The 57671-nt window shown below is 71.9% G+C and carries 50 protein-coding genes (2 of these 50 only partly in view); 13 read left to right on the top strand and 37 right to left on the bottom strand.

What is annotated here, in order from left to right; genetic code table 11:
- Positions 1-914, top strand: the 3' portion of a protein-coding gene (locus OG782_RS30655) for a zinc-binding dehydrogenase (RefSeq protein WP_406456490.1). 226 nt of this gene lie to the left of the window's left edge; 914 of the gene's 1140 nt are visible here — the last part of the coding sequence; its start codon lies beyond the left edge, outside the window; the stop codon is at positions 912-914.
- A gap of 68 nt (positions 915-982) precedes the next feature.
- Here the strand turns inward: OG782_RS30655 and OG782_RS30650 are convergent, their stop codons facing one another.
- A complete protein-coding gene (locus tag OG782_RS30650) occupies positions 983-1543 on the bottom strand; it encodes a dihydrofolate reductase family protein (protein ID WP_406456488.1) in 561 nt (186 codons plus the stop codon).
- Between the two features lie 177 nt (positions 1544-1720).
- Here OG782_RS30650 and OG782_RS30645 point away from each other — a divergent pair, with 177 nt between their 5' ends.
- Positions 1721-2761, top strand: coding sequence for a hypothetical protein (locus OG782_RS30645; protein WP_406456486.1), 1041 nt, complete (start codon positions 1721-1723; stop codon positions 2759-2761).
- A gap of 164 nt (positions 2762-2925) precedes the next feature.
- Complete coding sequence (locus OG782_RS30640) at positions 2926-4191, top strand: MFS transporter (RefSeq protein WP_406456484.1); 1266 nt, start codon at positions 2926-2928, stop codon at positions 4189-4191.
- Here the strand turns inward: OG782_RS30640 and OG782_RS30635 are convergent.
- The 13 genes from OG782_RS30635 to OG782_RS30575 form a co-directional block, all read right to left on the bottom strand.
- Positions 4178-4921: an SDR family NAD(P)-dependent oxidoreductase gene (locus OG782_RS30635; protein ID WP_406456482.1), complete on the bottom strand. Its 744-nt coding sequence runs from the start codon at positions 4919-4921 to the stop codon at positions 4178-4180. The genes OG782_RS30640 and OG782_RS30635 overlap by 14 nt on opposite strands.
- Positions 4922-5014: 93 nt before the next feature.
- Positions 5015-5731, bottom strand: coding sequence for an urease accessory protein UreD (locus OG782_RS30630; RefSeq protein ID WP_406456480.1), 717 nt, complete (start codon positions 5729-5731; stop codon positions 5015-5017).
- Complete coding sequence (gene ureG / locus OG782_RS30625) at positions 5728-6378, bottom strand: urease accessory protein UreG (RefSeq protein WP_406459356.1); 651 nt, start codon at positions 6376-6378, stop codon at positions 5728-5730. Before ureG ends, OG782_RS30630 begins: the two co-directional genes overlap by 4 nt.
- A 67-nt stretch (positions 6379-6445) precedes the next feature.
- Complete coding sequence (locus OG782_RS30620) at positions 6446-7111, bottom strand: urease accessory protein UreF (RefSeq protein ID WP_406456478.1); 666 nt, start codon at positions 7109-7111, stop codon at positions 6446-6448.
- Positions 7111-8814 carry an urease subunit alpha gene (locus tag OG782_RS30615; RefSeq protein ID WP_406456476.1) on the bottom strand — a complete coding sequence of 568 codons (1704 nt, stop codon included), beginning with the start codon at positions 8812-8814 and terminating at the stop codon, positions 7111-7113. The genes OG782_RS30620 and OG782_RS30615 overlap by 1 nt, the downstream gene beginning before the upstream one ends.
- A 1-nt stretch (position 8815) precedes the next feature.
- Complete coding sequence (locus tag OG782_RS30610) at positions 8816-9145, bottom strand: urease subunit beta (RefSeq protein WP_406456474.1); 330 nt, start codon at positions 9143-9145, stop codon at positions 8816-8818.
- The gene (locus tag OG782_RS30605) at positions 9142-9444 is read right to left on the bottom strand and encodes an urease subunit gamma (RefSeq protein ID WP_148021623.1); all 303 of its coding nucleotides are present in this window, start codon (positions 9442-9444) and stop codon (positions 9142-9144) included. The genes OG782_RS30610 and OG782_RS30605 overlap by 4 nt, the downstream gene beginning before the upstream one ends.
- Positions 9445-9687: 243 nt before the next feature.
- Positions 9688-13443 carry a S8 family peptidase gene (locus tag OG782_RS30600; protein ID WP_406456472.1) on the bottom strand — a complete coding sequence of 1252 codons (3756 nt, stop codon included), beginning with the start codon at positions 13441-13443 and terminating at the stop codon, positions 9688-9690.
- A gap of 107 nt (positions 13444-13550) precedes the next feature.
- Positions 13551-14702, bottom strand: coding sequence for an XdhC family protein (locus tag OG782_RS30595; protein WP_406456470.1), 1152 nt, complete (start codon positions 14700-14702; stop codon positions 13551-13553).
- Between the two features lie 36 nt (positions 14703-14738).
- Positions 14739-16196 carry an NCS2 family permease gene (locus tag OG782_RS30590; RefSeq protein WP_406456468.1) on the bottom strand — a complete coding sequence of 486 codons (1458 nt, stop codon included), beginning with the start codon at positions 16194-16196 and terminating at the stop codon, positions 14739-14741.
- Between the two features lie 262 nt (positions 16197-16458).
- Positions 16459-18843 carry a xanthine dehydrogenase family protein molybdopterin-binding subunit gene (locus OG782_RS30585; RefSeq protein ID WP_406456466.1) on the bottom strand — a complete coding sequence of 795 codons (2385 nt, stop codon included), beginning with the start codon at positions 18841-18843 and terminating at the stop codon, positions 16459-16461.
- Positions 18844-19061: 218 nt separating this feature from the next.
- The gene (locus OG782_RS30580) at positions 19062-19655 is read right to left on the bottom strand and encodes a (2Fe-2S)-binding protein (RefSeq protein ID WP_406456464.1); all 594 of its coding nucleotides are present in this window, start codon (positions 19653-19655) and stop codon (positions 19062-19064) included.
- 2 nt (positions 19656-19657) lie between these two features.
- Positions 19658-20548 (bottom strand): FAD binding domain-containing protein, encoded by an 891-nt coding sequence (locus OG782_RS30575; RefSeq protein ID WP_406456462.1) that lies wholly within the window; start codon positions 20546-20548, stop codon positions 19658-19660.
- 259 nt (positions 20549-20807) lie between these two features.
- Here OG782_RS30575 and OG782_RS30570 point away from each other — a divergent pair, with 259 nt between their 5' ends.
- Entirely contained in the window at positions 20808-22535 is a 1728-nt protein-coding gene (locus tag OG782_RS30570; protein ID WP_406456461.1) for a PucR family transcriptional regulator, read from the top strand.
- Positions 22536-22730: 195 nt separating this feature from the next.
- Complete coding sequence (locus tag OG782_RS30565) at positions 22731-23516, top strand: hypothetical protein (RefSeq protein WP_406456459.1); 786 nt, start codon at positions 22731-22733, stop codon at positions 23514-23516.
- A 63-nt stretch (positions 23517-23579) separates the two neighbouring features.
- Here the strand turns inward: OG782_RS30565 and OG782_RS30560 are convergent, their stop codons facing one another.
- A complete protein-coding gene (locus tag OG782_RS30560) occupies positions 23580-24341 on the bottom strand; it encodes a GntR family transcriptional regulator (RefSeq protein ID WP_406456457.1) in 762 nt (253 codons plus the stop codon).
- Positions 24342-24487: 146 nt separating this feature from the next.
- On the opposite strand from OG782_RS30560, the gene OG782_RS30555 reads away from it, so the two are divergent.
- Both OG782_RS30555 and OG782_RS30550 read left to right on the top strand, forming a co-directional pair.
- Positions 24488-25336, top strand: coding sequence for a (2Fe-2S)-binding protein (locus OG782_RS30555; RefSeq protein WP_406456455.1), 849 nt, complete (start codon positions 24488-24490; stop codon positions 25334-25336).
- Positions 25337-25528: 192 nt separating this feature from the next.
- The gene (locus OG782_RS30550) at positions 25529-26614 is read left to right on the top strand and encodes a DUF2637 domain-containing protein (protein WP_406456453.1); all 1086 of its coding nucleotides are present in this window, start codon (positions 25529-25531) and stop codon (positions 26612-26614) included.
- A gap of 52 nt (positions 26615-26666) precedes the next feature.
- On the opposite strand, the gene OG782_RS30545 is transcribed toward OG782_RS30550, so the two are convergent.
- Positions 26667-27032 (bottom strand): ATP-binding protein, encoded by a 366-nt coding sequence (locus OG782_RS30545; RefSeq protein WP_406459354.1) that lies wholly within the window; start codon positions 27030-27032, stop codon positions 26667-26669.
- Positions 27033-27343: 311 nt separating this feature from the next.
- Here OG782_RS30545 and OG782_RS30540 point away from each other — a divergent pair, with 311 nt between their 5' ends.
- Together OG782_RS30540 and OG782_RS30535 are read left to right on the top strand one after the other, a co-directional pair.
- On the top strand, positions 27344-27736 hold the full coding sequence (locus OG782_RS30540; RefSeq protein WP_406456451.1) for a ribonuclease domain-containing protein: 393 nt from the start codon (positions 27344-27346) through the stop codon (positions 27734-27736).
- A gap of 85 nt (positions 27737-27821) precedes the next feature.
- On the top strand, positions 27822-28211 hold the full coding sequence (locus OG782_RS30535; RefSeq protein ID WP_406456449.1) for a barstar family protein: 390 nt from the start codon (positions 27822-27824) through the stop codon (positions 28209-28211).
- Between the two features lie 58 nt (positions 28212-28269).
- Here OG782_RS30535 and OG782_RS30530 read toward each other — a convergent pair whose 3' ends face one another.
- The 10 genes from OG782_RS30530 to OG782_RS30485 form a co-directional block, all read right to left on the bottom strand.
- Positions 28270-30651 carry a collagenase gene (locus tag OG782_RS30530; protein ID WP_406456447.1) on the bottom strand — a complete coding sequence of 794 codons (2382 nt, stop codon included), beginning with the start codon at positions 30649-30651 and terminating at the stop codon, positions 28270-28272.
- A gap of 873 nt (positions 30652-31524) precedes the next feature.
- Positions 31525-32247 (bottom strand): GntR family transcriptional regulator, encoded by a 723-nt coding sequence (locus OG782_RS30525; protein ID WP_406456445.1) that lies wholly within the window; start codon positions 32245-32247, stop codon positions 31525-31527.
- 69 nt (positions 32248-32316) lie between these two features.
- The gene (locus tag OG782_RS30520) at positions 32317-33318 is read right to left on the bottom strand and encodes a proline racemase family protein (RefSeq protein ID WP_406456443.1); all 1002 of its coding nucleotides are present in this window, start codon (positions 33316-33318) and stop codon (positions 32317-32319) included.
- Between the two features lie 101 nt (positions 33319-33419).
- Entirely contained in the window at positions 33420-34328 is a 909-nt protein-coding gene (locus OG782_RS30515) for a dihydrodipicolinate synthase family protein (RefSeq protein WP_406456442.1), read from the bottom strand.
- Between the two features lie 66 nt (positions 34329-34394).
- Positions 34395-35852, bottom strand: coding sequence for an NAD(P)/FAD-dependent oxidoreductase (locus OG782_RS30510; protein WP_406456440.1), 1458 nt, complete (start codon positions 35850-35852; stop codon positions 34395-34397).
- Positions 35833-36171 carry a (2Fe-2S)-binding protein gene (locus OG782_RS30505; RefSeq protein WP_406456439.1) on the bottom strand — a complete coding sequence of 113 codons (339 nt, stop codon included), beginning with the start codon at positions 36169-36171 and terminating at the stop codon, positions 35833-35835. Before OG782_RS30505 ends, OG782_RS30510 begins: the two co-directional genes overlap by 20 nt.
- Positions 36172-36253: 82 nt before the next feature.
- Entirely contained in the window at positions 36254-37429 is a 1176-nt protein-coding gene (locus OG782_RS30500; protein WP_406456437.1) for an NAD(P)/FAD-dependent oxidoreductase, read from the bottom strand.
- A gap of 129 nt (positions 37430-37558) precedes the next feature.
- A complete protein-coding gene (locus OG782_RS30495; protein ID WP_406456435.1) occupies positions 37559-39301 on the bottom strand; it encodes a pyruvate dehydrogenase in 1743 nt (580 codons plus the stop codon).
- Between the two features lie 113 nt (positions 39302-39414).
- Positions 39415-40953 carry a protein phosphatase 2C domain-containing protein gene (locus tag OG782_RS30490; RefSeq protein ID WP_406456433.1) on the bottom strand — a complete coding sequence of 513 codons (1539 nt, stop codon included), beginning with the start codon at positions 40951-40953 and terminating at the stop codon, positions 39415-39417.
- 140 nt (positions 40954-41093) lie between these two features.
- Entirely contained in the window at positions 41094-44861 is a 3768-nt protein-coding gene (locus OG782_RS30485; protein WP_406456431.1) for a S8 family peptidase, read from the bottom strand.
- 210 nt (positions 44862-45071) lie between these two features.
- On the opposite strand from OG782_RS30485, the gene OG782_RS30480 reads away from it, so the two are divergent.
- Together OG782_RS30480 and OG782_RS30475 are read left to right on the top strand one after the other, a co-directional pair.
- Positions 45072-46061, top strand: a complete 990-nt coding sequence (locus tag OG782_RS30480; RefSeq protein ID WP_406456429.1) for a helix-turn-helix domain-containing protein — start codon at positions 45072-45074, stop codon at positions 46059-46061.
- A 102-nt stretch (positions 46062-46163) separates the two neighbouring features.
- On the top strand, positions 46164-46646 hold the full coding sequence (locus OG782_RS30475; RefSeq protein WP_406456427.1) for a DUF456 domain-containing protein: 483 nt from the start codon (positions 46164-46166) through the stop codon (positions 46644-46646).
- A gap of 45 nt (positions 46647-46691) precedes the next feature.
- Here the strand turns inward: OG782_RS30475 and OG782_RS30470 are convergent, their stop codons facing one another.
- Positions 46692-48059, bottom strand: coding sequence for a DNA-3-methyladenine glycosylase 2 family protein (locus OG782_RS30470; protein WP_406459352.1), 1368 nt, complete (start codon positions 48057-48059; stop codon positions 46692-46694).
- 72 nt (positions 48060-48131) lie between these two features.
- On the bottom strand, positions 48132-49316 hold the full coding sequence (gene rsgA, locus OG782_RS30465) for a ribosome small subunit-dependent GTPase A (protein ID WP_406456425.1): 1185 nt from the start codon (positions 49314-49316) through the stop codon (positions 48132-48134).
- Between the two features lie 375 nt (positions 49317-49691).
- Between rsgA and OG782_RS30460 the strand changes: the two genes are divergently transcribed.
- The gene (locus OG782_RS30460; RefSeq protein ID WP_406456423.1) at positions 49692-50192 is read left to right on the top strand and encodes a DUF5949 family protein; all 501 of its coding nucleotides are present in this window, start codon (positions 49692-49694) and stop codon (positions 50190-50192) included.
- 133 nt (positions 50193-50325) lie between these two features.
- Here OG782_RS30460 and OG782_RS30455 read toward each other — a convergent pair whose 3' ends face one another.
- The 6 genes from OG782_RS30455 to OG782_RS30430 form a co-directional block, all read right to left on the bottom strand.
- Positions 50326-50736, bottom strand: coding sequence for a rodlin (locus OG782_RS30455; RefSeq protein WP_406456421.1), 411 nt, complete (start codon positions 50734-50736; stop codon positions 50326-50328).
- A gap of 118 nt (positions 50737-50854) precedes the next feature.
- Positions 50855-51052 carry a hypothetical protein gene (locus OG782_RS30450; RefSeq protein WP_406456419.1) on the bottom strand — a complete coding sequence of 66 codons (198 nt, stop codon included), beginning with the start codon at positions 51050-51052 and terminating at the stop codon, positions 50855-50857.
- A gap of 215 nt (positions 51053-51267) precedes the next feature.
- A complete protein-coding gene (locus tag OG782_RS30445; RefSeq protein ID WP_406456417.1) occupies positions 51268-51678 on the bottom strand; it encodes a rodlin in 411 nt (136 codons plus the stop codon).
- Between the two features lie 187 nt (positions 51679-51865).
- Positions 51866-52156 carry a hypothetical protein gene (locus tag OG782_RS30440; protein ID WP_406456415.1) on the bottom strand — a complete coding sequence of 97 codons (291 nt, stop codon included), beginning with the start codon at positions 52154-52156 and terminating at the stop codon, positions 51866-51868.
- Positions 52157-52623: 467 nt separating this feature from the next.
- On the bottom strand, positions 52624-52857 hold the full coding sequence (locus OG782_RS30435; RefSeq protein ID WP_406456413.1) for a chaplin: 234 nt from the start codon (positions 52855-52857) through the stop codon (positions 52624-52626).
- 289 nt (positions 52858-53146) lie between these two features.
- Positions 53147-53548 carry a rodlin gene (locus tag OG782_RS30430; protein WP_406456411.1) on the bottom strand — a complete coding sequence of 134 codons (402 nt, stop codon included), beginning with the start codon at positions 53546-53548 and terminating at the stop codon, positions 53147-53149.
- Positions 53549-53931: 383 nt separating this feature from the next.
- On the opposite strand from OG782_RS30430, the gene OG782_RS30425 reads away from it, so the two are divergent.
- Entirely contained in the window at positions 53932-54777 is an 846-nt protein-coding gene (locus tag OG782_RS30425; protein WP_406459350.1) for a chaplin family protein, read from the top strand.
- Positions 54778-54865: 88 nt separating this feature from the next.
- Here OG782_RS30425 and OG782_RS30420 read toward each other — a convergent pair whose 3' ends face one another.
- The 3 genes in view from OG782_RS30420 to OG782_RS30410 are tightly spaced (each overlapping or abutting the next) and all read right to left on the bottom strand, a layout consistent with a single transcriptional unit that may run on beyond the window.
- Positions 54866-55801 carry a dihydrodipicolinate synthase family protein gene (locus tag OG782_RS30420; protein WP_406456409.1) on the bottom strand — a complete coding sequence of 312 codons (936 nt, stop codon included), beginning with the start codon at positions 55799-55801 and terminating at the stop codon, positions 54866-54868.
- The gene (locus OG782_RS30415; protein ID WP_406456407.1) at positions 55798-56805 is read right to left on the bottom strand and encodes an oligopeptide/dipeptide ABC transporter ATP-binding protein; all 1008 of its coding nucleotides are present in this window, start codon (positions 56803-56805) and stop codon (positions 55798-55800) included. The genes OG782_RS30420 and OG782_RS30415 overlap by 4 nt, the downstream gene beginning before the upstream one ends.
- A protein-coding gene (locus OG782_RS30410; protein ID WP_406456405.1) for a dipeptide/oligopeptide/nickel ABC transporter permease/ATP-binding protein crosses the window boundary here: on the bottom strand, positions 56802-57671 show its final stretch. The gene runs 1104 nt beyond the window's last position; 870 of the gene's 1974 nt are visible here — the last part of the coding sequence; the start codon falls outside the window, past its right edge; the stop codon is at positions 56802-56804. Before OG782_RS30410 ends, OG782_RS30415 begins: the two co-directional genes overlap by 4 nt.

Genomic DNA, 57671 nt, shown 5'->3' with positions numbered 1-57671 from the left:
AGGAGACCGGCCCCGGAGTCCACCGGATCTCCCCCGGTGACCACGTGGCCCTGGTCTTCGTGCCGAGCTGCGGCTTCTGCGCCGACTGCGCGGCGGGCCGCCCGGCCCTGTGTGCGGCGGCCGCCGCGGCGAACGGGTCCGGCGCTCTGCTGCACGGCCCGTCCCTGCTGACGGACGGCTCCGGCGCCACGGTCCACCACCAGCTCGGCGTCTCGGCGTTCTCCTCGTACGCGGTGGTCGCCCAGGAGTCCGTGGTGCCGATCCCCCGTGACATCCCGTTCACGGTGGCCTCGATGTTCGGCTGCGCGGTGCTGACGGGCGCCGGCGCGGTCATCAACACGGCCGCCCTGCGCCCCGGCCAGTCGGCCGTCGTCTACGGGCTGGGCGGCGTGGGCCTGTCGGCGGTGCTGGGGGCACGGGCGGCCGGCGCGTACCCGATCGTCGCCGTCGACCCGGTGCCGGAGAAGCGCGCACTGGCCCTGCGCCTGGGCGCGACGCACACGTACGCCCCCGACGAGGCCCTCGGCGCGATCCGCGAACTGACGTCCGGCGGGGCCGAGGTGGCGGTGGAGGCCGTGGGCAGCCCGAAGGTCATGGCCGAGTGCCTGGCGGCCGTGGCCCGCGGCGGCAAGGTCGTCTCGGTGGGCCTGCCCGCCCCCGACCGCGTCCTGGAGGTCCCGGCCCTGGCCTTCGCGGGCGAGGGCAAGTCGCTGCTGGGCTCGTACATGGGCGACGCGGTCCCGCGCCGGGACATCCCGCGGTTCCTGGACCTGTGGCGGGCCGGGCTGATGCCGGTGGAGGAGATGCACACCGGCACCCTCGCGCTGGACGAGGTCAACCACGCGATGGAGGAGCTGGCCTCGGGCCGGGCGATCCGTCAGGTACTCGACACTTCGGGGCTGTTGGGGGTGTGAGGCCGTCCGTGAGGCGCCCGCTGCCGGCGGGTGCCTCACGGGGCGCCGCATCAGTCCCACGACGCCGTTCAGGCGCGCTCGTACCGCAGTTCCACCACTCCGTTGCCGAAGGTCCGGCTTCCCGCGAGCCGGAGTGCGGTCAGGGTGTCCGTCGTCGGGAACATGGGCTTGCCCCGGCCGATCAGGACCGGGTGGATGCAGACCCAGTACTCGTCGATCAGGTCCAGCGCCGCGAAGGACGCCGCGAGGCCGGCGCCTCCGAGCCCCAGATCGCCGCCAGGCTGCTCCTTCAGCGCCATGACCTCGTCGGCGACGACGTCGTGCACGACGGTGGTGTTCCAGTCCGCCCGCTCCAGCGTCCGGGAGTAGACGTACTTCGGCATGTTCCGCCAGATGACGGCGAACTCGGCCATCGGCCCGGCGTTGGCCGGGTCCTGGTCCGCGGTGGGCCAGAAGTCCGCCATCAGCTCATGGACGACCCGCCCGTGGAGGAACCCGCCCATCCCGGCGATCTGTTCGTTGAAGTGGCGGTGGAGCTCCTCGTCGACCCGGTGCCAGCTGATGTCCCGGTCCGGCCCCTCGATGAAGCCGTCAAGGGAGATGGACATGGAGTAGATGATCTTTCGCATCGCGCACCTCGCCGTGGAGCATCGGGACGGACCCGCGGAACGAACCAGACCATACCCGGCAGCGCAGCGCGCGGGCGGGAACCGGGCGCCGGCACTTGACGGACAACGGACGCGCCCCGTAGGAGTCGGGGAGGGCGCGGCGTCCGGAGCCGCCCCAGTCCCCGAGGAGTTGCGCACGTGAGAGTCGGACAGGCACGCGCCGCCGCTGCCCACTGGGTGGCCGCACACGCCCGCTCCGCCCCCGGCTACCGCGGGGCGTACTTCAGCGGATCGACGGTCGGCCGGCCGCGGGACGCCGAGCTGGCACCCTCGTCGGACGTCGATGTCGTGGTCGTCACGGAGGAGGACGACCCGCCCGCCAAGCCGGGCAAACTCCGTTACGAGAACGCCCTGTTGGAGATCACCTATGTGCCGTGGGCCGAGCTCCGCAGTCCGGAGGGCGTGCTGTCCTCGTACCATCTGGCGGGCAGTTTCCGCCTCGACACGGTCATCGACGACCCCACCGGCGGACTGCGTGCCCTGCACGCGGCCGTCGCGCCCCGCTTCGCCGAGCGGGCCTGGGTCCGGCGGCGCTGTCTGGACGCCCGGCACCGCGTCGAGAGCCGTCTCGCCGTGTTCGACGCGTCCGCCCCCTTTCACGAACAGGTGCCGGCCTGGATGTTCCCCGCCGGGGTCACCACGCACGTCCTGCTGGTCGCCGCGCTGCGCAACCCCACCGTCCGGCTGCGCTATCCGGCCGCGCGCGACGTCCTCACCGCGTACGGGCAGCCGGAGCTGTACCGGGAACTGCTGGAACTCCTCGGCTGCGCCGACGTGTCCGCGGAGCGGGTGCGCCACCATGCGGTCGAGCTGACACGGACGTTCGACGCCACGGTCCCGGTGGCCCGCACCCCGTTCTTCTTCAGCAGTGACCTCACCGAGCAGGCACGTGCGATCGCGGTCGACGGCAGCCTGGAACTCCTCGACCGGGGCGACCACCGCGAGGCGGTCTTCTGGATCATCGCCACGCTGGCCCGCTGCCACACGGTGCTGGCCGTGGACGACCCGGCCCTGCACGCCGCACGGCTGCCCGCCTTCCAGGAGGCGGTGGCCGACCTCACCGGGATCACCGGCACCGCCGGTCTCCTGGAGCGGCGCGAGCAGGTCCTCGGGTTTCTGCCCCGGCTCTGGGCAGCCACCGAAACCGTCCTGGCGGCCAACCCGGAGATCACCGGATAGGCCCTCTGCCGCCGCGGCGCCCGCTCTGATAATTTGCCCGCATGTCATCTCCTCGTGCGTAGGACCCCGCACTGACCGCACCCGTCGCCCCGGGTGCGGCACTCCGGTGTCCCCGCATGCCCGCAGCGCCGGCTCGCCGCGCTGCCCTCACGAGGAATGTCATCGTGCTCACTCCTTCACCCGCGCCCTCGCGGGCGCCTTCGTACGCCACTGTTCTCCGCACCCCTCATGCCGCGCGCACCTTCGGCACCTCGCTGCTGGGGCGGCTCTCCTACGGGATCGTCCCTCTCGCCCTGCTGCTCGCGGTCAAGGACGCCACCGGTTCGTACTCCGTCGCCGGTGGTGCGATGGCCCTGTTCGGGGCCGCGAGTGTCGTCCTGTCCCCCGCCCGTGCCGCACTGATCGACCGGCACGGACCGCGCCGGGCCCTTCCGCCCATGGCCGGGCTGTACGCGGCGCTGCTCACCGTGCTCGCCCTGACCACGTGGCAGCCCGGCGCGCCACCGCTGGTCCTGGGTGCGCTCGCCGTGGCGGCGGGTGCCTGCACTCCGCCGCTGGGGCCGGTCATGCGGACGCTCTGGAGCAGCCTCGCCCCCGACCGGGAGCTGCTGCAGCGCGCGTACAGCCTGGACGGCGTCGCCGAGGAACTGCTGTACGTCACGGGCCCGTTGCTGGTCGGGATCGTGGTGACGGTCACCGGACCCTCGGCCGGTGTCCTGGCCGGTGCGGTGCTCGTGTTCGTGGGAGCACTGGCCCTGGTGACGTCGCCCGTGGTGCCCCGTCGGATGATCGCCGAGGAGGCCCGCGCCGACGCGCCCGCCGCGCCCCGGCTGCGGCTCCACGGCATCGCCGGCCTGCGCCACGCGGTCCTGGTGACGGCCGCCGTGGGGCTCGGCCTCGGGGCGCTCGATCTGCTGGTGGTGGCGTTCACCGACCGGCTGCACCATCCGGCGGCCGTGTCCTGGGTCCTGGCCGCGCTCTCGGCCGGGAGCGCGGTCGGCGGTCTGGCCTACGGAGCGGTGCGGTGGAAGTCGTCGAGCCGGGTGCGGCTGCCGGTGGTGGCCGCGGGGCTGGGTGCGGCGCTGATGGCGGCCGGGGTGTCGCCGCATCTGTACGTACTGATCGCGGCGGTCGCGGTCGCCGGACTCTTCGTCGCCCCGGCGCTCACGACCGCGTATCTGATCGCCGACGAGTCGGTGGACGCCGGCCGGCGCACCCAGGCGGGCGCCTGGGTGAACACCGCGTTCAACGCCGGCTCCTCGGGCGGCACCGCCGTGACCGGCCTGCTGGTCGACCGGCTGCCGCTCACCCTGTGCTTCGCGCTGGCGGCGGCACCGGCCCTGCTGTGCGCGGCGGCGGTGGTGCGCACCGGGGCCCGCCGGTCCCGCAGCGCGGAAGTGGCGGGCCCCGACGCGGTCAGCGGAGCTTGATCGCGCCGCCGTCGGCCATCAGGGTCTGACCGGTGATGTAACGGGCGTCGTCGCTCGCCAGGAACGCGACGACGGGGGCGACGTCCGTGCGCGGGTCACCGAAGCGGCCGAGCGGGACCTTGGCGGCGGACTGGGCGTACTGCTCGGGGTTGGCCTCGGCCCAGGCGGCGACGCCCGCCGTCCTCGCCATCGGCGAGACGACGTTGACCCGGATCCGGTCGGCCGCCCACTCGTTGGCGACGACCCTGCTCAGTCCGCGGATCGCCTCCTTCCCGGCGGCGTACGACGCCTGGTTCGGCTGCCCTTCGATGCCGGCGCCCGAGGCGAAGTTGATCACCGCACCCTGGCTCCTGCGGAGTTCGGGGTAGGCGGCGAGCATGAAGTTGCGGGTGGCGAAGAGGCCGGTGTCCAGGGCGAGTTTCCAGTCGTCCTCGGTCTGCTCGGTGAAGGGCCGCACGCGTGAGGCGCTGGCGTTGTTGACGAGGATGTCCAGGGCGCCGAAGCGCTCGACGGCTCTGGCCACCGCAAGATCAGCGACCGCCCGGTCCGAGACGTCGCCCCGGAGGAACACCACCTCGTCGCCGAGATCGGCCGCCAGGGCGTCCCCGGCCTCCTGCTGGAGGTCGACGACCACGACCCGGGCGCCCCGCTCGACGAAGACCCGGGTGACAGCCTCGCCGATTCCCGAGGCTCCTCCGGTGACGACGGCGACCTTGTTCTCCAGTGTCATTGCGCTGTTCCTCCGACTCGCTGTGTCCGGCGCGGCGTCTCCGCCGCCCCGAGCCCTCTCCATGCACCATACATCTTGTATGTATGGTGCATATCAGCTGGTGAGCCAGGACTCCCAGACGGCGGCCAGCTCCGCCTCGACGGCGGGGGCCACGGTGTCCAGCAGGCGCACCTGCGCACCCGGGCCCGCCAGGTCCGTACGGTAGGGGTGCGGCGGGCCCGCCGGTGTCGCACCGAGTGCGGTGACGGCGCCGATGACGCGGTGGGGCCCCAGGACACCGGGCAGTTCGCGCAGCTCCGGATCGGCCAGGTCGAGGTCCTCGACGAGGAGTTCGCCGCCGTCGTACGTCACCCGGGTGGTGGCCCGCACGCTCCCGCCGCGCTCGCCGGAGCGGCCGAGGACCAGGGTGTCGCGCCACAGCATCCGGGCCCCGGCGGCGAGCCGGGCGTCCATCACGCGCTCGACGTCGGCCCCCGCGGAGACGACGAACGGCATTCCGCACCACAGGAGTTCACCGCCCTCGGCGATATCGACCCGGGCCTGCCAGCGGGAGGTTCCGCCCCGGTGGTCGTAGGCGACGAGGCCGGCCGGTTCGACGAGTTCCAGGCGCGCGCCGGGGCCGACCGAGATCCGCAGTCCGAGGTCGTCGCCCGCGAGCAGCCCGGCCCGCGTGCCGACCAGGGCGATCCGCATCCGGTCGGACTCCGGCATCAGCGGCCGGGGGGCGAGGAACGCGCCGGGCCGCAGCTCGCGCGCCAGGTGGCGGCCCGAGGTGTCGCGTTCGACGGCGACGACAACCGGTTCGTTCACGAGTGGCTGTGGGGCGCCATCGGCCCGGGGTCGGTGGGGATGTGGGTGCCAGAGCGGTGGCGCACGAGCAACGACCTTACCCAGTCGGCGAGTTCGGCGACGGAGACCGGGTCCTTCTTCGAGAGGGCGAGGACGGGCAGTCCGCCGCGGGCCGCTTCGGCGTCGGCGACCATGGCGGGCACGTCCACCTCCACATAGGGCGCGAGGTCCGTCTTGTTGATGATCAGGAGGTCGGCGCCGGTGATACCGGGTCCGCCCTTGCGCGCGACGTCGCCGCCGCCCGCGACGTCGATGCAGAAGAGCTGTGCGTCGGCGAGGGCCGGACTGAAGGTGGCGGTGAGGTTGTCGCCGCCGCTCTCGATGAGGACCACGTCCAGCGGTCCGTACGCCTCCTCCAGGTCCTCGACGGCGTCCAGGTTGGCGCTGACGTCGTCACGGATCGCGGTGTGCGGGCAGGCGCCGGTCTCGACCGCGCGGATGCGTTCGGTGGGCAGGACGCCCGCCGAGCGCAGGAAGCGTGCGTCCTCGTCGGTGTAGATGTCGTTGGTGACGACCGCCATGGAGAGTTCGCCGGCGAGCTCGCGGCACAGGGTGGCCAGGATGGAGCTCTTACCGGTGCCGACCGGTCCCGCGACGCCGAGGCGCAGGGCGCGGGGCTGGTTGAGCGGCTCGTGGAAGTGGGGGTTGGGCTGCTGCGCGGGGGTGGTGTCGTTGTCAGGCAAGGAAGAGTCTCCGTTCGCGTCGTGCGTGTTCGAGCGCCCACTGTTCGGTGAGCGGGGCGGTACGGGCCGGCAGTCGCTCCGGGCTCCGTACGGCGAGGGCGGTGGCCACCGCCCGTGCCGCGTCGGGTTGCGCGGCGAGGATCCAGGCGACCGAGTCGAGCGGGTCGCCGGGCAGGAGTTTCAGGGCGGCGGAGGCGATGGTCTGGAGCTCGTCGTAGACGACGGCGTGCGCCAGTTCGTCCTCGGAGACCTCCAGTACGGCTCCGAGGGCGCCGAGCGCGACCGGCCGCAGGGGCCGGGGGCTCAGGGCCGCCAGTGCGGTGACCGCCGGATGGTCCGGGGCCAGCCGCCTGGCCAGCCGGTGCACACCCCGGCCGAGCGTCGCCGACGCCTCGCGCTGCGGGGCGGCCGGGGTCCGGGCGGTGAGGGCGTGCTGCACGGGGCCGTAGCCGACCGGGTCCTGCCCGGCGGCCCGCAGGGCGAGGACGGCGGCGGCCGCCTCGGTGACGGCGGTGGTGTGCAGCCGGGCCCTCAGCAGGGCGGGGATCCGGTCGCGGGTGAGGCCTGCGGCGACGGCCGGTTCGAGTCCCGCGCTGTAGGTGTACGCGCCGACCGGGAGCCGTCCGTCGCCGAGCAGGAGCGAGGCCAGGGATGCCATCAGAACATGGAGTACCGCTGGGTCAGCGGCAGTTCGGTGGCGGGCGACGGCTCGACGGGCTCCCCGTCGATACGGATGGCGAAGGTCTCCGGGTCCACCTCGATGGCCGGCAGCGCGGTGTTGTTCGGCAGATCGGCCTTGGTGAGGTGGCGGGTGGGGCGCACGGCGACCAGTTCGCGTACGAGTCCGAGGCGTCCGGCCAGGCCGTCCGCCAGGGCGGCCGGGGCGACGAAGGTGACGGAGAGGTGCGGGGCCGCCCCGGCGGCGGCGGTGGGGCGCAGCAGCACGGGCTGAGTGGTGGGGATCGCGGCGTTGGCGTCGCCCAGGGGCGCGTACACCACCATGCCGCCCTTGATGACGGCTGCGGGGCGGATGCCGAAGAACGCGGGGTCCCAGAGCACCAGGTCGGCGAGCTTGCCCGGTTCGACGGAGCCGATGACGTGGTCGATGCCGTGGGCGACGGCGGGGCAGATCGTGTACTTGGCGACGTAGCGGCGGGCGCGTTCGTTGTCGGCGGGCAGGGCGCTGCCGCGGTCCCCGAAGCGCTGCTTCATGACGTGGGCGACCTGCCAGGTGCGGCAGATGACCTCGCCGATGCGGCCCATGGCCTGGGCGTCGGAGGAGGTGATGGAGAGGGCGCCGATGTCGTGGAGGACGTCCTCGGCCGCGATGGTGGTGGCGCGGATGCGGGACTCGGCGAAGGCCAGGTCCTCGGGGACCCGTGGGTTGAGGTGGTGGCAGACCATCAGCATGTCGAGGTGTTCGTCGACGGTGTTGACGGTGTGCGGGAGCGTCGGGTTGGTGGACGCCGGAAGGATGTGGGGGTGGGAGGCCACGGTGATGATGTCGGGTGCGTGGCCGCCGCCCGCGCCCTCGGCGTGGAAGACGTGGATTCCGCGTCCGGCGATGGCGTCGAGGGTGCTCTCGACGTACCCGGCCTCGTTGAGGCTGTCGCCGTGCAGGGCGACCTGGAGGCCGTAGGTGTCGGCGGCCTTCAGGGCGGCGTCGATGGCCGCGGGGGTGGCGCCCCAGTCCTCGTGGACCTTGTAGCCGCCCGCGCCGCCGAGCGCGGCCTCGCGCAGGGCTTCCTCGCCGACGGTGGAGCCCTTGGCGAACAGCATGATGTTGAGCGGGACACGGTCCAGGGACCGGTGCATCATCGCGAGGTTCCAGGCGCCGGGGGTGACCGTGGTGGCCTTGGATCCCTCGGTGGCGCCGGTGCCGCCGCCGATGACGGTCGTGGTGCCGGTGGCCAGGGCCTCGTGGAGGGTCTCCGGCATGAGGAAGTGGACGTGGGTGTCGACGGCCCCGGCGGTCAGGATGCGGCCCTCGCCGGAGACGACGTCGGTGCCGGGCCCGATGACGAGGTCCGGGTGGACGCCGTCGGCGATGTCGGGGTTGCCGGAGCGGCCGAGGGCGACGATCCTCCCGGCCCGGATGCCGATGTCGGTCTTGACGACGCCCCAGTGGTCGAGGACCACGACGTTGGTGATGACCAGGTCGAGGGCGCCCTCGGCGCGTGAGGAGGTGGCCTGGGCCATGGATTCGCGGATCGACTTGCCGCCACCGAAGACGGCTTCCTCGCCGCCGAAGCAGCGGTCCTCCTCGACCTCGATCCAGAGGTCGGTGTCGGCGAGCCGGATGCGGTCGCCGGTGGTGGGTCCGTAGAGCGCCGCGTAGGCGGCTCGGGTCAGTTGTGCCATGTCACACGGCCTCCTCTGCTGCGGTGCGGGCCGGGGCCGCGGTGGGTACGACGATGCCGGGGACCCTCCCGCGTCCGCCGAGCGCGACGAGGGTGACCTCCGCACCGACGCCGGGCTCGAAGCGCAGCGACGTACCGGAGGGAATGTCGAGCCGAAATCCCCTCGCCGACGGGCGGTCGAAGGAAAGTGCGGGATTCACGTCGGAGAAATGGAAATGAGAGCCGATCTGAATGGGACGGTCCCCGTCATTCACCACGGTCAGCCGAATCGTATGGCGGCCGGAATTTATGTGCAGGACGCCGGGTCCGGTCCGGATCTCGCCGGGGATCACGGGATCGGCGAGGTGATCGTGACGAGCTTGCGCCCGTCGGGGAAGGTCGCCTCGACCTGGACGTCGTGCAGCATCTCCGGGACGCCTTCCAGCACGTCAGCGCGGGTGAGGACAGATCGCCCCGCAGTCATGAGGTCGGCGACCCGGGCCCCTTCGCGGGCTCGTTCCATCGCCCAGCAGGCGAGCAGCGCGACGGCCTCGGGGTAGTTGAGGCGGACACCCCGCTCCCGCCGGTCACGGGCGACCATTCCGGCAACGCTCAGCAGCAATTTCTCCGTGTCGGACGGAGTCAGAAACATGGGAAACCTCCGTGGCGGCAGTCCCCCGGAATTCCCGGAATCGCCTCGGCCACCTTCCTCTTATAAGCCTCCGGGTGGTGCCGTGGCAACTCCCACGACACCGCAAAAAGTCCCTTTTTGCCGTTATGGCCTGCCATATACGGGCAAACCAGACAAATTTTGATCATGGGGAGAGCGCGAGGAAGGCGGCCGCGCACCCCGTTCCCGGGATGCGCGGCCGCCTCGGTCGGGGACCTCAGCAGGTCACTTCAGGCCGAAGGCCCGGATGATCTCCTGGTCCACGGCGAGACCGTCACCGGCCTCGGCGTGCGCCTTGAGCGACACGGCGGTGGCACCCTTCGCGGGGGTCTTGAACCGGGCGGTCCAGGAACCGGCCGCGTCCTTCTTCAGCTGTACCGCGCTCCAGGTCTCCCCGTCGTCGTAGCTGACCGACAGCGAGGCCTTCGCTGCCTTCACGGCGCCCTCCAGCCACTCCTGCGTGGTGGACGACAGACCGATCTCGGTCCACTTCCCGGCCTTCACGTCACCGGCGAGGTCGGTCGCGACGTCGTAGTCCAGCTGGAGCATCGGGATGTCCGCCTCCGTAGGCCCTTCCGGGTCGAGCGCACCCGAGACGAAGTTCCACTCGGTGTGCGTGCGGACGGAGGTCTTCCAGGTGTCCGCGTCGCGCGAGGCGTCGAGCACCAGCCGGTAGGGGGTCTTCTCGGGCGAGAGGTCCCAGGCGTAGCCCGCGCGTCCGGCGGACTTCTCCAGCAGGGTGTCGCCCTGGAAGAAGGCGATGATGCCGCTGTCGTACTCCTTGTCGGGCATGGAGCCGGAGTGACCGGCGCCGGAGTCCGTCCACGGCGTGATGTTGAACTGGATGTCGTTGTACGAGGACCGGAACGGTCCCCAGTAGCCGGTGCCCAGACGCGGCCGGGCGATGGGAGCGAACCAGTCGGCGGGGTACGTGCGGCCCGCCGTGTAGTCCAGGCTGCCGCTGCGCTCCTCCAGCGAGATATCCGATCCGTCCTCGTTGAACACCGAGTGGTCCTCGTACCAGAACGAGGCGCCCGGCAGCGGGGTGACCCACTCGGTGCGGGTGGCGGGGTACTTCTCGTACTCGGTGAAGCCGACGCCGTACCCGTAGTCCGGGATGTCGTAGCGGTAGCCGCCGCCGACGACGTCCCGCTGGCCGTAGAAGGTGTTCTCCACCTTCGCGAGCTGGCGCGTGGACGGTGCGAAGGCCAGCGAGCGGTCCGGGATCGTGCCGTCGTGACGGTCGACCAGGTCGTACACGTAGCGCGCGAACTTCCGCTGGTCGACGGTGAGCTTGCTGCCGTGCTGGGCGGCCTTGACCAGGCCCTCGCCGGCGAGCCGCTGGACGGAGGCGACCGGGATCGGCAGCGTGGTGCCGTAGCCGGCGTAGGGCTCCATCAGCACGCCGTCGCCCGAGTTGACGACGAACAGCGCCTTGGCGCCGGCGGCGATCGCGGCCGCGGCCCGGTCGGCCGGGGCCACCGTGTCGCTGCTGCGGATCACGACGGCCTTGCCCTTCACGTCGAGGCCCGCGTAGTCGGCGGCGGCTCCGTTGCCCGCGAAGACGCTGTCGAGCCGCTGCCGGCTGTCCTCGGCGACGGGCGAACCGCCCTGCACGGCCACCGGCACATCGCGGCCGCCGGCCGTCAGGTCGATCAGCTTCTCGCCCTGACGCCAGCGTGTCAGGAAGGAGAAGCTGCCCTGGGTGACCTTCTTGGTGGGGCTCGCCCACAGCTGGTCGTACGTCATCGGGATCTGGAACGCGTCGCGCAGGACGGTGCCGTCCGGCGCGATGCGCGCCATGTCGTAGCGCAGCTGCCGGGTCTCGGTCTCCTGCGGCGTCCGCACGCTGACCTTGCGGGCCTTCGACGCGTCGAGCGTGACCGTGGTGGCCTTGTCGAGGATGATCTCGGGGGCCGCCAGGAAGGCGAGGGCCTGCGAGTCGGCGGTGTCGCCCTTGATGTCGGCGGCGGTCCAGGCGGTGTAGTTGCCCGGGGGCAGGCGCAGCGTGGTGTCACCGGGGACGGGCACGACTCCGATGTTCGGGTCGCCGAGCTGTCCGATGATGACCTGGCCGTCCATCGGCTTGCCGGCGCGGTCACGGAGCCGGAGCGTCAGGTCGTAGAGCTCCTGCTCCTTGTTGAGGGCGAATCCGGTGTGGGCGACGACGGTGCCCGCGGCGTTCTTCGCGATCACCTGGCCGGAGAACGTGGTGTTGTTCGCGACCTTCGACGGGTCCAGCGAGAGCACGGCCTCGGCCGTCGAACCGGCCGGCACGGTCAGCTGCTTGGCCGACAGCGTGTACGCGTCCGACGCGCTGTCCGTCGCCAGGTCCAGGGTGACGTCCTGCGTGCCGCTGTTGCGGTACGTGATGGTCCGCTCGGCGACCGCTTCGGAGGGGGTGTGCGGCCAGTTGAAGGCGGCGACCGCGACGGAGCCGGTGGCCTCGATGGTCGTGTCGATCGCGGCCTTCACGTCGAGACGGCCGGTGCCCTGCTCGTACGGGGTGTAGTCGGGCAGCACCTTCGACGAGGTCATCAGCGCTTCCTTGATGCGCTGACCGGTCCAGTCGGGGTGACGCTGCTTCAGAATGGCGGCCGCGCCGGCGACATGGGGCGTCGCCATCGACGTACCGGACATCGACCGGTACATGCCGCTCACGCCGGGGACCGACTGCGAGGCGGCCGCGTTGATGTCGACGCCCGGCGCGGAGAGGTCCGGCTTGAGGCCGTAGGAGCGGGTCAGCGGGCCCATGGAGGAGAAGTCCGCGCGCTTGTCCTGCTTGTCGACGGCGGCGATGGTGAGCGCCTTCTCCGCCGAGCCGGGCGAACCGATGGTGCCGGCGCCGTAGGCGTTGCCCGCGGCGATGACGAACAGCGGGCCGCCGTCGGCCGAGAGGGAGTCGACGGCCTGGGACATCGGGTCGGAGCCGTCGTCCGGGACGCTGGAGCCGAGGCTCATGGAGACGACGTCGGCGCCCTCCGCCTTCGCCCACTCCATCGCCTCGATGATGCCGGAGTCGGCGCCCGAGCCCTCGTTGCTCAGCACCTTGCCGACGAGCAGACCGGCGGCCGGGGCGACACCCTTGTTGACGCCGTCGGACGCGGCGCCCGAGCCCGCGATCGTGGACGCGACGTGCGTGCCGTGGCCGTGCTTGTCGTCGACCTCCTCGCCGGGCACGAAGCTCTTGGACTCCAGGATGCGGTCCTTGACGTCCGGGTGGTCGGCGTCGATGCCCGTGTCCAGGACGGCGACCTTGATGCCCTTGCCGTCGTAGCCCTCGGCCCACGCCTGAGGGGCGTTGATCTGCGGGACGGAGTCCTTGAGGGCCGCCTCGACGCGGCCGTCGAGCCACAGCTTCGCGATGCCGTTGTCCAGTGAGCGGGCTGTGGAGGTGCGCGCGATGTCGTCCCAGAAGGCGCGCGCGGTGTCCTTGCCGGCCTTCAGCGCGGCGCCGTGGATGGATTCCAGCGCCCGGACGGTCCTGCTGCCGCGCGGGGCGGCCGGCAGCGAACGGCTCCTGGCCGCCGGATAGGTGGCGATCAGCGGGATGCCGCCGGTCGACTTGTCGTCGTACCCCATCTTCGCGAGCGCGGAGACGTTGAACAGGCGGCGGTCCAGCTTGCCGGCGGCGATCAGGCTCGCGGCCTCGTCGGGCAGGACGTAGATGTCGTCCCCGGCCTGCTGGACGTGGACCCCGCCGGTCGCGCCGTCGGGGCGGTCCACGGTGACGGTGTCCTGCTTGCCCGCGCCGTCGGCGTAGTGGACGACGTCGCCGGTGACCAGGGTGATGTCGTAGCCATGGACCGGGGTGGTCTGGCGGCCGGCGGACGGGGTGGGCCCCCCGGCGGCGGACGCGGAACCGGTGACGGGCAGCAGCGCACCGCTCACCAGGGCGACGGAGGTCGCTATGAGGAGGGCTCTGCGCCGCGCGCGAGCGGGTCTCGCCCGGCCGGCGGCGGTGGAGGGTGTCGATGTCATGCACCTGATTTACCGGTTGGCGCACCGGTTCGTCATGGCCCATCGCTGGCGGGAAACCGCCGCGGCGGAGAACCGCCTGTTCCCGAACCGCACCGGTCAGCCCGCCCTCAGGCCACGGAGCCGATCCGCCCGGCCGGCTCCAGGACGCCGCCGTGGTGGATCGGGGTGTGTGCGCCGGTCAGCGGGACACCGCTGCCGCCGCGCCGGGCGGCGACTATCTCGGCGGCGATCGACAGGGCCGTCTCCTCGGGCGTACGGGCTCCGAGGTCGAGGCCGATCGGCGAGTGCAGCCTGGCGAGTTCGAGTTCGGTGACACCGGCCTCGCGGAGCCGGTCGTTGCGCTCCAGGTGGGTGCGGCGCGAGCCCATCGCACCGACGTAGGCGACGGGCAGCTTCAACGCCGCCTCCAGGAGCGGTACATCGAACTTGGCGTCGTGCGTGAGGACGCACAGGACGGTACGGGCGTCGACGCCGGTACCGGCCAGGTAGCGGTGCGGCCAGTCGACGACCAGCTCGTCGGCCTCCGGGAATCTGGCCCGCGTGGCGAAGACCGGGCGGGCGTCGCACACCGTGACGTGGTAGCCGAGGAACTTCCCGGCCCGCACCAGGGCGGAGGCGAAGTCGATGGCCCCGAACACGATCATCCGGGGCGGCGGGACGCTTGATTCGACGAGCAGGGTCAGCGGCTGCCCGCACCGCGAGCCGTCCGCGCCGATGGTCAGGGTGCCGGTGCGGCCCGCGTCCAGCATGGCCCGGGTCTCGCCGGCCGCGGTGCGGTCCAGCTCCGGGTGTCCGCCGAGCCCGCCCTCGAAGCTGCCGTCGGGGTGGACCAGCAGGGGCCGGCCGAGGAGCTCGGCCGGCCCGTCGGTGATCCGGGCGACCGCCGCCGCCTCCCCCCGTGCGGCGGCGGCGAACGCGGCGGCGAACACCGCACGGGCGGGGTCGTCCGCCCGGACCGGTGTCACCAGGATGTCGATGACGCCGCCGCAGGTCAGGCCGACGGCGAAGGCGTCCTCGTCGCTGTAGCCGAACCGCTCCCGGACGGTGTCGCCGTCGTCGAGGGCCTGTTGGCACAGTTCGTACACCGCGCCCTCCACACACCCGCCGGAGACCGAGCCGATCGCCGTTCCGTCACGGTCGACGGCCAGCGCGGCACCCGGCTGCCGGGGTGCGCTGCCGCCGACGGCGACGACGGTGGCCACGGCGAATTCGCGTCCCTGCCCGGCCCACCGGTCGAGCTCCTCGGCGATGTCCAGCATCTCGGTCTCCTTGACGGGTGTGTGGAAGGGCGTGCGTCAGCTGACGCCCAGCCAGCTCTCGATCGGATGGAGTGCGAAGTAGACGACGAAGATCACCGTCAGCCCCCACATGAAGGCCCCGACCTCGCGGGCCCGGCCCTGGGCGGCCTTGATCGCGACCCAGGCGATGACACCTGCCGCCACACCGGTGGTGATGGTGTAGGTGAACGGCATCAGGACCACGGTCAGGAAGACCGGGATGGCGACGGAACGGTCGCTCCAGTCCACGTGCCGGGCGTTCTGCATCATCATGGCGCCGATGACGACCAGGGCGGCGGAGGCCACCTCGGCCGGCACGATGGCTGTGAGCGGGGTGAAGAAGAGACAGGCGGCGAAGAAGAGTCCGGTGACGACGGAGGCGAGCCCGGTCCGGGCCCCCTCACCGACGCCGGTGGCCGATTCGACGAAGACCGTCTGGCCGGAGCCGCCGGCGACGCCGCCGATCGCACCGCCCGCGCCGTCGATGAACAGCGCCTTGGACAGGCCCGGCATGCGGCCCTTGTCGTCGGCCAGCTTCGCCTCCGTACCGACACCGATGATGGTGGCCATCGCGTCGAAGAAGCCGGCCAGCACCAGGGTGAAGACGATGAAGCCGACGGTCATCGCGCCCACGTCGCCCCAGCCGCCGAACTCGACGTCCCCGAAGAGCGAGAAGTCCGGTGAGGAGACAGCGCTGCCGTTGAGCTCGGGCGGGCCGCTGCTCCAGATCTTCGGGTCGACATCGGCGACCTTGTTGATCACGATCGCGATCACGGTGCCGACGACGATGCCGATGAGGATCGCCCCGGGGATGTTGCGGGCCTGCAGCATGAAGATCAGCAGCAGGGTCACCGCGAAGACGAGGACGGGCCAGCCGGCGAGTTCACCGGTGGGGCCGAGGGACACCGGGGTGGCGGTGCCCTTCGCCACGAACCCGGCCTTGTAGAGACCGATGAGGGCGATGAAGAGCCCGATGCCCATGGTGATGCCGTGCTTCAGCGGGAGCGGGATCGCGTTCATGATCAGCTCACGCAGACCGGTGACCACCAGGAGGCAGATCACCAGTCCGTACATCACGCACATGCCCATGGCCTGCGGCCAGGTCATCTCCGGGGCGACCTGTGAGGACAGGACGCCGGAGACGCTGAGCCCCGCGGCGAGCGCGAGGGGGACCTTGCCGACGAATCCCATCAGCAGGGTGGTCGCCGCCGCCGCGAGCGCGGTGGCGGTGATCAGCCCGGGCTGGCTGAGGAGGTTGCCGTCGACGTCCTTGCCGCCGAGGATCAGCGGGTTGAGCAACAGGATGTACGCCATGGCCATGAAGGTCGTGACGCCGCCGCGCACTTCGGTCGCGACGGTCGATCCACGCTCGGATATGTGGAAGTACCGGTCGAGCCACGATCTGCCGGCGGGGACGCGCGAGCCGGAGCCCGCGTCCTTCGCACCGGTCTTCGGTTCCACTGACTGCTGGGTCATGATGCCTGACTCCCAAGGTTCACAGGGGCACCCGCGATGGAGAATCGAAATGCGGGATTTGGGATGACTGCGCTGGCGGCACGACCCGGGGGACGGCCCGAGACGAACTGTTCATGCGGAGTGGATGGATCGGGTATTGCGGGTGGAGACGGTCAAGGGCCGCGAGCGGTGCGGAACTTGGGTTCTCCGGGCGGTGCGGGCGGAGGAAGTGTGACGTTCCCTGGAGGCGCACACCGCCCGGAGAGCTGAGGAGGAGCCCCGGTCAGGTGCCGGTGAGGTGCTCAGGCCGCACCGGCGTCCTGTTGAGCTCCAGTCCCGTCGCGTTCCGGATCGCCGCGAGGACGGCCGGGGTGGACGACAGGGTGGGGGCCTCGCCGATGCCACGGAGCCCGTACGGGGCGTGGTCGTCGGCGAGTTCGAGCACATCGACCGGGATGGTCGGGGTGTCGAGGATGGTGGGCAGCAGGTAGTCCGTGAAGGACGGGTTGCGTACCTTCGCGGTCTTCGGGTCGACGATGATCTCCTCCATGACGGCGACGCCCATGCCCTGGAGGGTGCCGCCCTGGATCTGGCCGACCACGGAGAGCGGGTTGAGCGCCTTGCCGACGTCCTGGGCGCAGGCCAGTTCGATGACCTTGACCAGGCCGAGCTCGGTGTCGACCTCGACGACCGCACGGTGGGCGGCGAAGCTGTACTGGACGTGGCCGTCGCCCTGTCCGGTACGCAGGTCGAAGGCCTCGGTGGGCCGGTGGCGCCACTCCAGCTCGATGTCGACCGCCTCGTCCTCCAGCACGTCGGCCAGGTCGGCCAGCACCTCGCCGCCGTCGGTCACCACTTTGCCGTCCTCCAGGAGGAGTTCGGCGGTGGCCCAGGCGGGGTGGTACGTACCGAACTTGCGGCGGCCGATCTCCAGGACATGTTCCCGGACGGCCTCGCAGGAGTTCTTCACGGCCCCGCCGGTGACATAGGTCTGGCGGGACGCGGACGTGGAGCCGGCCGAGCCGACCCGGGTGTCGGCCGGGTGGATGGTGACCTGGGAGACGCCCAGTTCGGTACGGGCGATCTGGGCGTGCACGGTGACGCCGCCCTGACCGACCTCCGCCATGGCGGTGTGCACGGTCGCGACGGGCTCGCCGCCGATGACCTCCATGCGCACCCGGGCGGTGGAGTAGTCGTCGAACCCCTCGGAGAAACCGACGTTCTTCAGGCCGACCGCGTACCCGATACCGCGTACGACGCCTTCGCCGTGTGTGGTGTTCGACAGTCCGCCGGGCAGCGCCCGTACGTCGGCCTGCTGGCCCGCGGACTCCCACTGGCGCTCGGGCGGCAGCGGCCTGGCCTTGACCCGGCGCAGCAGTTCGGCGACCGGGGCGGGCGAGTCGACCACCTGGCCGGTCGGCAGCAGGGTGCCCTGCTCCATGGCGTTGAGCTGCCTGAACTCGACCGGGTCCATGCCGAGTTCGGCGGCGACCTTGTCCATCTGCGCCTCGTAGGCGAAGCAGGCCTGGACCGCGCCGAAGCCGCGCATCGCGCCGCAGGGCGGGTTGTTGGTGTAGAGCGCGATCGCCTCGATGTCGACGTCGTCGATGACGTACGGGCCGACGGAGAGGGAGGAGGCGTTGCCGACGACGGCCGGGGAGGCCGAGGCGTAGGCGCCGCCGTCCAGCACGATGCGGCACTTCATGTGGGTGAGCTTGCCGTCACGCGTGGCGCCGTGCTCGTACCAGAGCTTGGCGGGGTGGCGGTGGACGTGCCCGAAGAAGGACTCGAAGCGGTTGTAGACGATCTTCACCGGCTTGCCGGTGCGCAGCGCAAGCAGGCAGGCGTGGATCTGCATCGACAGGTCCTCGCGGCCGCCGAAGGCGCCGCCGACGCCGGAGAGCGTCATGCGGACCTTGTCCTCGGGCAGGCCGAGGACGGGGGCGATCTGCCGGAGGTCGGAGTGCAGCCACTGGGTGGCGACGTACAGGTCGACGCCGCCGTCCTCGGAGGGCACGGCCAGGCCGGACTCGGGGCCGAGGAAGGCCTGGTCCTGCATGCCGAAGACGTACTCGCCGCTGACCACGACATCGGCACGGGCCTTCGCCGCCTCCGCGTCGCCGCGGACGATCGGCTGGCGGTGGACGATGTTGGGGTGCGGTACGTGCCCGATGTGGTGGTCGTCGCGGCCCTCGTGGACGAGGGGCGCGCCCTCGGCGGTGGCGGAGGCCTCGTCGGTGATGACCGGCAGCTCGCGGTAGTCGATCCTGATCTTCGCGGCGGCGCGGCGGGCCGTCTCCGGGTGGTCGGCGGCGACGATCGCCACCGGTTCACCGTGGTGGCGGACCTTGCCGTGGGCGAGGACGGGGGTGTCCTGGATCTCCAGGCCGTAGTTCTTCACCGCGGTCGGCAGGTCGTCGTAGGTGAGCACGGCGTAGACGCCGGAGGTGGCGAGCGCCTCCGAGGTGTCGATCGAGACGATCTCGGCGTGCGCGACGGTGGAGCGCAGGGTGTGGCCCCAGAGCATGTCCTCGTGCCACATGTCCGAGGAGTAGGCGAACTCGCCGGTGACCTTCAGGATCCCGTCGGGGCGCAGCGTGGACTCGCCGATGCCGCCCTTGGTGCGGGTGCCCTGGTTGATATTGGTGGGGGAACCGGTAACGCCCATCGTTAGGTCCTGTCTGGAGTCCCGCGTCGTCCGCGCGAGGCGCGGGCGCAGCGGCGGTCGGTGCGTGCGATCGGTGTGCGTGGTCGTAGGTCATGTGGCGGAGTCACCCGTCCTGCGACCACGTGCGGCAAGGGGGTCCCCCCTGCTCGAGCGAAGCCGAGAGCTTGGGGGAGTGCGTGCCGGGCGTCGGGGCGCGGACGGTGGACTCCGGACAGGACCTAGACCGTTTCTTCCGCGCGGGCGGCCGCGAGGCGGACCGCGTCGAGGATCTTCTCGTAGCCGGTGCAGCGGCAGAGATTGCCGGAGAGCGCCTCGCGGATGTCCGCGTCGGAGGGCTCCGGGGTGCGCTCCAGCAGCTCGTCGGCGGCTACCAGCAGGCCGGGGGTGCAGAAGCCGCACTGGACGGCTCCGGCGTCGATGAACGCCTGCTGGATCGGGGAGAGCTCGCCGGTGTCGCGGGTCTCCTCGGTGGACGGCTTGGCCTTCCACCGCTGTGCCTTGTCGACGGTGATGCCACAGGCCCCTGAGGCGCAGCCGGTGCCGGGGTGGGCCTCGGAGCGGTGGGCGGCGAAGTCGGCGAGGCCTTCGACGGTGACGACGTCGCGGCCCTCCACCTGGCCGGCGGCGACCAGACAGGCGCAGACCGGCACTCCGTCCAGGCGGACCGTGCAGGAACCGCATTCGCCCTGCTCGCAGGCGTTCTTGGAACCGGGCAGGCCCATCCGCTCACGCAGGACGTACAGGAGGGACTCGCCCTCCCAGACGTCGTCGGCCTCGTGCCTGCGGCCGTTGACCGTGAAATTGACGCGCATGATCAGGCAGCTCCTTCGGTGCTGCGGCCGTTGCCGCGGTACGACTCCCAGGTCCAGCCGAGGGTCCGGCGGGCCATGATCCCGACCGCGTGCCGGCGGTAGCTCGCGGTGCCGCGCACGTCGTCGATCGGGTTGCAGGCGGCCGCGGCGAGCGTGGCGAACTGCTTGGCGATGGACGGCGTGATGATCGTGCGGCTGTCCCAGAACCCGCCCTCCTCGAGCGCGGCGTTCAGGAATTCCTCGGCCTCCTTCGCCCGTACGGGTGTCGGGGCGGCGGATCCGATGCCGGTGCGGACCGTGCGGGTCTCGGGGTGCAGGGCCAGCCCGAAGGCGCAGACGGCGATGACCATCGCGTTGCGGGTGCCGACCTTGGAGTACTGCTGCGGCCCGTCGGCCTTCTTGATGTGCACGGCCCGGATCAGCTCGTCCGGTTCGAGGGCGTTGCGCTTGACGCCGGTGTAGAAGGCGTCGATGGGGATCATCCGGGTGCCGCGGACGGACTCGGCCTCGACTTCGGCGCCTGCGGCGAGCAGCGCCGGGTGGGCGTCCCCGGCGGGGGACGCGGTGCCCAGGTTGCCGCCGACGCCGCCGCGGTTGCGGATCTGCGGCGAGGCGACGGTGTGCGAGGCGAGCGCCAGTCCGGGCAGCTCGGCGCGCAGGTGCTCCATGATGGCGCTGTACGAGACAGAGGCGCCGAGCCGTACGCTCTCCTGGCCCACCTCCCACTCGGACAGGTCACCGATGCGGTTCAGGTCCAGGAGGTACTCGGGCCGCCGGTGGTCGAAATTGATCTCGACCATCACATCGGTGCCGCCCGCGATGGGCACAGCCGTCGGGTGCTCGGCCTTGGCGGCGAGCGCCTCCTCCCAGCTGGCGGGGCGAAGGAAGTCCATGAGTGGCTCTCTTCTTCTCAATCGGGTCGTTCGCTGGGGCTGGGGACGGCCGGCCCTCGACTGGTCGTTCATGTGTTGTTAACGCGGTGTGTGGCCCAGTACACAAGCCCTGCGCCAACTGGTGCAGTCACCGAAACCATGAAGCAGTTGGCTGGTCTCCACCCCCGTCTTGTAGATTCGAACGAATGGCGGGGATCGGTTACCTCGCGGCAATACCCAGTTTTCCCCCGCACCAACGAACGAGATCGGCGGCGACGAGATGCGGCTGCGCGCACTGCTGGAGAACGATGCGCTGGGCCTGCGGCTGCTCGGCGGCGACGGCGAGCTGGACCGGTCGGTCCGCGGCGTGATGACCACCGACCTGCGCGACCCCAGCCGCTACCTCACGGGCGGCGAGCTCGTCCTGACGGGCCTGGCCTGGCGCCGCGACGCGAAGGACTCCGAGCCGTTCGTACGGATCCTGTCCGCCGCCGGTGTGGCCGGCCTCGCGGCGGGCGAGGCGGAGCTCGGCGACATCCCGGACGATCTGGTCGAGGCGTGCCACCGGCACCGGCTGCCGCTCTTCGCGGTCAATGAGACCGTCGCGTTCGCAACGATCACCGAGTATGTGGTCCGCCAGGTGTCCGGCGAGCGGGCCGGTGATCTGGCGGCGGTGGTCGACCGGCACCGACGGCTGATGACCTCGGGCCCGGCGGGCGGCGGTCCCGAGGTGGTCCTCGACCTGCTCGGCTCCGACCTGGACCTGCACGCCTGGGTGCTGTCCCCCACCGGACGGCAGATCGCGGGCGCCGGCGCACCGCTGCCGGGACCGGCCGGCGCGGAGCTGGCCGGGCTGCACCTGGCCGCGGTCCGCTCCGGCCGGCGCGCCCCGCACCGGGCCGCGGTCGGCGGGGTGACCTATTCGCTCTTCCCGATCCGCAACAACAGCCGGGGGGCGGTGCCCGCCTCACGCGATGTGCGGGAGTCGGTGCTCTCCGACTGGCTGCTCGCCGTGGAGGCCGACGCGGGCGACTGGCCGGCTGCCCGGCTCGACCTGCTCCAGGGCGTCACCCAGCTGATCGCGGTCGAACGCGACCGGCGCGACGCCGCCCGTACGGTACGCCGCAGGCTCGCCCAGGAGGTCCTGGAACTGGTCCAGGCGGGCGCCCCGCCCGCCGAGATCGCCGCCAGGCTGCGGGTCGCCGCCCCGGTGCTGCTGCCCGGCCTCGGTATCGCGCCGCACTGGCAGGTGGTGGTCGCCCGGGTCGAGTGGGCCGAGCAGGACGCGCCGGGCGGCGCCGGCTCCGGGATCGCGGGCGGCCCGGTCGCCCAGGCGCTGCTGGAGGAGATCCTGGTCGACCCGGCCGTGACCGGGCCCGACACCGCGGACCGGATCGCGGTCGCCCACACGGGTGATGAGGCCATCGCCCTGGTACCGCTGCCCGCCGTCGGGGCCCCGCTGCCGGATCAGGGCGAGACCGCGGACGGGGCGGCGGCCCCGGAGGGCGACCCCGCGCTGCACGCCGACGCCCTGCTGGCCGCCGTGCGCGCCCCGCTCTCCGCGGGCCTCGCCGACGACGGCCGCCTGACACTGGGTGTCAGCGCCTCGGTGCACTCGGCGGAGGGGCTGCGCGGCGCGCTTGAGGAGGCCCGGCACGCCCGCCGGGTGGCGGCGGCCCGTCCGGGGCGGGTCTGCGCGGCCGGCCACCACGAGCTGGCCTCGCACGTCCTGCTGCTGCCGTTCGTCCCCGACGACGTGCGCCGCGCGTTCACCGCACGGCTGCTCGACCCGCTGCGCGACTACGACCGGCGCCACCGGGCGGAGCTGATCCCGACGCTGGAGGCGTTCCTGGACTGCGACGGTTCATGGACCCGCTGTGCGGCCCGGCTGCATCTGCACGTCAACACACTGCGCTACCGGGTCGGCCGAATCGAGCAGTTGACGGGGCGTGACCTTTCGCGCCTCGAGGACAAGCTCGATTTCTTCCTCGCCCTGCGGATGAGCTGATTCCCGGGGGCCGGCGCCGCCCCGCGGGCTGCGGCCGATTGTGAAAAGTTTCACCTGACATTGCCGCGACCTCTTGGCCCGGCGTGCCATTCCGTGCTGTGATGCGGCCAGACTCAGAGCATCCGGCCCCTGACGGCCGGACGCTCTCCACAGCTCGATGGCGCGCTCGGGGAGGGCAATGTGGCGTATACCGCCATGTCTGGTTCCGGAACGACAGCAGATGACGATCCGCCGCTCCAGACAGCCGTATGGCGGTTGCGCTCACGCGCCTGCTGGACGGACGCCGCGGCCCTGCTCGAGCACGACGCCACCACCGATCCGGCCGCGGCCGTCCAGCGGACGGCGCTGCTGACGGAGCGGTGCGTCTACACCGGACAGGGCTGGACGGACGCGGAGGACGCGCTGCGCACCGCCGAGGCCATGGCCCACGACGACGCCGAACGCGGGGCCGCCGCCTGCGAGCGGGGCTATCTGGCCTACGCCTTCACCCTGCTCAAGGTACGGGACAGGGCCGACGAGGCCAGGGTGGCGCTGAGCCGGGCCGCGGCGCTGCTCTCCCCGGCCGCCCCGGGCCGGCCGCTGCTGGACTTCCGGCGGGGTCTGATCGCCCAGAACATCGCCGATTCACCGCAGGCCGCCCGCGCCGCCTACCGCAGGGCCCACGCCGGTGCCACCGCGCAGGGCGACGCGCTGCTGCTCTCCTCCACCTGGCGCCACCTCGCGCTGATCGCCCTGCGCGAGGGCGAGCTGGCGGAGGCCCGGCACGGCTTCACGGAGTCCCTGCGGATAAGGGAGGAGCTGGGCTATCTGGTCGGTACGGCCCCGGCGCTCATCGCCCTGGCCGACGCCGAGCCCGAGCCGGAGGAGGCGACCCGGCTGCGCGCCGAGGCGGGCCGGCTGTTCCGGCTGCTCGGCGGTGTGCCGACCTGGCTGGCACCCCATCTGGACCCGCCGGGACCGGGGACGGCCGAGGCCAACTGAGGACGGGGCGCCGGCCCGGGACCCTGTGCCCGGGCGGTCGCCCCGCGGGCGCCGGGCCGGGTGTCAGCCCCTGGCGCCGGTGAAGTGTTCCCGTACGAGCGACTGCACGACCGCCACGTCCTGCGCGATCAGCGCGTCCAGCAGCGCGGTGTGTTCGGAGGCGTCCGCCAGCAGGTCGGCGCGGCGGGTGACGGGGTTGCCCTCAAGGGGCCACTGGGAACGCCGGTGCAGATCGTCGGCCACCATCACCAGCCGGCTGTTGCCGGCGAGCGAGAGCACCGCCCCGTGGAAGGCCCGGTCGGCCTCCGCGTAGCTCGCGCGGTCGCCGACGGCGGCCGCGGCCACGGTGGCATCGGCCATGGGGCGCAGGGCGCACCAGCGGGCCGGCGGCACGGTGCGGGCCAGCCGCAGCATGACGGGAACCTCGATCAGCGCCCTGACCTCGGCCAGCTCGGCCAGCTCGCGCGGGCCGCGCTCGGCGACCCGGAAGCCGCGGTTCGGCACGACCTCGACGGCCCCCTCGACGGCCAGCTGCTGCATCGCCTCGCGCACGGGAGTGGCGGACACCCCGAATCGGGCGCCGAGCGCCGGCGCGGAGTAGACGTGGCCGGGAACCAGCTCGCCGTCGACGAGTGCGGCGCGCAGCGCGTCCAGGATCTGGCCGCGCACCGAGTGCCGCTGCACCGCGGCCCGAGGGGGCGCCTGCTCGCTGTGGGTGTGCTCACCACGGGCCTGTTCCGGCACCCGTACGGACGCGGAGGCGGTCACGGACACGGCGGACGGATACGGCGCCCGCGTCTCCTCACGCGCTCTGCCCTGCTCCACGGGTACCTCCTCGGCCGGTCGCGGGTGCGGCTCGCGCGTGCCGCGCCCCCTGTGCACGATAGGCGCAGGAGGCCGCAGTTCAAACATCGATCCTGTCGGGTAAGGTAAGGCTTACCTGCTGACGATCGTGATTCGGTGGTCCCTGCATGACTCTCCCCACCCTGCTTCCCGCAGTGACGACCTCGGCCTTGGCGGACGCGTACACCCGCCTCACCGAGGTCTTCCCCGGGCTGCGCGCCGAGATCCTCGCGGACGGCCGGTCCGCCCCCGACGGCGCCGGCTGGGTGGGCGCGCACGAGCTCGCGGCCGGCGGCGACGCCCTGGACGCCTTCCTCGCCCACGACCACGCCCAGGTCCTGCGGGACTACGGCCGGCAGGCCAGGCCCGACGTGATCGCCAGCTTCGGCCTGCACCGCTATGCCTGGCCGGCCTGCCTGCTGGTGACGGTGCCGTGGTTCCTGCACCGCCGGGTGCCGCGGATCCCCGTCGAGGACGTCGCGTTCCAGCGCACCCTGGGCCACCTGACCGTCCGGGTACGGGAGTTCGCCTGCCTTCCCGGGGATCCGGCGGCCGCGCTGCCGGGCGCCCGGGTGGTGGCGGACGAGGCGGCGCTGCGCGCCGAGGTGCTGGCCGCCGTGGCCGAGCATCTCGGCCCGGTGCTCGACGGCTTCGGACCGCGGATGCGGCGCGGCAAGCGGGCCCTGTGGGGCATGGCGACCGACGAGATCGTCGAGGGCCTCTGGTACATCGCCCACCTCCTGGGCGAGGAGCGGCGCGCCATGGCCGAGCTGGAGGCGCTCCTGCCGGGCACCACGAAGCCGTACGTCGGCACGGCGGGCTTCCGCGAACTGACCGGGCCGGACGGCGAGTCGCTGCCCACCCGCGACCGGGCGAGCTGCTGCCTCTTCTACACACTGCGGCCCGAGGACACCTGTGTCACCTGTCCGCGCACCTGCGATGCGGACCGGGTCCGGAAGCTGACGCCCGCCCCCTGATCCACACCGCCCGCACGGGTGGCGCGATTCGAACACAACTCCTCTGCCGCATACGGGCATTCGACCAGAACGTGAATATCCAACGGCTCTGCCACCCCATTGGCGTTCTCTTGCCCCGAAACCGCCTGAACGTGAGTGAATCCCCGGCACGATGGCGCCCGAAACGCCCTATCGCGACGCAAGGGACCGCGCATGAGACTGACCGACATATCGCTTGACTGGCTGCTTCCGGGCGCCGTGCTGCTTGCGGGGGTCATGGCGGCGGTGGCGGTGGCGGTGGTCGCGCGCGGCAAGCGCACCTCTGACACATCCGCGACCGACGACTCCTGGGAACGCAGCGAGGACCGGCGCAGACGCAAGGAAGCGCTCTACGCCACCGCTTCGTACGTTCTTCTGTTCTGCTGCGCGGCGGTGGCCGCCGCGCTCTCCTTCCACGGTCTCGTCGGCTTCGGCCGGCAGAACCTCGGCCTCTCCGGGGGCTGGGAGTACCTGGTGCCGTTCGGCCTCGACGGGGCGGCGATGTTCTGCTCCGTGCTCGCTGTGCGCGAGGCCAGCCACGGTGACGCGGCGCTCGGCTCACGGCTGCTGGTGTGGACCTTCGCCGGTGCCGCCGCCTGGTTCAACTGGGTGCACGCGCCGCGCGGACTCGACCACGCGGGCGCCCCGCACTTCTTCGCGGGGATGTCGCTCTCGGCGGCCGTACTCTTCGACCGGGCCCTGAAGCAGACCCGGGTCGCCGCACTGCGCGAACAGGGCCTGGTGCCCCGCCCGCTGCCGCAGATCCGGATCGTACGGTGGCTGCGCGCCCCCCGGGAGACCTTCGGCGCCTGGTCGCTGATGCTGCTCGAAGGCGTTCGCACGCTGGACGAAGCGGTCGACGAGGTACGCGAGGACCGCCGGGAGAAGGAGCAGAACCGTCTCCGCAGGAAGGACCAGGAGAAGCTGGACCGGGCGCACATCAAGGCCCTGAACCGGCAGAACCGGGCCTGGGGCAGGGTCGGCCGGGGCAGCACCCAGGTCGACGTCCAGGCCCTCAGCCCTGCGACGGGCTCCGCACAGTCCGTCGCGGAGCCCGCCATATCCGAGCCGGGTCAGCTGCCTCTGCGACCCCGGCCATCCCTGCAAGCCGTAAACCGCTCGAACTCCACGAGCGTCCCGGAACTGGGCCCGACTGATCCACGATCGGCCGACCTCACCGCCGAGGACGACACCCAGGCCCTGCCTCGGCTCGACTCGCTCGAGCAGAAGCTCAAGGACCTGGAGCAGCAGTTCGGCTGACACGCCGGACGACGGCCCCGCAGGAGGCGGCCCTGACGGTCCCACCGGACCGTCAGGGCCGTTCGCCGTCCAGTTCGAACCAGACCATCTTGCCCAGGGCGTGCGGGCTGATCCCCCAGGAGTCCGCGAGGCTCTCCACCAGGATCAGCCCCCGGCCGTGCGTACCGTCGTCGGCGTTCGGTACGTGCGACACGGGGGGCATTCCCGGGACGAAGTCCCTTACTTCCACCCGCAATCGCTGCGGGGCCACGCTCACGGCCACGACCGCGCCGTCGCCCGTGTGGACCAGCGCGTTGGTCACCAGCTCGCTGAGCAGCAGCTCGGCCACCTGCGCGGGCTCCTCCTTCCACCGGTAGCGCAGTAACTCCCGGACCGCACCTCGCACCTCGGCGACGGCCGCCAGATCAGCCCGGCCCAGTCTGCGGTGCATCCGGGCCACTTCCTGACGCTCCATCGTTTCCCCCGCCCGCACAGTGAATCGCCCCCTTGTTCTCGAAAGTCCTCACGCAATGCATGCCCCGCCTACCGGCAGTCACGCTTGCCGATTCGTCACGAGGGCGGCGAACAGGGCGGTTCCGGGCAGTCTTCGTGCGCCCCTCGAGCCCGCCTGCAGATACGGCCGTCACCACCGGCGGCCCGCGATGTTCGCCGTCCCTCCGGTTAACTTCCGGAAAATTCACCCGGATTGGCGTTGACGGGACCACATCTACGCGCGTCATCATGGTGGGTATGCGAATCCCCCCACGGATCACCACGCTCGGCGGCGCGGCCGCCCTCCTGTCCGTCCTCTTCGTCGGCGGCCCCGTCGCGTCGACCGCGACCGCCTCCACCGCCTCGGTCGGCAGCATCTGCTATTCCGACCTCCCCTCCCAGGCGCACGACACCCTCGATCTCATCGACGAGGGCGGCCCGTTCCCGTACGACCAGGACGGTGTCGTCTTCCAGAACCGCGAAGGCGTGCTGCCCGGCCGGAGCACCGGCTACTACCACGAGTACACCGTGATCACCCCCGGCTCCCCGACGCGCGGCGCGCGACGGATCGTCACGGGTGAGGAGAGCCAGGAGGACTACTACACCGCCGACCACTACGCGACCTTCGATCTCGTCGATTTCGGCTGCTGATCCGCGTCCCCCCGATCCGGTCCGCGCCGCAGTCCCCCACCTGCGGCGCGGATCACGGCAGCGCACGCACTTGTACGCTCCCCGCATGACCGTGACCTATGTGATCGACGGCTCCGAGGTCACCGGCCTCGAGCGTTTCTGGGACGTGATCGGCGAGGCGGTGAACGGGCCCGGCGGGTACTTCGGCCGGAATCTCGACGCCTTCGCCGACTGCCTGAGTGGCGGGATGGGCACACCTGACGACGGCGACTTCGTCATCGAGTGGCGCGAACACGCACTCTCGGCCCGTGCGCTCGGACACGAGGAGACCGCCCGCTACCTTCGCAGGCTGGCGGACCGCGCCCACGCGAGCAACGGTCCTCGTCTGCGGGCGGAGGCGGCGCGGGCCGGCGAGGGGCTCGGACCGACCCTGTTCGAACAGCTGGTGGAGATCATCCGGGACCGGACCGGGCCGGACGCCCTGCGGCTCCTCTGAAACCCGGTCCGGGCGTCACGGACGCGGAGAGCCGCACCCGTGACGCCCGGCCGGGGAATCAGTACTGCGTCGAGATGTCCACTCCGCCGAAGCCCTCCACGGCGTAGAGACTGATGTAGTTGATCCCGGCCGCCGGGTTGTCGACGGTCAGTGTGTGGGCGTTCCCGCTGCCGGTGTCCCGCTGGGTGTAGGAGCCGGTGGTGGCCCAGCCGTTCGCGCTGTAGTAGAGGTCGGCGTCGCCCGTTCCGCCCTTCGCGGTGATCGTGAGCCGGTCGGTGCCGGCGGGCACGTAGATGTACAGGTAGGAGTAGTTGCCCTGGGTCGCCTCGCGTCCACTGCGGGTGCAGTTCTGGCCCAGTTCACGGACGTCGGTCGCGGTGCACTCCGGGGATGTCGGGGGGTTGGTGGTGGTGCCGCAGCCGCCCGCCGCGCACGCCGTCAGCCAGGTGTTCCAGTCCGAGTCGTAGCGGCTGCCGATGGTGGAGGTGAGCAGGGTGCGGGCGCCGTTCCAGTCACCGCTGCGGTAGAACCCCAGCAGGGTGTCCATGTCGGAGCGGTGCGACTGGAGCATGTAACGGACGGCCAGATAACCCCAGTTGTAGATGCGGGTCTGGTCGGCGTTCTCGTAGGTGCTGTCGAACAGGGAGCTCAGGGTGTAGGTGTGCGCGGCCGCCTGGGTGACGGCGTCGTCGTAGGTGACATCACGGTAGGAGTAGGAGACGAACTCCGCGAAGCCCTCGACCCACCAGATGGTCGGCGTGGTGAGGCCGTCCTCGAAGTCGCCCGCCATGTCGAACCGGCCGTCGAGGTAGTGCGTGTACTCGTGGTTGAGGTTCCAGATCTGGAAGTCGGGGCGCTCCCATTCGGCCTCGTAGGCGATGAATCGCGGCTGGTTGCCGGCCGCCGACGGGTCGCCCTCCAGGTACATGCCGCCGTTGTTGGTGTCGATGCCGTAGATGGCGCCGGCGTAGGTCTGGTAGTCGGTGCTCGAATCGAAGACGACCACCTCGATGGTGGTGTTGTTGTCGTCGGCGACGGGTCCGCTGTCCCGTGCGATCTCGTGGAAGTAGGCGTCCTGGCCCTTCAGGCTGGTACAGGCCTTCGAGAGGTCGGACGAGGACATCTGCTGCGCCAGGATGCGGATGCTGTCACTACAGGTGTACTCGACGGGGAGAACGGCGCTCTTGATCCGTGCCGCCAGGTCGCAGGTGCCGTACGCGGCGCAGTTGTCGGGTTCGTAGTAGTTGGCCATCTCCGCGAGTCCGACCCAGAGCGGGGCGGTCGGCCCGGTCAGCGAAGTGCGGCCGAGGAGATCGATGACGAGCGGGCGCGCCTTGGGCCGCAGCGACTCCTCCTGGAGGAAGCGCGCGAGCTCGCGGCCGGCGTTCGAGGCCAGGTAGGAGCGGTTCGTGCCCAGCAGGTCGAGGTGGTCGCGCGCGAAACCGGCAAGGGCGTCGATCAGGCTCGGGTCGGCCTCGACGGCGCTGATGAACTCGGGCACCTGGTGGCCGCGGAACGTCACCGTGTAGACGCTGTTGACGGCGTTGAGCATGTACCAGGAGCTGTCGTACGAGGAGTCGTAGTCGGCGAGCAGGCGCTTGACGACGTTCAGGTAGCGGGCGTTCTGTACGGCGCTGTCGATGAGGATGACGGCTTCGGCCAGGGTTTCCCCGTTGGCGTCCGTGACGTCGAAGGCGTGCGCGGAGGCGAAGAAGGCGTCGAGCCCGCCCTGGATGGCGGTGCGGAGCGGGTCTCCGTAGTCGCCGACGGTGGTGGGGTCGTAGTACTGGACGTAGTAGCCGGCCCGGAGGAACAGCACCAGCTGCGGCATTCCGGTGCTGCTGTCACCCGGGTACGCGGCCGATCCGTCGCGCAGGGCGTCGGCGACGCTGACCATCTGGGCCTCGCGGAAGGCGAGGTAGCCGTCGTTGCCCTTGACCCCGAACAGGGTGTTGACGCAGTCCGTCGTCGAGGACTTGATCTGCTGGACCAGGGCGCTGCCGGTGCGGCTCGTGAAGTCGGCGACGGAGCACGCGGCGGCCGGGGCGATTCCGGCGGCCTTGGCGGCCGAGCGGGCCTTGGCCTTCATCGACGGGGCCGGGTGGCTCGGCGCGGCGGGGCGCGGGTCGTCGTAGTCGCGCTTCAGCGCGTCCTTCGACGCGGCCTGCGGCGCCCGGTCGGCGGGCTTCACGGCCCCGCCGCCTATGTGGCCCGCGTCCTGGACGGGCGCGGTGAGGGCCTGCGCGGTGGGGCCTCCCGGCTCCGGTGCGGCGCTGTCGACGGGCTTGTGGGCTCCGGCAATCGCGGATGCGGACGCCGCGGCGGAGGGCCGGGGCTCGGCTGCCCGGCTCGGTGCGGCGAGCATGCCGACACCCAGGCAGGCTGCCAGGGCCACGGTTGATAGCCCGGTGAATCTCTGTCGAACCGATCGGTTCTTCACGTGCCGCCTCCCAGCGGTGTGGGGACCGCGCGACGTTGCGCGGCGTGGGGGATGGCGCGGGCGAGGCCGGACGGGGGTAGCCCGGAATGACTCATGACATGAGCACGACCTCAAGCGCGACCGTCTGTACAATGGCACATGTCACATGTTCTTTGGAAGGCGCTGGGCGCACATTCATCCGCGCGCCAACTCCCGTCCGCGGCAATCTGCTTGCGGGCGATGCCGTTTCAGCCGGAGTTCCGCCCGTGACCGAACCCCGGCTCCCCCGCACACCGGCTGCCATGACCTGCCGGTGCCCCCGGCTCAGGACGCGGCGGGGACCAGGTGAGTCATGTGCCGGCCCCTGGGGCCGGACGGGGATGCGCGCCACCGGGCGGCCCCGCATGCCGGCCACGGCCCGGCCGAGGGCGGCTCGACGCCGCGATCGACGAGCTCGGACGGGTCAAAACCCATGGGAACAGGCCGGGTTGCCAGGCGCGGTCGACGCCGTGATCGCCGGATTCGAGGATGTCGTACGGTCACTGCCACAGGCGGTGGATGGCCCGTGCGGGGAGCGTCGGGTGGCGGCCGTCCTCGCGCGGCACGCCCGGACGGAGGGCAACGGCCCCGGTTGTCCGACCGTCGGCGCCGGTACTCACGTCTGCGTGCCGCACCGGACCGCGACGACGGCCCGCTGGAGCGCGGCCGGCCCCGCACGGCAGAGCCTGGACGCCAGGATCGAGGACGACCTCGTGATCACCGGGACGGCACCCGGCTCATGTCGTCCGCACTCCCCCGCACACCCGACGGCGTCGAGGCGTGGATGACGGAGCTGCTGGACGGCTGAACGGCTGCCGGCCAACGCCGGGACGGACGGTGGCCGGCCAGGAGGCCTCAGTCCCGGTCGGCCGGCGCCGCTTCCGGCTCCTGGCCGGACGGTTCGGCGCCGCCCTGCGTGCCGTCCGCCCACAGCGACCGGACGTGGGACATGTGGGCGAGCATGCAGGCCTCGGCCCCGGGGGCGTCACCGGCGACCACCAGGTCGAGCAGCTGTACGTGCTCCTGCGCCGAGGCGACCAACTGCCCGGAGTCGGCAAGCCTGTTCAGGCCGAACAGCCGTGAGCGCTTGCGCAGTTCACCGACCTCCTCGACCAGCCGGCGGTTGCCGGCCAGCGCCAGCAGGGCGAGGTGGAAGCGGCGGTCCGCCTCCAGATAGCCCAGGATGTCGTGCCGGCGCGCCGCCTCGACGATCTCCAGCGCCACGGGCCGCAGCGCCTCCAGCTCCTTCGTGAGGCCCATCCGCGCGATCCGTCCGACGGTGGGGACCTCGATCATGGCGCGGAGTTCGGTGAAATCGTCGAGGTCCTGCTCGGTCAGCTCGGTGATCCGGAAGCCCTTGTTGCGGACGGCCTCGACCAGGCCCTCCCGGGCCAGGTCGAGCATCGCCTCGCGGACGGGCGTCGCGGAGACACCGAACTCGGAGGCCAGCGCGGGCGCGGAGTAGACGGTCCCGGGCTTGAGCTCACCGGAGATCAGTGCCGCCCGCAGCGCGTGCGCCACCTGGTCGCGCAGATGCTCCTGCGCCGAGATCACGTTGAGCGACGTCAGGCGGGCCATGTCTGTTCCTCCAGCACCGTGCGGAGCCCAAGAATACAATGTGACGTTGCTCGTGGTGCCCTCACGGGATCACAGCAGGAATCCTTCCGGGAACGGATCGGCGGGGTCGAGGAAGTACTGCGCGGTCCCGGTGATCCAGGCTCGGCCCGTGACGGTGGGGACGACGGCGGGAAGCGGTCCCACGGTGGTCTCGGAGACGAGCCGGCCGGTGAACTGCGTACCGATGAAGGACTCGTTGACGAAGTCGGTGTCCAGGGCGAGTTCGCCCCGCGCGTGCAGTTGGGCCATGCGCGCCGAGGTGCCGGTGCCGCACGGTGACCGGTCGAACCAGCCGGGGTGGATGGCCATGGCGTGCCGCGAGCGGACGGCGTCGGAGCCGGGGGCTATCAGCTGGACGTGCTTGAGCCCGTGGATGCCGGGGTCGAGCGGGTGGACCGGGCGGTCCGTGGCGTTGACCGCCTCCATCAGGGCGAGTCCGGCCGCCAGCAGATCGTCCTTGCGGGACCGGTCGAACGGCAGCCCCAGATCGTCCAGTTGGACCATGGCGTAGAAGTTGCCGCCGTACGCGAGGTCGTAGGGCACGGTGCCGTGACCGGGAACCTTGGCCGTGAGCCCCAGACCGGCGCTGAAGGCGGGCACATTGGTGAAGGTGACGGCGGTGGCGGCGCCGTTCTCGACCCGGACGTCGACGGAGACCAGTCCGGCGGGGGTGTCCAGCCGCACGGTGGTGACCGGTTCGGTGACCTCCACCATGCCCGTCTCCACCAGCACGGTGGCCACCCCGATGGTGCCGTGCCCGCACATCGGCAGACAGCCGGAGACCTCCATGAACAGGACCCCGAAGTCGGCGTCGGGGCGGGTGGGCGGCTGGAGGACGGCCCCGCTCATGGCGGAGTGGCCGCGCGGCTCGTACATCAGCAGGGTGCGCACCGCGTCGCGGTGCGCCATGAAGTGGATGCGGCGCTCGGCCATGGTGTCGCCGGGGAGGGTGCCGATGCCTCCGGTGATGACCCGGGTGGGCATGCCCTCGGTGTGTGAGTCGACGGCGTGGAAGATGTGACGCGTGCGCAAGAGTCCCCCTCGGTCGTCCCGCCGGTCCGGTGCGAACGGCCCGTCCGGCGGATGTCTGGTGTGTGGTGCGGCGTTACGGGCGTTTCCGGCGTCGCGGCCCGTCAGTCCAGGCCCTCGGCGAGCGCCTTCTCGGTGGCGGAGCGCACGGCGGCAAGGGCATCGTCGCCCAGCGGCAGGCGGGGCGGCCGGGTGGGTCCGCCGTGCCGTCCGACGATGTCCATCGACGCCTTGATGGCCTGGACGAAGTCAGGCTTGGAGTCCCAGCGCAGCAGCGGGTGCATCACCCGGTACAGGGGCAGGGCGATGTCCAGGTCCCCGGACACGGCGGCCCGGTACAGCGCGACACAGCCGGCGGGCAGCATGTTGGGGCAGCCCGCGATCCACCCGACGGCTCCGGCCAGGGCGAGTTCCAGCAGGACGTCGTCTGCGCCGACCAGCAGGTCGAGGCCCGGTGCCTCCTCGGCGATCTCGTAGGCCCTGCGGACGTCACCGCTGAACTCCTTGACGGCGACCACGGAATTGTCCGCGTGGAGCTGGGCGAGCAGCCGGGGTGTCAGGTCCACCTTGGTGTCGAAGGGATTGTTGTACGCGACGACCGGCAGCCCCACCGAGGCGACCTCGGCATAGTGCGCGCGGACCGCCGCGTCCTCGCACGGGTATCCGTTGGGCGGCAGCAGCAGGACGGAGCCGGCGCCGGCCTCGGCGGCCTGCTCGGCCCGGCGCCGCGACTGGGCGCTGTCGTAGGAGGAGACACCGGGCATGACCCGGGCGCCGTCCCCGGCCGCCTCGACCGCGACGCGCACGACCTCGTCGCGCTCCCGGTCGGTGAGGGTCTGGTACTCCCCCAGCGAGCCGTTGGGCACCACTCCGTCGCAGCCGGCGGCGACGAGGTCGCGCACATGGGCGGCGTACGCGTCGAAGTCAATGCTCAGGTCCTCACGCAGGGTGAGCGGGGTGGCGACCATGACGCCCCGCCAGGGGCTGGTGCGTGCGGCGTTGTTCGTCGTCATGAGGGGCTCCTTCGAAGAGGGGACGGTGGTGAGAGGAAGAGGTGGCGACGGGTGAGGCCGATGTCCTCACCCGTCCTCGGGGCGGTCGGCCCGGGCGAGTACGGACAGGGGAACCGGACAGGCGAGCGCGCGGCGGTCGGGGTCTGCGGCCCCGTGCGGGCACCCGGCGAGTTCCCGCACGGCGAAGCCGCACGTCCGGCCCTGGCACCAGCCCATCCCGGCCCGGGTGAGGAGCTTGACCGTGCGGCCGTCCCCGGCGCCGAGTTCGCCGGCCGCCCGGCGTATCGCACCGGCGGGGACCTCCTCGCAGCGGCAGACCTCGGTGTCCGCCTCCGGCCAGGAGGTCCAGCCCGGTCCGGGCCGGTGCACCGCCCCCATCAGCTCGGCGAACGCGCGCATCCGGCGCCGGGACCGGCGCAGCGCGGACGCGCGGTCCGCGCCCCGGCTGCTCCGGCCGCCCCGGGCCTCGGCAACCATGGAGAGGGCTGCCAACTCGCCTTCGGCCAGGGCGAGGTGCACTCCGCCGATGCCGCCCGTCTCGCCCGCTGCCCAGACTCCGGGCACGGTGGTGCGCAGGTCGTCGTCGAGTTCCAGCGCGGCCGAACCGTCCGCACCGCACCGGGTGGCACAGCCCAGCCCGAGGGCTAGGTCGAGTTGGGGCACCAGACCGTGCCCCACGGCCAGGGCGTCGCATTCGATGCGGCGTCCGGTCCCGGGCAGCGGGCGCCACGCGCGGTCGAGTCTGCTGACCGTGACGCCCTCCACGCGGTCGGTGCCGTGAACGGCGGTGACCGCCCGGTGCGTCAGCAGCCGGACCCGGTGCCGGGCCAGCGCGGCGGCGTGCCGCACCCCTTCCCGGAGCCGGCCGGGGTCGGCGGCGAGGACCAGGGGCGCGCGCCCGTACGCCGCGTATCCGGAGGCCTCCACGAGGGCGGGTACCCGGGCGCCCGCCCTGGCCAGCGAGACCGCGACCGCCTGGAGAAGCGGCCCGCTGCCCGCGACGACGATGCGCCGGCCGGGCAGCACCAGCCCCGACTTGAGCATGGCCTGGGCCCCGGCCGCGCCGACGACTCCGGGCAGGGTCCAGCCGGGGAAGGGGAGTTGGCGCTCGTGGGAGCCGGTCGCGATCAGCAGCCGGCGGGCGCGGACCGTGGCGCCGTCCCGGCCCTCGGGTCCGGTGACTGCGTGCAGGGTCCAGTCCTCCCCGGTCCGGGCGACGGCCCAGACCTGGTGGCCGGCGAGGTGGCGGATCCGGCCCGCCGCGCGGTGCCGGCCGAGCCGGGCGGTGAGGGCGGTGAAGTCGGCCCAGCCGTGGTGCAGCGCCTCGGGCCGGGTGGCGCCGAGGCCGGGGGCGGGGGCACGGTAGTACTGGCCGCCGGGCGCTTCCGCCGCGTCGAGCAGGACCACGTCGAGTCCGCCGTCGGCCGCGGTGACGGCCGCCGCCAGTCCGGCGGGACCGGCCCCCACCACGGCGAGTTCGGTGCGGCCCGGTCCGTCGGCCGCTTCAGCGGTGGAGTCCGGCATGTCCGTCCCCTTCCTGGGTGGTGACGGCGTCGCCGGGGCGGGCGGGCACCAGGCAGGCCCGTTGGCCGGGGCGCCCGTTCACGGTGGCCAGGCAGTCGAAGCAGGTGCCGATCCCGCAGAAGGCTCCCCGGGGCCGCCCGTTCACCCGGGTGGTCCGCCAGGTGAGGACGGAGGCGGCCCAGAGGGCGGCCGCGATGCTCTGGCCCGGAAGGGCCGGGACGGGGCGGCCGTCGAAGGAGATCTCGAATCCGGGTCCGGGCTCGGCGCCGGCCAGGCCTGCGGGGGTGGGTGCGGCGGTTCGGGTACGGGGACGTCTCACCAGGGCTCCTGCTCGATCGGCGGCCGGGCGGTCCGGACGGGGCCGGGGGTGGTGCGGAACATGGGGCGGCACGGTGGCCGGATCAGCCCCCGGAAGCCGGCCGGGGAGCCTCGTCGAAACGGTCCGGACGGAAGGGGCCGGGGTCGAGCGGGGATGCCTCCCCGCGGATCGCCGCGGTGACCAGCACCGCCGTCGCGGGCGCGAGTCCGATCCCCGCACCCTCGTGGCCACAGGCGTGGAAGAGTCCCGGCACCCGGCGGTCGGGTCCGATGGCCGGGAGGTGGTCGGGCAGGTAGGGGCGGAAGCCGTGGTAGGCCCGCAGGACACGGGTGTCCGCCAGCACCGGGAAGAGCGCGGCCGCGGCCGCCGCGAGCCGGCTGATCACCGGTACGGACAACGTCCGGTCGAAGCCGACCCGTTCGCGGCTGGCGCCGATGAGGACCGGCCCTGACAGGGTGCCCTCCACCACGGGCGAGGTCTGCAGGGCGGCCGACGCACTGGACACATCGGCGACGTACTCCGCCGCGTACACCTTGTGCCTGATCAGGGGTGGCAACGGCTCGGTGACCAGGACGAATCCGCGCCTGGGCAGGACGGGGAGTTCCACGCCGGCCAGCGCGGCCAGTTCCCCGCCCCGTACGCCCGTCGCGTTGACCACTGCCGGGGCGAGCAGATCGCCCGCGCCGGTGCGTACGCCGCGCACCGCCCCCGTCGGCCCCGTCAGCACGGCCGTGACCGCCTCCCCGAGGTGGAGCTCGGCACCGGCGTCACGGGCCGCGCGGATCAAGTGGGCTGCCGCCAGGGCCGGCTGGACCTGCGCGTCCTGCGGATAGAGGAATCCGCCCGCGAGTCCGGACGCCAGATGCGGTTCGACCGCCTGGAGCTCGTGCGGATCGACCGCCCAGGACTGCACTCCCGCCGCCGCCTGGCCGGCCGCGGTCGCGGTGAGCGTGGCCAGCGAGGCCGGGTCGGCCGCGACGACCAGTCCGCCCTTCTGCTCGAACTCGACTGCGGCAGGGAGCACTTCGGCCAGTTCGCGCCAGAGCGCGGCGGACAGAAGCGCAAGCTCCAGCTCCGGCCCGGGGAGTTTGTCGGAGACCAGGAGGTTCCCCTCCCCGGCTCCGGTGGTGCCGCCGGCGACCGGCCCTCGGTCCACCACCGCGACCGAGAGTCCGGACCGGGCGGCGTAGTAGGCACAGGCGGCACCGACCACTCCGGCACCGACCACGACGACGTCCAAAGGCTGTCTCATGAACACGTCAGTAATATGTCACATTGCTCAGGGGGTGCCAAGAGTCCGTCAGGACCCATGACCTGACGGGGCATCATGCACCGGGTACGCCCGCCGTCGGGGCCGACGGGGCCGACGGGGTGGTCGCCACCGGCCTTACGGGCGCGGCACGTTGCGCAGGTTGGAGCGGGCCATCTGGACCATCCGGCCCACGCCTCCGTCCAGCACGATCTTGCCGGCGGAGAGCGCGAAGCCGGTGACCATGTCCGCGCTGATCCGCGGCGGGATGGAGAGCGCGTTGGGGTCGGTGACCACGTCGATGAGGGCCGGCCCCTTGTGCTTGAAGGCGTCCCTGAGGGCGCTCTCGAGCTCCCTGGGCTTCTCGACCCGTACGCCGTACGCCCCCGAGGCGCGCGCGACGGCCGCGAAGTCGGGGTTCTTGTTGGTCGTACCGAACGACGGCAGTCCCGCGACCAGCATCTCCAGTTCCACCATGCCGAGCGAGGAGTTGTTGAACAGCACGACCTTCACCGGCAGGTCGTACTGGACGAGGGTGAGGAAGTCACCCATCAGCATGGTGAATCCGCCGTCCCCCGACATCGAGACGACCTGCCGGCCGCGGTCGGTGAACTGTGCGCCGATGGCCTGCGGCAGCGCGTTGGCCATCGACCCGTGGCTGAACGAACCGATCACCCGGCGTTTGCCGTTCGGCGTCAGATAGCGGGCGGCCCAGACGTTGCACATGCCGGTGTCGACGGTGAACACGGCGTCCTCGTCGGCGATGTCGTCCAGGACAGAGGCCACGTACTCGGGATGGATCGGGATGTGCTTGTCGACCTTGCGGGTGTACGCCTTGATCACGCCCTCCAGCGCGTCGGCGTGCTTCTTGAGCATCCGGTCGAGGAACTTCCGGTCGGTCTTCGCCTTCACCAGCGGGGTCAGACAGCGCAGCGTCTCGCGGACATCGCCCCAGACGGCCAGATCGAGCTTGGAGCGCCGGCCCAGGCGCTCCGGGCGCACATCGACCTGGACGATCTTCACATCGTTGGGGAGGAAGGCGTTGTACGGAAAGTCCGTGCCGAGCAGGATCAGCAGATCGCACTCGTTGGTGGCCTCGTAGGCGGCCCCGTAGCCGAGCATCCCGCTCATGCCGACGTCGTACGGGTTGTCGTACTGGATCCACTCCTTGCCGCGCAGGGCGTGCCCGACGGGTGCCTTCACCCGCTCGGCGAACTCCATCACCTCGGCGTGCGCGCCCGCGGTGCCGCTCCCGCAGAAGAGCGTCACCCGTCTGGCCTCGTCGACCATGCGGGAGAGCTTCTCGATCTCCTCGTCGCCCGGCCGCACGGTGGGCCGCGAGGTGACCAGGGCGTGCTCGATGGACTTCTCCGGGGCGGGCAGCGAGGCGACGTCGCCCGGCATCGAGACGACGCTGACGCCGCCCCGGCCGATCGCGTGCTGGATGGCCGTCTGGAGCAGCCGCGGCATCTGCTGCGGGTGGGAGATCATCTCGTTGTAGTGGCTGCACTCCTGGAAGAGCAGCTCCGGATGGGTCTCCTGGAAGTAGCCGAGGCCGATCTCGCTGGACGGGATGTGCGAGGCCAGCGCGAGCACGGGGGCCATGGAGCGGTGTGCGTCGTAGAGGCCGTTGATGAGGTGCAGATTGCCGGGTCCGCACGAGCCGGCGCAGGCCGCCAGGGTGCCGGTGATCTGCGCCTCCGCACCGGCGGCGAAGGCGGCCGTCTCCTCGTGCCTGACCTGGATCCAGTCCATGCCGGAATGGCGCCGGATGGCGTCGACGACCGGGTTGAGGCTGTCGCCCACGACCCCGTACAGACGCTTGACGCCCGCCCGCGCGAGGATGTCGACGAACTGCTCCGACACGTTCTGCTTGGCCATGGGTGCGCACTCCCTCTGCCTGTGCTCCGGGCACGTCCGGCTGTCCGGGACCCGGGGCGCGAGGCCTCGGCCGGACGGGTTCTCCGGAGTCCATCAACCCATGGCGCGCGCGGTTACGCCTCCCAGACGCCGACCGCCGTCCGGTCGTCGGCATATCCCGCCACCCGCAGCTGGGTGTCCGCGAGGAAGGCCCCGAGGCCGGGCGCCTCGGCGGGTGTCCAGCGCTCGGCGAGTTCCTCGGCCAGTGCCGGTTCGCCGCGCAGCGGTTCGGACAGACCGGTGCTGCACAGCAGCAGGGTGTCACCCGGCCGGGCGACCGAGGCGCGGAAGCGGAACGGTTCGGCGGGCGGCGGGATCGGGTCCTCGACGTACGGTCCCGGCGCCGTGGTGATTCCCAGGTCCATGGTCAGCCGGTCGCCCCCGGGCCCGCTCTCGGGCGCCATGGAGCCGGATCCGGCCACCGGTTCCCCGGTGAGCGCGCCGGGCCGGGCGGCCGCCGGTTCGAGGTCCTGCCAGCTGCCGTCCCGCAGCCGGAAGAGCCCGCCTGCGCCGATGCCGAAGAACACCCGGGTACGGCAGTCGGGGTCGGCGGACAGCAGGAGGCAGCGCAGGCCCGCCGTGTACGCGTGCGGTTCGAGTCCGAGTTCGGCGGCGCGGGCGCGAAGCTTGCCGTAGCTGCGGTCGGTGAGCCGCTGCAGTCCGGATTTGAGGTCGCCTCGGCGGCCCGCCCTTATGTCGTCGGAGAGCCGGGCATGGCTGCGTCCGACGGCTTCGCCGATCCAGTGGCAGGCGTCCGACGCGGCCGGGTGGGCGCCCTCGGCGCCGCGGGCACCGCCGGCGGCGACGGCGACCAGGACGAGGGCGCTCTCCGCGCTGCCGAACCGGGCCGTGAGCAGTGCGTCGCGCCGGGGCTCGCCCCGGAACCGCGCGGAGTCCCCGCGCGCGGAGGCCGCCCGCAGGGTGTACGTCCCGTACCGGGCGCCGTCGAGCACGGTGTCGGGGACGAGGCGGTCGAGCGCGTGCGGGTCGGTGGCGGGCAGTGCGGTGGGCTCGGCCTCGTACGTGGGCGGCCGTGCGCCCACGTGGCCGGCCGGGGGACGGGGCGCCGGCGGCTCGGCCGCGGGGGCCGGTGCGGCCGGATTCCCGGTGCCGGGCCGCTCCGGCTCCTGCCGTTCGGTGACCGGGCGCCTGGGCAGCGGCGGCACCGGGCCGTCCGGTGCGAGGCGGGGATCGGTGGAGGGCGGGGGCGGGGGCGGGGGCGGCGGTACGAACGGCCGGTCCGGCAGGGGCGGTTCGGCGGCCTCGGCGGGAGGCGGTTCCGGGGCCGGGACGGGGGCCGGTGGCGAGAAGGTCCGTGGGCGCGACGGTCCCGCCTGCGGCTCCCACGGGGCGCGGACGAGGACCTCGGGCGGCGGGCCGGGTGGGGCGCCGGCCGCCTGGACCGCCGGCGGCACCGCCCTGGGTCCGGGCACCGCCGGGGCGGCCTCGTACGTCTCACCGGCACCTGACCTCACCGCGTCCGACGCCGAGTCGAAGCGGTCGTCGAGACTGTCGGCCGCGTGGCTCGCCCCGGTGTCCGGGGCGGAATCGTCGTACAGCCTGCGCCACCAGTCGTCCTCGTGGGCGGCGGGCCTCTCCCCCTGCTGACTCATGCCCTTATTGTCCACCGCGAAGGCCGTACGAAAACGGGGCATCCGGAAATAGTGGCCGGGCCGCGTCACGGAAGAGGTCCGCCGGGCGGCCCCACCCCCCACGGGAAGGACGCCCGGCGGACCGGTCGGATGATCCGGCGTCAGCGCACGGCGTAGGCGTCGGTCACGGTCTGGACGACGGAGTTGCCGTTGGCGTCCGTCAGCTCGGTGCGCAGGGTGACCGCCCTGCCGGCCGCGTCCGCGTGGTTCACGGTCGCGGTCCAACGGCCGCCCTGCTGCGAGGTGGTGGCGCCGGTCCAGGTCTCGCCGCCGTCGTACGAGTACGAGACCTTGGCCGCCGTCAGCTTGCCGGGCGTGTATCCGGCGTGGCCCGAGACGCTCAGGGCGATCGTCTGACCGTCCTTCGCCGCCAGGGTCTTCATGCCGTCGGACGGCAGGCCGTAGCCGGGGAAGAGCAGCGGGATGCCCTGCGAGTAGGCGTTCTCGTCGCGGTGCGAGCGGAACTTCCAGGTGGTCTCGGTCATGGTGGACCGCTTCCACACGGCGGCGGGCTGACCCGACTTCAGGGTCATCATGGTGAGTTCGTACGCGGCGTCCTCGGCCGGGACGGTGAACACCCCGGACGGCCAGCCGGACTCACCGAGCACCTTGCCGCCGCTGGTGAGCCGCATGTTGCCGATGTCACCGAAGGAGCCCTGGAGACCGCTGTGCTCGCTGTCGCTCCAGAAGCCCGGGGCGACTCCGATCAGGTTGTCCTGGCGTTCACCGGCGAGCAGTTCCCTGCCCTGGCTGTCGCGGGACGCGGACGGGACGAGGATGCCCCCGTACCACTGCTCCGCGCGGTGCGAACCGGCCCGGTAGGTGCGGACCTTGTCGGTCATGAACTCGCCCCAGGGAAAGCTGGAGGAGAGGTTGCGCTGCCAGGAGCTGTCGCCCGCGGAGTAGTACTCGGTGCGCTTTCCGGGGGCGGCGACCGTGTCGAACCCGCCGATGCCGAACGTCGCGCCGTAGGGGCGGGCGACCAGGAGCGTGTCCATGTAGTCGGCCTTGACGCCCATCGACTCGTACGTGGACTCGGTCCTGCCGAGCGCCTTGTCCTTGACCTTGTAGGTGCGGTCCGAGGTGACGGGGCCCGTCTCGGGGAAGGCCAGGTTGTAGACGAACGGGCTGACCGCGGTGGCCTTCCAGCTCAGCTTCACCGGTCCGCCGGCCAGCGCGGTGGCGAGCTGCGCCGCCTCGTCCGCCTGGATCCCGAGCGTGGGCAGGGGCGCCGTGCCGTATCCGGCGGACGGCAGCCACGGGCCCGCCGACGGGCGGTGCACGATGATCGCGACGGCGCCGGCGGCCTTGGCGTCGCGTGCCTGGGTGACCACGTAGCCGTCGTCCGGGACGCCGACCAGCGCGACCTTGCCCGAGACGTCGGCGGCCTTCAGCTCATCCGGGGTGCCGGCGCCGGCGTCGACGAGTGCGGCCTGCCCGGTGCCGTCGAGGTTGACGGAACCCGCGGAGGCGGCAGTGGGGTGCAGGGTGACGCCTCCGACGACCGCGAGCTTCTCGATCTGCGGGGCGTACGCGCGCCAGAAGCTGTCGAACTCGAAGTCGCCGTCCCGGGCCCTGCCCTGGATGTCGACCAGGTAGTCCTTGATGACGCTGCCGCCGGCGATGGACCCGGAGTGCAGCCAGACGTCGTCCCAGCTGCGGCCGAAGGCGAGCGTGCCGCTGCGGATCTCGGTGGTCCGGTCCTCGGTCCTCGGCTTGATCCGGTGCGCCTTGCGGGCGTCGAGCACCAGGGTGGTGTCCTTGGTGACGTTCAGCTGCGGCCTGGCGAGGTAGCCGACCGAAGCGGCGAGGCGTCCGGTGGCGTCGTCGGGGTCGGCCGAGACGATGAAGCCGGAGACGTAGTAGGCGCCGGGGCGCACCTCGTAGACCTGGTCGGTGGAGCCGTTGTTGAAGCGGCGCTCGCCGGTGGAGGTGTCGGTGCCGATGACGTCGAGCGACGAGGAACCGGCGGCGGCCTTGCCGTTGCGGTCGATCAGCTTGACGCGAAGGGTGACGGTCTCGGCCCCGACGTACAGCGAGAACGGGGTGGAGACCTTGACGCCGCCGGTGGCGGTGGCCAGCACCCGGCCGGTGACGTCGCCGTACTGGCTGTCCTGGAGCTTCGCGGTCGGGTCGAGCTTCAGCGGGACCTCCACCGTCGCTCCGGCGGGCACGGTGACGCTCTTCGCGCCGAGTGCGGCGACGGAGGACCGGACGGCCGAGCCGTCGTTGCCCGTGACGCTCCCGAGCGTGAGCGACAGCTTCACCGGCTTGCCGCCCGTGTTGGTGTACGGGATCTGCACGGTGGTGCGGTCCGACTTGTCCTGCGGCCAGTTGAAGGTGCCGCCCTGGACGGCGGGTGCGCCGGTGAGCGTCGTGTCGATGGCGGCCTTGACGTCGAGCCGGCCGCCTCCTGTCTCGCGTACGTCACCGGGGATGTCGCTCTTCGCGGACGACACGAGTGCCGCCTTGATCTGCTGGGCGGTCCAGTCGGGGTGGCGCTCCTTGACGATGGCGGCGGCGCCCGCGACATGCGGGGTGGCCATCGAGGTACCGGACATCGACCGGTAGGCGTAGACCCCGCGGCCGCCTGCCGCGGCGGCGGAGATGTCCACGCCGGGGGCGGCGATCTCGGGCTTGAGGGTGTGTGCGCCGATCGCGGGACCGCGGCTGGAGAACTGGGCGGTGGAGTCGTCACGGTCGACGGCGCCGACGGTCAGCACACTGGGCGCGCAGCCCGGCGAGGAGACCGTGTTCAGGGTGGGTCCCGAGTTGCCTGCCGCGATGACGAACAGGGTGTCCTTGCTCTTGCCGAGCTCCTCGGCGGCCAGGCTCATCGGGTCGGTGCAGTCGGTGGGGGTCTGGCTGCCCAGGCTCATGGACACGACGTCGGCCTTCTGGTCGACGGCCCACTGCATGCCCGCGATGATCCAGGAGGAGTCGCCGGACCCGCTGTCGTTGAGCACCTTGCCGACGAGCAGGTCGGCGCCGGGGGCGACGCCCTTCTTCTTCCCGTCGCTGGCCGCGCCGGAGCCGCCCACGGTGGAGAGCGTGTGGGTGCCGTGGCCCTGGCGGTCGTCGGTGGTCTCGGAGTCGGTGAAGTTCTTCGACTCGGTGATCCGGCCCTTGAGGTCGGGGTGTTCGGCGTCGGCGCCGGTGTCCAGGACGGCGACCTTGGTGCCCTTGCCGTCGTAACCGGCGGCCCAGGCGAGGTCGGCGCCGATCTGCTTGGTGGAGCGGTCGAGGCTGGCCTCGACCTTGCGGTCCAGCCAGAGCTTCTTCAGTCCGGCGGCGGAGCGGGACCGGGTGCCGGTGACGTCCGCCCAGAATCCGGCGGCCTTGTCCTTGTCCGCCTTCAGCGCCACACCGTCGATGACCGGGAGGGCGACGCCGCGCTCGGCGCCGCGCGGGGTGGCGGGCGCGCTGCGTGCGGTGTCCCGGGTGTAGGTGGCGATCAGCGGCACGGCGTCCGCGTGGGCGTCGTCGTACCCCTGGCGGATCAGCCCGGTGACGTTGAAGAGCTCCTCGTCGACCGTGCCCGCGGCGAGCGCCTTCACGGCGGTGTCCGGGTAGACGTACAGGTCCTTGCCGGAGCGGCGGGTCTGGACGAGGGGGACGGTGCCGTCCTCGCGGGCCAGGGCGGTGGCCGAGGCGTTACCCGAACCGTCGGTGCTCACCAGCACCTTGTCGCCGGTGACCAGCGTGACGGTGACCGGTGCGCTCCCCTTGGCCGCTGCCGCCGCACTGCCGGTCAGCGGTCTCTTCGCGGTCGTGTCGCCCTGTGGCGCTGCCACGGACGGTGCGATCACGGTGACGGCCAGGACCGCGGCGGTGGCCGCTCCCAGTGCCGTACGCGATATCGGACGCATCGCTCTCCCCAAATGAAACCGGAACGGACAACCGCAAAAGCCCGCATTCCGGAGGTTGTTGGTGCTGCGGTGGCGCCACATTGGCAGAGGGGCGGGTGGTGCAGGGATGATGGGCCGCGGCGGGTTTACGCCGTGGCCGCTTTCCGCCACAGCCGGTCGCCGCGCCATGAAGCAGGACAGGGAAGCACTGCGTCCGGGAGGGGTCCGGGGATGCTGGGAGCCATAGGTCTCGACGAGAGGCAGGAGTCGGCCTACCGCGCACTGGTGGCGCTGGGAGCTGCGGAGGTCTCCGATCTCGCGCACCGGCTGGCGCTTCCGGAACGGGACACCGAGCGGGCGCTGCGACGGCTGGAGCAGCACGGTCTGGCCGCCCAGTCCTCGGCCCGTACCGGGCGGTGGGTCGCGGCGCCGCCAGGGGTGGCCCTGGGGGCCCTGCTGAAGCAGCAGCGCCACGAGCTGGAACGGGCCGAGCTGGCGGCGGTGCTGCTGGCCGAGGAGTACCGGGTGGACGCCGCCGAGCCCGCCGTGCACGACCTGGTCGAGGTGGTCACCGGTTCGAGCGCCGTGGCGCACCGTTTCCATCAGCTCCAGCTGGGGGCGACGAGCGAGGTCTGCGCCCTGGTCACCGGGAAGCCGATCGCGGTCAGCGGTCTGGATAACGAGTCCGAGGAGCAGGCCGCCACCCGTGGGGTGTCCTTCCGGGTGGTGGTCGAGCGCGAGGTGCTGGGGCTGCCCTCGGGGATCCTGGAGCTGTCGGCGGCGCTCAGCCGCAATGAGCAGTGCCGCGTCGTGGACCGGGTGCCGACGAAGCTGGTCATCGCCGACGGGGCGCTGGCGATGGTGCCGCTGACCGGCCGCGGGGCGGAGCCCGCGGCGCTGGTCGTCCATGCGTCGGGGCTGCTGGAGTCGCTGACGGGGCTCTTCGAGGCGGTGTGGCGCGAGGCGATGCCGCTGCGGCTCGGCGAGAGCGGCTGGGTCCAGGAGGACACGACCGGGCCCGATCCGACGGATCTGGAGATCCTCTCGCTGCTGCTGGCCGGGCTGACCGACGCCAGCGTGGCGAAACAGCTGGAGCTGGGGCTGCGGACCGTGCAGCGCCGGGTGAAGGGCCTGATGGAGCTCACCGGGGTGTCGACCCGGCTCCAGCTGGGCTGGCACGCCTACGAGCGGGGCTGGGTGTCCCGCGGACCGCGCTCCTGACCGGCCCGAACCCGTGCCGTTACGCCTCTGAGCTGCACCGACGGCCCCCGGTGCGGAGAGCGACGACGGGCGGGACCGGCTGGACTCCGGCAGGCTGGACAGATGAGTGTGTGGCAGCTCGTCGCCGTCGGCCTGGTCATGCTGCTCGGCCTGATCGGTGTGCTGGTGCCCGGTGTGCCCGGACAGGCGATCGTCTGGGCCGCGGTCCTGTGGTGGGCGCTGACGGACATGACACCGGCCGCCTGGGGCGTGCTGATCGGGGCCACCGCACTCCTGCTGCTCAACCAGGCACTGAAGCCCCTCCTGCCGCCGCGCCACCCCCGTGAGTCGGGTGCGCCACAGCGGACGCTGATGCTCGGCGGAATCGGGGCGATCGCCGGCTTCTTCGTGGTGCCGGTGGTCGGCGCGATCGCCGGGTACGTGGGCGTGATCTACGGGGCGGAGCGGCTGCGGCTGGGCAGCCGCGGGGCGGGGTGGGCCTCGGTCCGCTCGGTGATGCGGGCCACCGGCTACTCCGTGCTCGTCGAACTGTTCGCCTGCCTGCTGGTGACGGGGGCGTGGCTGGGCGCGGTCATCTGGGGCTGACGCCGCCCGCCCCGCACCGGGCCGGGGCTGCCGGCCCGAGCCCCGCTACCCGGACGCCCGGTCCGTCGCCTCCGCACGGCGCACGCCGTAGGAGCGCCACGGCCGCCACCGGTCGGAGCCGGGCGTCCCGTACGGATCCACGTCGGGGTCTCCCAGGCCCCGCATCCGGATCAGTGCCGAGGTGGCCGGACCGATCCCCGGCAGCCGCAGCAGCGCCTGCTCCGCCTCGTCCCGGTCGGCGCCCGCGTCGAGCCGTACGACGCCGTCGGCGAGGGCCGTCGTGAGCGCCCGCAGCCGCGGGTCGGACGCCGCACCGGCGAGGACGCCCGGTTCGGGGAACACATGGGTGAGCCCGCCGCAGGGCACGTCCAGGACCTTCCCGTACATCTCGACGAGCTCACCGGCGGCCGCGCGACCCACCAGCGCCCGTACGGCGAACTCCTCGGGGTCCGCGGCGCCCGGCGAGCGCAGCCCAGGGCGGGCGGCGACGCCCGGGGCGAGCCCCGGATCGGTGGCGAGCAGTTCGTCGACGGCGTACGGATCGGCGTCCAGGTCGAAGAGGCGGCGCAGCCGCTGCACGGCGGTGGTCAGATCGCGCAGGTCCGTGAGGTGGATGCGGGCCTCCAGCCAGCCCCCGGCGGACCGCTCGTCCACGGCGGCGATGGCGGTGCCGTACGGAAGGCGCAGGGTGCGCCGGTAGGTGCGGCTGCCGGGCTCGCCGCTGACCTCCTCGATACGGGCGACGGTCTCGGCGGCGAGCAGGTCGAAGACCTCGCGGGCGGCGTACGGTCCCCGGTGCGCGAGCCGGAGCGGGATGCCGGTGGTGCGCGCCTCGCGGACCGCCGCGCCGAGCCCGGTGCCCGCCTCGGTCCGCAGTGCGCTCGGGGTGCGGGCGTAGATCTGCCGGACGGTGTCGTTGAACTGGCGCACGCTCGCGAAGCCGGCCGCGAAGGCGATCTCGGTGACGGGGAGTGCGGTCGTCTGGAGCAGGACCCGGGCGGTGTGCGCGCGCTGGGCGCGGGCCAGGGCGACGGGCCCCGCGCCCAGCTCGGCGTTGAGCTGCCGCTGCACCTGCCGTGAGCTGTAGCCGAGCCGGTGGGCGAGACCGGGGACGCCCTCCCGGTCCACCACACCGTCGCCGATCATCCGCATGGCGCGGCCGACCACATCGGCGCGGACGTTCCAGTCCGCGGAGCCGGGCACGGCGTCCGGGCGGCAGCGTCTGCACGCCCGGAAGCCGTTGCCCTGGGCGGCGGCCGCCGTCGGGTAGAAGCGGACGTTCTTCCGCTTGGGGGTGACGGCGGGGCAGCTCGGCCGGCAGTAGATACCGGTCGTCTCGACGGCGAAGAAGAACTCCCCGTCGAAACGCGCGTCGCGGCTGCTCACCGCCTCGTATCTGGTCTCTTCGTCCATCACACCGTCCAGTGTGCGCCTTCACGCACCGCCTCACTCGCGGTTTTCGGACGTCGACCAGGGGTGCTCCGGCTACCGCACCCGGCCGCGCTTCGCGTCCATGGCGGCCCGGCCCTCGGCCCCCTTGCGCTTCCAGTCGCGCCGCAGCTCCGAGCGGACCCGGGCGTCGGTCTTGGCGACGATGCGCTGGTTCTCGCGCAGCAGCTTGCGGTAGCTGTCGAAACGGCGTTCGGGCAGCGATCCGTCCTCGATCGCCGTGCGCACCGCGCAGCCCGGTTCGGCCTCGTGGGCGCAGTCGTGGAACCGGCACTGCTGCGCCAGTTCCTCGATCTCGGAGAAGACCTGGCCCACGCCGGTCTCGGCGTCCCACAGACCGACCCCGCGCAGCCCCGGGGTGTCGATCAGCACACCGCCGGAGGGCAGCACCAGGAGGTTGCGGGTCGTGGTGGTGTGCCGGCCCTTGCCGTCGACTTCACGGGCGGCCCGCACCTCCATCTCGTCGTAGCCGAGAAGAGTGTTGGCGAGGGTGGACTTGCCCGCGCCGGAGGCACCGAGGAGCACGCTCGTACCGCCGGAGACGATCGCCGCGAACACGTCGACGCCCTCGCCGGTGGCGGAGCTGACGGGCAGCACCTGCACACCGGGTGCGAGCCGTTCGACGTCCTGGACGAGGTGGGCGAGCGTGGCCGCGTCCGGAACCAGGTCGGCCTTGGTCAGGACGACGACGGTCTCGGCTGCCCCGCCGCCGTCCGCCGCCCCGTCACGGAGCAGCGCGTCACCGCCGGCGGCGGACATGGCCAGGGCGAGGAAGCGCTCCACGCGCCCCAGGTCGAGCTCCACCGCCAGCGAGACGCAGATGGCGATGTGGTCGACGTTGGTGGCCAGCACCTGGCCCTCGGAGCGCTGGGAGGAGGTGGAGCGGACGAAGGCCGTGCGCCGCGGCAGCAGCGTACGGACGAACCGCGGATCGCCGTCGGGGTCGACGGCGGCCCAGTCGCCCGTGCAGATGATCCGCATCGGGTCACGGGGCACGACGAACGCGGTGTCCGCGCGGACCGTGCCGTGCGGCGTGACGATGTCGCACTGCCCGCGGTCGACCCGCACCACGCGTCCGGGCAGCAGTCCCTGTTCGGCGTACGGGGCGAACTCGGCCGCCCAGGCGTCGTCCCAGCCGTAGGCGGACAGGGGGTGCGGCGCCGAGGAGCCCTGAGAAGTGCAGGAGAGAGAGGAAAGGGAGGAGGAAGACGGGAAAGACAAGGGAAACCCTTCACAGGGTGGCCCCGGCTGCGCGCGCTATGGCGCAGAAGTCCTGATGTCGGTCAGCCGGCGGCCACAGAAGTGGGAACGATGCTCTTCGGCTTGTGGGCAGCGCCCACCGCAGCGACAGTCATCAATGTCCTCACCTCCGGGTTCACGCACGGTCCGGCACGGGCATTCTGCTCCGCCGTCCGTTACGACGCACACGATAGCCCGCACCGCTCCGGTGGCGTCAACCGATTTATCGCGGCGCGGCGTTCCGGTGCGCCGCAACGGAGGCGGTGCCGGAACCACCGCCCCGGATATCGGCATCTCTCCCTCGATCGGGTGATACGCATGGAGATCGACCGGTCGCAGACGGTTAGGGTGCCGGACATGACCTCCCCCCAGACAGCCCTCAACACGTTCACCCAGGCCCAGTTGGGCACCCTCTCCCTGATCGGCTGGAGCGGCGAACACCCCCAGGGCGGGCACGATGTCGCCTTCCTGCTCGTGTACTCGCTGGGCGACGGGTCGGACGGCCCGGCCGTCGGCGTGAACGCCATGCACCTCGCCCTGGAGCGCTGCGGGCTCCCGGTCGGCGGTGGCCCGGTGCGCGCCGACGAGACACCCGGCCTCCCGGTGAAACTCCTCGTACAGGCGGGCCAGGCCGTCCTGACCCTGCCTCACTTCACCGCCCAGTACCCCGTGCCGTCCGAATGGCTGGCGGCCGCCCACGCCCAGGGCGAGGTGCACGCGATGTTCGCGACCCGTCCGTGGCCGCAGGGGGCCCCGGGCCTCCCGGTCGACGAGGAGACGCTGCGGTCCTTCGCGGGCGACCCGGATGTCATCGTCACCTCGGCCCACTGCGTCCTTCCGGTCCGCAGCCTCGGCTGACCGCTCCTGGACCACGCGTGATGCCCACCGCCCCCATGGAGGGGTGGTGGGCATCACGCGTGGTCCAGGAGCTACCCGGGAAGCACTGCGGGCGGCCGGGGAGTCCCCGGCCGCCCGCGGTGCGTGTGCGCAATCAGTTGTTGCCGATGCCGTTCCCGGAGAGGACCGGGATGTCGTCGACCAGGTGCGACAGGGCCTCGTCACCCTTGGCCTGGGTGGAGTTGTCGGCGCACTGCTGGTTCTGCGGCGAGTGCAGGACGTTGATGTCCTGGACGGCGACGGGCACGAGGATGCCCACGAGCGCGCCCGCGTTGGCCTTGAGCGGCAGGCCGACACAGGCCTTGTTCAGCGTGCCCTGGACGAGCTGGACCTGCGGGCTGCCGTCACCCTTGGTCACGCTGTTGCCGAACGAGTCCACGGCACCGTTGCCGTTGACCGACGTCGTGCCCTCGTCGTTGCCGATCGCCATGGCCGAGGGGGCCGCGGCGGCCGTCAGGCCGACCAGGGATACGGCCACTGCCGCGCCGGCCATCATCTTCTTCATCAAGCTTCACCTTTCGGAGCGTTCCGTTCTGGAACGTACTGATCAACCCCTCACGGAGGCTTCGGTTCCGCTAGTCCACTCAAATGGGTTCGATCCGGCGTAAGTTCGACGACGGGCGTCAGCCTCGGCAGGCCTCGCCGGAGGTACGGGCCGCGGGAACGAGTCCGCCCGCGCCGGACGGACCGGCCTCCACGGGCTGCGGCGGGGCCGGGTCGCCCCGGGTCGCCTGCCATTCGGCGAGGAGGCGGTCGTAGATCGGTGTGACGTCTTCCGGGCGGCGGTGGTCCCGCGGGAGCCGGCTGTCGTACTGGTCCATGAATGGGCCCTACCCGGTGCGGCGGGCACCGGCCGCCGTCACTACGGCAGGCGGCCCACGGACCCGCCCTTTCGGGGGACGGTCCGGCCGCGCCTGGCCCACGACAGAGGGCCGGCACGTACGGGCGGCCGGTATGCGGCTGCCCGTACGTGCCGGCCCCCGGACACTTCAGGAACGGCAAGGCACTTCGGGAACTACAGGTGCTTCAGGACCTGCTAGTCGTTGGCGACACCGTTGCCGGAGAGGACCGGGATGTCGTCCAGGATGTGCGAGAGGGCCTCGTCACCCTTGGCCTGGGTGGAGTTCTCGGTGCACTGCTGGTTCTGCGGCGACGACAGGACGTTGATGTCCTGGACGGCGATCGGGATCGCGCCGAGCAGCGAACCGACGTTGGCCTTGGCGGGCAGGGCGATGCAGGGCTTGTTGAGCGAGCCCTGGATGAGCGCGAACTGCGGGCTCCAGTCACCGTGGGTGGCGGAGTTGCCGTAGGACTGCACGGCGCCGTTGCCGTTGACCGACGTGGTGCCCTGGTCGTTCCCGATGGCCATGGCCTGCGGGGCGATCGCGGCGGAGACGCCGACGATCGAAGCAGCGACGGCTGCCGAGGCCATAATCTTCTTGATCATGAAACTGCCCTTCTGGGTTTCTCTGTTGCCCGCCTGTACCGGAGCGCTGTGATCAACTCCCGGCGGCGGGAATGGTTGTGCCGCTTCACTCGAACGGTGCTTCCGCCCTCCGTACGGTCACGGAAGGTGCGGCACCGGAGACGTGCGGCCGCCTCGGAGAGGCGTCGATCGGCCGTCGCGGGACGGGTCAGCCGCCGACAGGGAGCCCGCCCATGAGCGGGGCGGCACCCTTGGCCGCGCCCGTGGCCTGGCCGGCGACCTTGGTGACGGTGCCGTCCTTCTGCAGCGCCTCGGCGGCGCCGCCAACGGTGTCGACGACCGGGTCGACAGCCTGCGGGGCCGCTGCCACCACCTGGTTGACGCCGCCGTCGAGGCTGAAGCTGGGGGCCGTGGCGGTGGTAACGGCGAAGGCGGGAGCAGCCGTTCCGAGAGCAACCACGGAACCGGCAACGAACGCAGCAGTCTTCGCGTACTTCACTTTCGGGTTCCCTTCTTGCAGCGGCATCTGTTCCGGGCGCGCACCCGCGCCGCACAAGCCTTCTTTAGCTGTGCCTTCTGCCGCTTTCTCCATGGCTAACGACGCAATTGCGGCCGGGCAACTGGAACATCCGTCTTTTCTGCGAACCGCTCGTCGAGCCGTACGGGAAAACTCTCACCGGGCCGCCCGATGGATTGCATGACTAATCACTGGATCGAGTGCGCGGCAGGACACGGCACCTGAATCGATGGTCCACTGTCGGTATTCCGTCCCGCGCGGCCGCCCTGATGTCCGCCCCCAGCCGCCGGCGCACCGCGCCCCGGGCCGGTGGAATGCCTTTCGGCGCTCCGCCGCATCGGGCAGGCCGCGAACTCCCGGGACGGAAGGCGGGAAAGAGGAAAGCCCCGGATCGCAGGTGATGCGATCCGGGGCAGACCGACGCCGGGACGGGCCCGGCGTCCAGCGGATCAGAAGTTGCCGCAGAAGTTACCGAAGGCCGGGTTCAGCAGACCGACGACGTTCACGGTGTTGCCGCAGACGTTGACCGGAACGTGGACCGGGACCTGGACGAGGTTTCCGGACAGCACGCCCGGGGAGGCCACGGCCGCACCCTCGGCGCCGGAGTCGGCGAAGGCCGGGGCAGCGGCACCCATCGCCATGAGGGTTCCGGCGGCAACGGCGGCGATCTTGGTGTACTTCACTTTCAACCCTTTCTTCGACGGAGTCCGGAGCGGTCACGACTTTCGTGCCGCACGAGCGCGGTCCTGAACACTCGTAACTCCGCCGCTGTAATTCGTAACGATTTCGGACGGTAAGCGAAACTCTCCAAGGACGAGATTTTTCGAAGTCCGCCCGAATGACGCAGTTCCGGACATCCGGCATCCACGCCGGGATGGCCGGATCCGACCGGTGCCGCCCTGCGGAGGGCAGCAGCAGGCCCGGGCCGCTCGGAGGAGGAACGCCGGCGGCCCGGGCCTGTTGACAGCTGGATCAGCGGTTGCCGGCACCGTTGCCGGAGAGGACCGGGATGCCGTCCAGGATGTGCGACAGCGGCTCGTCGCCCTTGGCCTGGGTGGAGTTCTCGGTGCACTGCTGGTTCTGCGGCGACGACAGGACGTTGACGTCCTGGACCGCGATCGGGATGAGACCGATCAGCGAACCGACGTTGGCCTTGGCCGGCAGGCCGATGCAGGGCTTGTTCAGCGAACCCTGGACCAGACCGAACTGCGGGCTGCCGTCGCCGTGCGTCTCGGCGTTGCCGAACGACTGCGAAGCACCGTTGCCGTTGACGGAGGTCGTGCCGCCGTCGTTGCCGATGGCCATCGCCTGCGCTGCGCCGAGACCGAGGATGGAGGCGGCAACGGCACCCGTAGCCAGGACCTTCTTGATCACGATGAACCCTTCTCGTACTGGATGCCCCGTACCGGAGCGCACTGACCAACTCGCTTCCGGACGTTTGGTTATCTCCATTCACCCGAATGCCTGGACATCACGGACGCCCGTACGAAATGAGCCGGTGAATGCGGGATGAATCCGGCAGGCGAACGCACATACGTAGCCCTTCCGGGTGATCACAGGTTTTTCACTGATTCCACGTTTCTCCGTCACGAGGCCGTCGTTATGGGTGTCGTCAAGCCCGCCCGGCGGGACGCTCGCCCAGCAGCACTGGCAGGCCCGACGGTTGCGGCACCGCCTGATGAATGAACTGCGGGCGGTACGCCCGCGCGAAATGTCCTAAGGAAGGGCAACCAATGCGAAAAGCCTTGAGTAAGAGCATGCTCGTCATGGCGGCGGCGTCAGGCATCCTGACCGCCTCCGGCGGGTACGCCTTCGCCGATGCCTCCGCCGACGGCGCGGCGATCGGTTCGCCGGGCGTGGGTTCGGGCAATGCCGTGCAGGTGCCGGTGCACATCCCCGTCAACCTGTGCGGCAACACGGTCAATGTGATCGGTGCGCTGAACCCCGCGTTCGGCAACGAGTGCGAGAACGAGGACGGCGGCTCGGCCGCCGGCGACGCGCAGGGCGCCGAGGCCCAGGGCGTGGCCGCCAACTCCCCGGGGGTGCTGTCGGGCAACCTGGTCCAGCTGCCGGTCGACGTCCCGGTCAACGCCTGTGGCAACACGGTCAGCGTGATCGGTGCGCTGAACCCCGCGTTCGGCAACGAGTGCGAGAACGGATCGGAAGGCGTCGACACCCCGAAGCCCCCGCACCACCACAAGCCGCCGACGCACCACAAGCCCCCGAAGACGCACACGCCGCCCAAGCACCACCACGACCATGAGTGCGCCTGCCAGCCCGGCCACCACCACAACCCGCCGAAGCCGCCGAAGCCGCCGACCCACCACCACGACCACAACTGCCCTCCCAGCCACCACCACAACCCGCCCACGCACAACCCGCCGACCCACAACCCGCCCACGCACAACCCGCCGACGCACACCTGGCACCCGCACAACCCGCCGACCCACACCTGGCACCACACGCCGCCCAAGCACCACAAGCCGCCGCAGATGGCGCACACCGGTGCCAACGGCAACCTGGGCATCGCCGGTGGCGCCAGCGCCGCACTGGTGCTCGGTGGCGGTCTGCTGATGCGCCGCAGCCGCGCCTCGCAGAACTGACGTACCCCGCACACGCGCAAAGGTCCGGCCGGACAGCCCAAGCTGTCCGGCCGGACCTTCCGGTGTCCGGTGTCGCTTCCCGCGGCCGTCAGGCCAGGGAGAGCCCCGCGCGCTCCAGGCACCCGGCGATGGTCGCGGTCTCCGCCGCGTCCAGCCGGCGCATCGGCGGGCTCATCACGTTCGTGGTGATGATCCCGCGCAGCATCAGCGCGGTCTTGAACGCGCCGAGTCCGGCGGCCGTGGCGGACGCCGTGCCGGGACGGGCGGCGCGGATGATGTCGAAGAGCGCGACGAGGCGGTCCTGTTCGGCCTTCGCCGCGGCCCAGTCGCCGCGCACCGCGGCCTCGTGCAGGCGTACGTAACCGTGCGGGTCGACGTTGCCGAGACCCGGGACCGAGCCGTCGGCGCCGCCGAGCATCATCGCGTCGACGACCAGTTCATGACCGGTGAGCACGGAGAACTCCGGCAGGTCCCGGGCGCCGATGACCAGCCGGCGGAACGAGCCGTCGTCCCCGCTGGAGTCCTTCACTCCGGCCAGCACGCCGTCGGCGGCGAGCGGAAGCAGCAGTTCCGGATCCAGCTTGCTGTGTACGCAGACCGGCACGTCGTACGCCAGCAGCGGCAGTTCGACGGCGGCGGCCACGTCCCTGAAGTGCCGGTCGATCTCGAGGTCGTGGGTGCGGGTGTAGAAGGGCGCGGTGACGACGACCGCGTCCGCGCCGAGGGCGGCGGCGCGCTGCGCACGCTCGATCGCCCGGTTGGTCGTGGTCTCGATCGCACCGACGAGGACCGGCACCTGGCCGGCGGCCGCCGAGGTGATGACCTCGATGACCTCGTCCTGCTGTCCGGGCGTCAGATAGGCGGTCTCGCCGGAGCTGCCGAGGGCGAAGAGCCCGCTGACACCGCCGTCGAGAAGATGCCCCACGACCCGCTCCAGGGAGGGACGGTCGAGCTCGCCGTCCGCGGTGAGCGGGGTGACGACGGGCGGGATCACTCCCGAATAGCGGGGGGTTCGGGCGGTCATGCGGTGCTCCTTGCGGACGGTACGGGGGTCGGGTCCCCGGAGGGGGACGCGGGGGTCTGGGGGTGGACGCAGTGCCAGCGGTGTTCGCCGGACCCGATGGTCTGTGCCGGGAAGACCTTGGAGCACTCGTCGTCGGCCTTCCAGCAACGGGTGCTGAACGGGCAGCCGGGCGGCGGGTTGGTGGCGGAGGGCACCGGGCCGGTGAGCACGATGCGTTCCGTCGTCTCCAGCAGGCTGGGCGTCGCGGAGAGCAGGGCCTCGGTGTACGGGTGGCTGGGGCTGCCCGCCACGTCGGCCGCACGGCCCTCCTCGACGATGCGGCCGAGGTAGAGGACGGCGATGCGGTCGGCGAGGTAGCGCACGGTCTGGATGTCGTGCGAGATGAACACCATGCCGAGGCCGAGGCGTTCACGCAGGTCGACGAGGAGGTTCAGCACCTGGGCGCGGACCGAGACGTCGAGTGCGGAGGTGGGTTCGTCTGCGACGATCAGCTCCGGTTCGAGCGCCAGGGCACGGGCGATGGCGACGCGCTGGCGCTGGCCGCCGGAGAGCTGGCCGGGCAGTGCGGCCAGGGTGTGTCCGGGGAGGCCGACCAGGTCGAGGAGTTCCTCGACGCGGGCCTCGCGCTCCTCGCGGGTGCCGCGGCGGTGCACGTCGAGCGGGTCGCGCAGGATCTGGCGGACCGTGAGCCGCGGGTTGAGCGCGGTGGACGGGTCCTGGAAGACGACGCCCACGGCGGAGCCGAAGTCGTCGCGCCGCTGGGATCCGGACATCTCCCACAGGTTCTTGCCGTGGAAGGTGACCTCGCCCTCGGTGGGCTTCTGGAGGCCGGTCAGCACCCGCGCCATCGTCGACTTGCCGCAGCCGGACTCGCCGACCAGGCCGACGATCTCGCCGCGCTTGACCTCCAGGGTGGCGTCGGTCAGGGCGTGGACGGCGTCGCGGCTGAAGAGACCTCCGCTGCGTGCCTTGTGGCGTACGTGAACGCCGTTGAGCCTGATCACAGGGCGCTCCCTTCCAGCTTCTTCGCGGCGGCCTCGGCCGGGTGGTGGCAGGCGAAGCCGTGGTCCGTGGTGGCGCCGCGCACGGTGAGTGCGGGGGTGGTGGTCCGGCAGAGGTCACTCGCCGCGCCGCAGCGGCCGGCGAAGCGGCATCCCGCGCCGAAGCCCTGGGGTGCGGGGACTACGCCGCGGATCTGGTGGAGCCGCTCGGCGCCGGCCTCCAGGGAGACGACTGAACCGAGGAGGCCGCGGCTGTAGTGGTGGGCGGGGTCGGTGAGGACCGACCGGGTGTCGCCGACCTCGGCGAGCCGTCCCGCGTACATCACGGCGACCCGGTGGGAGAGGTCGCCGACCAGGGCGAGGTCGTGGCTGACCAGCACCATGGCGAAGCCGAGCTCGTCGCGGAGCCTGATGAGGAGTTCGACGACCTGGGCCTGGACGGTGACGTCGAGGGCGGTGGTCGGCTCGTCCGCGATCAGGAGGCGGGGGCTGCGGGACAGGGCCATGGCGATGAGTACGCGCTGGCGCTGGCCGCCGGAGAGCTCGTGCGGATAACTGCGCAGGGTGCGCTCGGGCGAGAGGCCGACGAGCTCGAGGAGCTCGGCGGGGGTCTTCGTACCGCCGCGCGAGGTGAGCTGCTTGAGCTGGGTGCCCACGAGCACGGAGGGGTTGAGGGAGGAGAGCGCGTCCTGGTAGACCATCGCGATCTCGGGGCCCATCAGGGCGCGGCGTTCCTTGGGCGGGAGCTTCAGCAGGTCCCGGCCGCGGTACATGATCTCGCCGCTGACCTCGGCGTTGCGGGCGAGGAGCCCCATGACGGCGAGGCTGGTGATGGACTTTCCGCAGCCGGACTCGCCGACCAGGCCGAG

The organism is Streptomyces sp. NBC_00876, from assembly GCF_045207435.1.
Lineage (GTDB): Bacteria > Actinomycetota > Actinomycetes > Streptomycetales > Streptomycetaceae > Streptomyces.
Note: the sequence above shows the minus strand (reverse complement) of the source record. Positions and strands in the feature narration are given on the sequence as shown.

Bases quoted from the DNA above. Each gene is read 5' to 3' on its own strand.
- OG782_RS30535 (WP_406456449.1), top strand. From the start codon at position 27,822: ATGACCGTGACCTATGTGATCGACGGCTCCGAGGTCACCGGCCTCGAG.
- OG782_RS30460 (WP_406456423.1), top strand. From the start codon at position 49,692: ATGACCTCCCCCCAGACAGCCCTCAACACGTTCACCCAGGCCCAGTTG.
- OG782_RS30595 (WP_406456470.1), bottom strand. From the start codon at position 14,702: ATGCTGGACATCGCCGAGGAGCTCGACCGGTGGGCCGGGCAGGGACGC.
- OG782_RS30470 (WP_406459352.1), bottom strand. From the start codon at position 48,059: ATGGACGAAGAGACCAGATACGAGGCGGTGAGCAGCCGCGACGCGCGT.
- OG782_RS30600 (WP_406456472.1), bottom strand. From the start codon at position 13,443: ATGACATCGACACCCTCCACCGCCGCCGGCCGGGCGAGACCCGCTCGC.
- OG782_RS30515 (WP_406456442.1), bottom strand. From the start codon at position 34,328: ATGACGACGAACAACGCCGCACGCACCAGCCCCTGGCGGGGCGTCATG.
- OG782_RS30420 (WP_406456409.1), bottom strand. From the start codon at position 55,801: ATGACCGCCCGAACCCCCCGCTATTCGGGAGTGATCCCGCCCGTCGTC.
- OG782_RS30475 (WP_406456427.1), top strand. From the start codon at position 46,164: ATGAGTGTGTGGCAGCTCGTCGCCGTCGGCCTGGTCATGCTGCTCGGC.
- OG782_RS30615 (WP_406456476.1), bottom strand. From the start codon at position 8,814: ATGGCACAACTGACCCGAGCCGCCTACGCGGCGCTCTACGGACCCACC.
- OG782_RS30570 (WP_406456461.1), top strand. From the start codon at position 20,808: ATGCGGCTGCGCGCACTGCTGGAGAACGATGCGCTGGGCCTGCGGCTG.
- OG782_RS30650 (WP_406456488.1), bottom strand. From the start codon at position 1,543: ATGCGAAAGATCATCTACTCCATGTCCATCTCCCTTGACGGCTTCATC.
- OG782_RS30605 (WP_148021623.1), bottom strand. From the start codon at position 9,444: ATGTTTCTGACTCCGTCCGACACGGAGAAATTGCTGCTGAGCGTTGCC.
- OG782_RS30590 (WP_406456468.1), bottom strand. From the start codon at position 16,196: ATGACCCAGCAGTCAGTGGAACCGAAGACCGGTGCGAAGGACGCGGGC.
- OG782_RS30425 (WP_406459350.1), top strand. From the start codon at position 53,932: ATGCTCGTCATGGCGGCGGCGTCAGGCATCCTGACCGCCTCCGGCGGG.
- OG782_RS30450 (WP_406456419.1), bottom strand. From the start codon at position 51,052: ATGGACCAGTACGACAGCCGGCTCCCGCGGGACCACCGCCGCCCGGAA.
- OG782_RS30490 (WP_406456433.1), bottom strand. From the start codon at position 40,953: ATGAGTCAGCAGGGGGAGAGGCCCGCCGCCCACGAGGACGACTGGTGG.
- OG782_RS30455 (WP_406456421.1), bottom strand. From the start codon at position 50,736: ATGAAGAAGATGATGGCCGGCGCGGCAGTGGCCGTATCCCTGGTCGGC.
- OG782_RS30510 (WP_406456440.1), bottom strand. From the start codon at position 35,852: ATGCCGGACTCCACCGCTGAAGCGGCCGACGGACCGGGCCGCACCGAA.
- OG782_RS30635 (WP_406456482.1), bottom strand. From the start codon at position 4,921: ATGACACTGGAGAACAAGGTCGCCGTCGTCACCGGAGGAGCCTCGGGA.
- OG782_RS30550 (WP_406456453.1), top strand. From the start codon at position 25,529: ATGAGACTGACCGACATATCGCTTGACTGGCTGCTTCCGGGCGCCGTG.
- OG782_RS30445 (WP_406456417.1), bottom strand. From the start codon at position 51,678: ATGATCAAGAAGATTATGGCCTCGGCAGCCGTCGCTGCTTCGATCGTC.
- OG782_RS30585 (WP_406456466.1), bottom strand. From the start codon at position 18,843: ATGGGCGTTACCGGTTCCCCCACCAATATCAACCAGGGCACCCGCACC.
- OG782_RS30480 (WP_406456429.1), top strand. From the start codon at position 45,072: ATGCTGGGAGCCATAGGTCTCGACGAGAGGCAGGAGTCGGCCTACCGC.
- OG782_RS30525 (WP_406456445.1), bottom strand. From the start codon at position 32,247: ATGGCCCGCCTGACGTCGCTCAACGTGATCTCGGCGCAGGAGCATCTG.
- OG782_RS30540 (WP_406456451.1), top strand. From the start codon at position 27,344: ATGCGAATCCCCCCACGGATCACCACGCTCGGCGGCGCGGCCGCCCTC.
- OG782_RS30565 (WP_406456459.1), top strand. From the start codon at position 22,731: ATGTCTGGTTCCGGAACGACAGCAGATGACGATCCGCCGCTCCAGACA.
- OG782_RS30555 (WP_406456455.1), top strand. From the start codon at position 24,488: ATGACTCTCCCCACCCTGCTTCCCGCAGTGACGACCTCGGCCTTGGCG.
- OG782_RS30495 (WP_406456435.1), bottom strand. From the start codon at position 39,301: ATGGCCAAGCAGAACGTGTCGGAGCAGTTCGTCGACATCCTCGCGCGG.
- OG782_RS30485 (WP_406456431.1), bottom strand. From the start codon at position 44,861: ATGCGTCCGATATCGCGTACGGCACTGGGAGCGGCCACCGCCGCGGTC.
- OG782_RS30580 (WP_406456464.1), bottom strand. From the start codon at position 19,655: ATGCGCGTCAATTTCACGGTCAACGGCCGCAGGCACGAGGCCGACGAC.
- OG782_RS30620 (WP_406456478.1), bottom strand. From the start codon at position 7,111: ATGGCATCCCTGGCCTCGCTCCTGCTCGGCGACGGACGGCTCCCGGTC.
- OG782_RS30575 (WP_406456462.1), bottom strand. From the start codon at position 20,548: ATGGACTTCCTTCGCCCCGCCAGCTGGGAGGAGGCGCTCGCCGCCAAG.